Source organism: Brucella sp. IR073, from assembly GCF_049065735.1.
Classification (GTDB): Bacteria; Pseudomonadota; Alphaproteobacteria; order Rhizobiales; family Rhizobiaceae; genus Paramesorhizobium.
This window is the reverse complement of record NZ_JBAKHD010000005.1, coordinates 113,973-170,270: the sequence shown is the minus strand read 5'-3', so window position 1 is coordinate 170,270 and position 56,298 is coordinate 113,973. Positions and strand designations below refer to the sequence as shown.

Sequence of the window (56,298 nt, the reverse complement as noted above, 5' to 3'; positions counted from 1 at the left end):
TCGATCAGGCCGAGAACCGGCATGATGATCAGGAAGAACGCGAAGTAATAGAGCGTGGCGACCTGCGCCATGGCGACATAGACACCCTCCGCCGGGCGCGAGCCGAGCCAGCCGAGCAGGATGGCATTGGCTACGAACAGCCAGAAGAACAGCCTGTACCACGGGCGGTAGACCGCAGAGCGCACCTTGGACGTATCGAGCCACGGCACCAGGAACAGGATGGCGATCGAGCCGAACATGGTGAGCACGCCGCCAAGCTTGGAGTCGATCGGCCCGATATTGAAGGTGATGGCGCGCAGCATCGCGTAGAACGGCAGGAAGTACCATTCCGGAACGATGTGCGCCGGCGTCTTCATGGAATTGGCCGGAATGTAATTGTCAGGATGGCCGAGATAGTTCGGCAGGTAGAAGATGAAATAGGCGAAGAGAATGAAGAACAGCACCATGGCGAAGCCGTCCTTGACGGTCGCATAGGGCGTGAACGGCACTGTGTCCGTCTTCGTCTTCACCTCGATGCCGGTCGGGTTCGTCTGGCCGGTCACATGCAGCGCCCAGACGTGCAGGATGACGACGCCCGCAATCATGAACGGCAGCAGATAGTGCAGCGAGAAGAAGCGGTTGAGCGTCGGATTGTCCACCGCAAAGCCGCCCAGCAGCAATTGCTGGATCGGGTCGCCGATAACGGGGAAGGCGGTGAAGAAGCCGGTGATCACGGTCGCGCCCCAGAAGGACATCTGGCCCCAGGGCAGCACATAGCCCATGAACGCCGTCGCCATCATCAGGAGATAGATGATCACGCCCAAAATCCACAGCAGCTCGCGCGGCGCCTTGTAGGAGCCGTAGTAAAGGCCGCGCATGATGTGGACATAAACCGCGATGAAGAACATCGACGCGCCATTGGCGTGCATGTAGCGCAGCAGCCAGCCATAATTGACATCGCGCATGATCTTTTCGACCGAGTTGAACGCGATACCGGAGTTGGCTGCATAGTGCATGGCCAGCACCACGCCGGTCAAAATCTGCGAAACCAGCATGATCGCCAGAATTCCGCCAAACGTATAGGCATAATTCAGATTGCGCGGAACCGGATAGGCAATGAAGGAATCATAGACGAGGCGCGGCAGCGGCAGCCTTGCGTCTATCCATTTTTCGATGCCGGTGCTCGGCGTATAGGTGGAATGTCCGCCACTCATATTGTGTCTCCCCAAAGCCCTACATTAGCCGATTTTAATGTGCGTATCTGAAATAAACGCATACGGCGGAATGTGCATATTCTCCGGCGCCGGACCTGAGCGGATGCGCCCGGACGTATCGTAGGTCGAGCCATGGCACGGGCAGAACCAGCCGCCATATTCCCCCTGCTCGCCCAGCGGAATGCAGCCGAGATGGGTGCACACATTGATCATGATGAGCCAGTTTTCCTTGCCCTTGCCGGCGGAGCGGTCAAGGTCGGTCGCCTGCGCGTCGGAAGGCAGGTTGGCGTTGCGCGCAATCGGATCCTTCAGGGCGGAGATCGGCGTATTGGCCGCATCCTCGACTTCCTTCGGCGTGCGGTTGCGGATGACGATCGGCTTGCCGCGCCACTTGACCGTCAGCGACATGCCCTCGGTGACCGAGGAGATATCCACCTCGATCGAGGCCGCCGCCAGCGTGGAGGCATCCGGTTGCATCTGGTCGATGAAGGGCCAGGCCAGGCCGGCCGCCCCGACAGCCCCCGCCATTCCGGTCGCTATATAGAGAAAATCACGCCGTGTCGGCTCCGCCGTATCGTGTGCGCTCACGAGACCCATCCTTTCCTTCACTCCCGCGGGGTTCCGCACCCCCTCATGAGAACGGCCCATGGCGAATGGGCCGACGGATTCCCCCGGCATGTTGCGAGGTTTTCTAGGCGTGATACGGAAGCTTGTCCAGACGGCGGAACGGTGGGACGGCACGATGTCGCAGGCTATTCTTAAGGAAAACGCGCGACTCGGACAGCAAGGCCGGCGGCGCTGCCATATAATACGGGATCGATAACTGCGCTGGCTCAAACAATATCGATATTATTCAATCCCATATGAAGAAATGAGGCCGGTTCCGACACACGATTCACCACCACGTCACCATCCCAGCCGTCCCGCTAACGCGGATCTTCCCGCCAGGGGGAAGAAGGCGCGCGGCCTACCCACCCCTCCCAATAAACCCGCCCGATTGCCGTGCCCACAGCCCCGCATAAATCCCTCCCCGTGCCAGCAACTCTTCATGCATGCCCTCCTCCACGATCCGCCCATGGTCCATCACGATCAGCCGGTCGAGCTGGGCGATGGTGGAGAGGCGGTGGGCGATGGCGATGACGGTCTTGCCTTCCATCAGGCGGCGCAAATTCTCCTGGATCGACGCCTCCACCTCTGAATCGAGCGCCGAGGTCGCCTCGTCGAGGATGAGGATCGGCGCGTTCTTGAGGATCGCGCGGGCGATGGCGATGCGCTGACGCTGTCCACCGGAGAGCTTCACCCCGCGCTCGCCGACAAAGGCTTCCAGCGCCTTGCGCCCCTTGAAATCCTCCAGCGACGCGATGAATTCCTCCGCTTCCGCTTGGCGCGCGGCGGCGAGCAGTTCCTCTTCCGTCGCATCGCTGCGCGCAATCAGGATATTGTCCCTGAGCGAGCGGTGCAGCAGCGCGGTCTCCTGGCTCACCACCGCGAAGGCCTGCCGCAGCGAGACCTGGGTGACGTCGCGTATGTCCTGCCCGTCGATGAGGATGCGGCCCTTTTCCACATCAAACAGCCGCAGGATCAGATTGATCAGCGTCGTCTTGCCCGCCCCCGAATGTCCCACAAGGCCGACGCGCTCGCCCCCCTTGATGGAGAGGCTGATATCGTCGAGCACCCCGCCCTCCTTGCCATAATGGAAGGTGACGTGCTCCACCTTGATCGCGCCCTTTTTCACCTTCAGCGGCTTTGCGCCCGGCCGGTCCTCCAGCCCCAGCGGCGCGGCGACGAGGCGCATGGAGTTCTCGATCACGCCCAGCTCCCGCAGCATGCCGTTGAGGCGGTTCATCAATTGCTGCAGCAGCATGTTGAGCCGCAGCACCAGCCCGAGCGTGAAGGAAAGCTCCCCGACCGTCATAAGGTTTTGCGTCCACAGATCGATGGAGAACGCCGCCACGGCCACGATCATAAGGCCCGAAAGCGCCGTCAGCGCCACGCGCACGCCCGTCAGGGAACGGTAGAACGGCAAGAGGATGCCGAGATAGCGATCGAACCCTTCGCGCAAATAGGCTTCGTCCGCATCGGGCGTATTGAGCTTGATCGTCTGGATGTTGGAATAGCTGTCGACAATGCGGCCATTGATCATGGAGCCTGCTTCGGACGCCGCCTCGGAATGCCGACGGATCACCGGCAGATAATGGCGCGCGATGAGCCCGAACGCCGCGATCCACAGCATGACGATGGCCGCCAGCCGCCAGTCGAGGCGACCGATCAACACCAGCGTCGTGACGCTGTAGATCAGCATGAACCAGACGGTCTGGATGAAATCGAGAATGAAATCGCCCGCCGCCTGCCCCGCCTGCCACACCTTGGTGGCGATGCGCCCCGCGAAATCGTTCTGGAAGAAGGCATAGGACTGGCGCAGCACATGCGCATTGGCCTGCCAGCGGATCAGATTGTAAAAACCTGACGTCAGCGTCTGCCAGTCGAGAAGCGTGTTCAGCATGGTGACGGCGAGGCGGATGAAGAGGACCGTCACCGCCATGAAAATGAGTTCCGGACCGGCCTTGGCGACGAGCGCATCCCAGCTCCGGTCGGGCGTCTCGTTCAGAAGATCGACCAGCCGCCCCATGAAATAGAACAGCCCCGCCTCCACCAGCGGCATCAGCCCGCCGACGACAAGCGCCAGCGCCAGCGGCCCTTTCGCCTGCCGGCCATAATGCCACAGGAACCGGATGATCGTGCCGGGCGGACGGAGATCGTCCGTCTTGCGGAAAGGATCGACCCAGCGCTCGAAAAGGCGGTAAATGGCGTTCATACCCAATAATTTAAGGGAATAAGGGAGTAAGGGAATAGGGGAGTATGGTTGTCGTGTCAGAAACGCAGGTGCCTCTATGTCCCCCGCTGTCCTCCTGAGCTTGGCGAAGGGCTGGCCGGACGCGCGCCTTCCCTCCCCCTTGCGGGGGTCCGAAGGACGGGCGAGACCCGTGGCTCGCCCCGGCAAGTGGCCCGAAGGGTCGGGTGGGGGTGGTGACGCGTACGCTACATTCTTCGAAGCAAGCGCAAACGTCACCACCCCCATCCGTCCGCTAACGCGGCCACCTTCCCCGCAAGGGGGAAGGAGGGTGCGAACCCGGCCAGCTCTTCGACAAGCTCAGGAGGACGGAGGAGAGCGCCGTACGGCGCCAGCAAAACAAAATTTGCCGCCTATTCCGCCGCCGCCTCCCCCTGCGCCTCATCGTCAAACCCCAGGAACCCGCCCGACTGCCTTGCCCAAAGCCCGGCATAAATTCCGCCCTTGGCGATAAGCGCCTCATGGGTGCCGTCCTCCACGATGCGGCCTTTGTCCATCACGATCAGCCGGTCGAGCGCGGCGATGGTGGAGAGACGGTGCGCGATGGCGATGACGGTCTTGCCCTCCATCAGGCGATAGAGATTGTCCTGGATCGCCGCTTCCACCTCGGAATCGAGCGCGGAGGTCGCCTCGTCGAGAATGAGAATGGGCGCGTCCTTCAGGATCACCCGGGCGATGGCGATGCGCTGGCGCTGGCCGCCCGAGAGCTTAACGCCCCGCTCGCCCACATGCGCGTCGAAGCCGCGGCGTCCCTTCGGATCGGTCAGCGACTGGATGAAATCGCCCGCCTCCGCGCGCTTCACCGCCTCCAGCATCATCTCCTCCGTGGCATCGGGACGGCCATAGAGAATGTTGTCGCGCACGGAGCGGTGGAGGAGCGAGGTGTCCTGCGTCACCATGGCGATATTGGCGCGCAAGGAATCCTGCGTCACCTTGGCAATATCCTGCCCGTCGATGAGGATGCGCCCGCCCTCCACATCGTAGAACCGCAGCAGCAAATTGACGAGCGTCGACTTGCCCGCGCCCGAGCGCCCGACAAGACCCACCTTCTCACCCGGCTTGATCGTCAGCGACAGATCGTCCATCACGCCCTTGTCCTTGCCGTAATGGAAGCGGACGTGGTCATAGACGATCTCGCCCTTGTTGACATGGAGCGCGGGGGCGCCCGGCGCGTCGGTGATGAGATGCGGCTGGGCGATCGTGCTCATGCCGTCCTCCACCGTGCCGATATTCTCGAACAGCGCCGACATTTCCCACATGATCCATTGCGACATGCCGTTAAGCCGGATCACCAGGCCGATGCCGACAGCAACCGCGCCTATGGCCACAGCCTCGCCCAGCCACAGCGCGATGCCGACAGCACCGACCGCGAACAGCAACAGGCAGTTCATGAAATAGAGCGAGAAGGAGAACTTCGTCACCAGCCGCATTTGCTTGTTGACGGTATCCTGAAAATCCTCGAGGCTCTCGCGGGCATAGTCTTCCTCCCGTCTGGAATGGGAGAAGAGCTTGACCGTGGCGATATTGGTGTAGCTGTCGACGATCCGGCCCGTCATGCTCGAGCGCGCATTCGCCTGCTCCTCGGAGATGACGCGCAGGCGCGGGATGAAAAAGCGTAAGAGCCCGATATAGCTGAGCAGCCACAGCACGAACGGCACCATCAGCCGCCAGTCCGCCGAGGCGGCGATGATGAGTGTGCCGCTGAAATAGACGATGACATAGACGAGCACGTCGAGCAGCTTCATCGCCGTCTCGCGCACGGCCAGCGCCGTCTGCATCAGCTTGGTCGAGACGCGCCCGGCGAACTCGTCCTGGAAAAAGGCCATCGACTGGCGGATCAGATAGCGGTGGATCATCCAGCGCACGCGCATCGGGAAGTTGCCGAGCAGGGTCTGGTGGATGACGAGGTTGTGCAGGAGCACCACGCCCGGCAGCAGGACCAGCACCACGCCCGCAATCAGCGCCAGCCGCCAGCCTTCATTGGCAAGGAACGTCTCGCGCGACTGGTGCGAGAGCCAGTCGACGATATTGCCCATGAATGCGAACAGCGACACTTCAAGAACGGCAATCGCCGCCGCCCCCAGCGCCATCAGCCCGAGCCACAGCCGCATGCCCCTGGTGTAATAGAGGCAGAACGCAAGGAGCGTGCGCGGCGGCGTTTCAAGCGCAGCCTCGGGATAGGCGTATATTCTGTCTTCGAACCAGCGGAACATGACGAAACCTCAAATATCGGGCCTCGGCATAGCCAATTCCGTTGAACTTGGCGAGTGTTTGTGCCCGAATTGGCCCGCGCATTGCTCTTTTGTGACGGATGCATCACAGTGTCGTTCACTGATTGGAGGCAGGCTTATGGCTGCGAATGAACTCGTCCAGGCCCGTGTTCGACCGAAAAGCTGCGGGCAGAGACTTCAGTGCAGATGATCGAGCGCAGACGGGTTAGCGCCCTCCCTCCCCCTTGCGGGGGTCCGAAGGACGGGCGAGACCCGTGGCTCGCCCCGGCAAGTGGCCCGAAGGGTCGGGTGGGGGTGGTGACGTTTGCGCTACGGTCTTCGAAGCAAGCGCAAACGTCACCACCCCCATCCGTCCGCTAACGCGGCCACCTTCCCCGCAAGGGGGAAGGTGGCCGCGAACCTGTCGCCAACGCTGTTTGGCCCCATCTTCAATTAACGTCCCACAACACCGCCATGCCCCTCCACATCGCCCTTTACCAGCCCGACATCCCTGGCAACACAGGCACCATCCTGCGCATGGCGGCCTGCCTTGGCATAGCCGTAGACGTGATCGAGCCCGCCGGCTTTGACATTTCCGACCGGGCATTGAAACGCGCCGGGATGGATTATCTGGAGCAGGCTGCCCTCACCCGCCATCTCGACTGGGCGCATTTCGAGGATTGGCGCAAGCGCGAAAACCGCCGTCTGGTGTTGTTCTCCACCAAGGCCGCCGAACCCTACACGCGCTTCGCCTTCAAGCCCGGCGATGTGCTGCTGTTCGGTCGCGAATCCTCCGGGGTCCCCGACCATGTGCATGAAAGCGCCGACGCGCGGCTGCTGATCCCCATGGTAAAAAACGCCCGCTCCCTCAACCTTGCGCTGACGGCGGCGATGGCGGCGGGAGAGGCGCTGCGGCAGCTTGACCAGCGGGAAGAGAGGCTTGAAGGACTCCTGGCGGATATCACGCCCGGCAATCTTCACGAAGAAGTGGACTTCGGCGCTCCAGTCGGAAAGGAAGCGCTCTAAGGCAAGTCGCGATCCGATTGCGCGCCGCGCCTTACGTCCTCAAAAGAAATATGAGAGCATTTTAATTTTTGATGGAAACGATCGCGTATTCTTCGCCGTTGGGGCAGCACAGCTGTTGAGGCATGGATTCCTGTGACAAGCACAGGAATGACGGATGCTTGGCTGTTGGCGGCCATACTCCGACCTCTCCGCTTGGCAAGAGCGGCCCTCAATAGCGCAGAAATATCCCCACCCCGTCATTCCTGTGCTTGTCACAGGAATCCATGCCTCGACCGCTCCGCTACAGCAACGGTGCCAAATAGCATCCAAGTGCTTCCATCAAACATGAACGGCTCTAATCCGCCGTCGGCAGCCGCCGCATGGTAAACTCGATCACGTCGTCCGGGCGTTCGCACCAGCTTTCGATCTCGGTCCAATAGGCGGCTTTGGGGAACTGGGTGAACCATTCGCGCGCTTTTTCGCGGGCATCGTGGCGCGGCAGGGTGAATGTCTCGCGGATGAAGCCGTCGCGCGGCAGGCGCTCCTTCTGGGCGCGGCTTTCCCGCAGGCGCTTGCGCAGGCCGTTGAGCGGCGGGCGGGGCAGATTGGCAACCATGGCGAACCCTTGACTAACCCTTCCTAGATTGAGCCTAGCGTGGAAAAACCCGAAATACGAGTCATTTATGCGCAGGCGCGGTTAACCCTGCCGGCCTTTATCCCTTTGCCGCATATCGATTATTTTGTTAGAAAGTCATAAAAAAGGATATAATTTCCAATGCAGCGTCCCGATATTCCCGCCATCCTTCCCCCCAACCTCGAAGAGAAGAAAGCCATCGCCAAGGCGTGGTTCGAGGAACTGCGCGACAAGATATGCGCGACCTTCGAGCAGATCGAGGACGAGCTCGAAGGCCCGCTTTCCGACCGCGAGCCCGGCCGTTTTGTGCGCACGCCCTGGCAGCGCGACGAGGGCAAGGGCGGCGGCGTGATGTCGATGATGTATGGCCGAGTCTTCGAGAAGGTCGGCGTCCATGTCTCGACCGTGTTCGGCGAATTCAGCCCCGAATTCCGTTCGCAAATTCCCGGCGCGGACGAAGACCCGCGCTTCTGGGCGTCAGGCATTTCGCTCATCGCCCATCCGCAGAACCCCAACGTCCCCGCCGTGCATATGAACACGCGCATGGTCGTCACCACGCGCCAATGGTTCGGCGGCGGCGCGGATCTGACCCCCGTGCTCGACCGGCGCCGGACGCAGGAAGACCCTGATAGCATCGCCTTCCACAAGGCATTCAAGCTCGTCTGCGACCGCCACGCCCATGTCGCCGATTACGACAAGCTGAAGCAATGGTGCGACGAATATTTCTTCCTGGCCCACCGCAACGAGCCGCGCGGCATCGGCGGCATTTTCTTCGACTGGCTGCATTCGCCCGAGGAAGCCGGCGGCTGGGACGCCGATTTCGCCTTCACCCGCGATGTCGGGCGCGGCTTCCTGGTGATGTATCCGCATATCGTGCGGCAGAACTTCAACCTCGACTGGACGGCGGAAGACCGGCACGAACAGCTCGTCCGCCGCGGCCGCTATGTCGAGTTCAACCTGCTCTATGACCGCGGCACGATCTTCGGTCTGAAGACCGGCGGCAATGTCGATGCGATTCTCTCATCGATGCCGCCAGCGGTGAAGTGGCCGTAACCAGCTGGCTTTCAGTGAAAATCCTGGTAGGACAGCGCCTCGCCTGTCCTGCCGGACATTTCCCAGGATAATTCCTCTCTTGTGAGGTCGATTGAGCCTGTGCAAGTGTAGCGCGGAACGGGCGATAAGAGGGGAAACGCAGTGGCAACCACGGATAAGATTGAAGGACTACAGGTAGCGCGAGCTCTCGCAGCCATCTCTGTTATGATTTGGCATTCCAACCTGATGATCGACTGGATACCGAACGACCAGAAATTCCCGCTGCCTTTCTTCTCCAGATATGGATATGGCGGCGTGTGGCTGTTCTTCCTCATCAGCGGCTTCATCATTGCCAAATCATTGTCGTCGCCAAGCTTCAGCCCCGGCGTCTTCATGACTCGCAGGATTTTGCGCATTTATCCGCTTTATATCATCGCAACGCTGGCGGCGCTCGTACTGCAAATCTGGGGCGGGATAATGTTTCACCGGCCCGACCCCTCATGGCAATTTATTGCCGCCTCTCTGTTCATCCTCCCGATGCCTGCGCCAAACGCACCTTTTTATCAGGTGGGGTGGACGCTTGAGCACGAAATTGTCTTTTATCTGCTGGCGGTCGCTATCTTTGCGTTTTCCCGCCGTTTGGAACTTATCGTCGCAGCATTGCTGGCCTTCGGGTTGTACGGACTGCTTAAGGGAGAAAAAGCGCACTTCCTCCTGCATCTGACCAGCCCTTATCAACTTCTGTTTGCCGCCGGCATGCTGCTGTTCCTCGTCAGGGAACCGCTGCGGCGCGCCGGAAGCCTGTTTCCCATGGCTGTCTTCCTCGTATCTGCCTATGTCCTGGCTACAAATTGGTCCCTCAGTCAGATCGAGCGGCTGGCTTTAGATACGCTTGCAAGCACAACGCTGTGTCTGGCGCTTATCAACTTCAAGTTCGAGCGGCTCCCGAAACTGCCTGCAAAGGCATGGCGGGCCATGGTCTATCTGGGTGAAATCTCGTTCAGCATTTATCTGGTTCACTGGTTCGTATTCCGTTTGGTCTGGCGCGCCAACGTGCTGCTAAGACCCGCGCTGGACGATCACGCTGAGCTGGTGCGGTGGACCGGCATTATTCTTTCCATCATCGCCTCCATCCTCGTTTATCGATGGATCGAAAAACCGATGATGAGATTAGGAAGGGCTACCGCTTCCCCTCAGATCAAAGCGCAAATCGCAGCCTGACGTCGGGTGGGGGTTACCCCTATCCCGCGTCCCCAATGCGGAGCCTTCCCTCCCCAAATGAAAGGAGCCGGGTCGCCCCGGCCCCTCTCTTCACCTGTTATTCGCCTGCGCCCGCACATTCAGCCGCCCCTGCATCGAGATGCGATAGGGGCCGCCCGCGCGGGATTCGATCAGCCGTTTTCGTCGCAATTGCTGGAACACGGCCATGGTGCAGTCGCTGAGCACATAGCCCTCGCGGGTGTAGCATTCGATTTCGGTGATGCGTCCGTCTTCGCGCCAATGGCGGATATAGCCGCCCTGCGCCAGCACGTGCAGCACGCGCTGTTCAATGCGTGAGATATTCATCGTTGTTAATGCCTGGATGGAAACCATGACAAGCATCGGCACGCGCGGACAGGAAACGCCTGCCCACGGCCAATGCTGTTTCCGCTCCTGAACGTGACCGAAGAGAACGCCGTCAGCGTCGCTCAACGCGGCAATCGTTCGGAACGATCAGAGGCTTCCCACAATCTGAGACATCAACAATTCCTCTATTGGAGGCAGGAAAGGCGCCGAAAAGGCTCCCTTCGCTTATCTAAAAGCCTCGCCGCCGGAAGTCAAACGCCTTCACGCCTTCGGCTGGTTGCGCAACGTCTCCGCCTCGGCATAGAATTTCTTTTCCCACGCATTGTGGTTGTCCAGCCCCTCCTTGATGAAGGGGGTGAAGATGGCGAGGTTCATCAGGCACCAATTGACGAAACGCGCCGGAAATTTCAGCGGCTTGACGAAATCGACGAACAGCACCACGCGCGTCTTGTCCGTGTGGTTCCACGCCTCGTGCTCATAGGCATCATCGAAGATCAGCACCTTGCCCTCCTGCCAATGGCAGACCTGCCTGTCGACGCGAATGGCAAGCTGGTCGTTCGGCTCCGGCACGATCAGCCCCAGATGCAGCCGCAGCACACCGTTATAGGGTCCGCGATGCGGCGGCAGGTGCTTGCCCGGCTCGAAGATCGAGAACATCGCCGTCGTCAGGCCGGGTATCTTGTTGACGATGCGCCAGGTTTCCGGGCACGCCTTGATGGCCTGCTCCGATCTCACGCCGAAGCCGAGCAGGAAGAAGGTCTTCCAGCTGTTGTCGGAGGAGATCGTCTTCACATCGGTCGAGATGTCATGAAAGGAGGGCAGCTCGCTCTGCCGTTCCAGCACCTTGTCCAATTCGCGGCGAATGAGCGGCCATTCCTTTTCGATGTCAGCCGCCCAGGGAAAGGTCGCGACGTCATAAACCGGCGGATTGCCGAGCTTGGCATATTTCAGGTTGAGCCGTTCGGCCCAGGCGACGATGGCCATGAAGAAGCGGGTGATCCGGCTTGGCCGCTCCATGGGCGCGATGCCCTCGGTAACCAATTTCTGCTCCGGATTGGTTAAGATCGGCGCATTGAGGCTGGTCATTTTCATATACTCCATACAGGAAAACCTCGCCCGCATGAAGTATAGACCAAAATCGAAGAGTCTAATAAGGTTAATTGTTCATTTTATCGCGATCAACTTTGCTTAAGAGCGCCTCACGCTCAAGTTTAAACCCGGACTCGATCCATAAACTTTCAAGCGACCGCAGCGTTTCTCCAAGCCCCGGCCCCTTTTCGACCCCCAGCGCCAGCAGATCGCCGCCCGTCACCGGAAACACCGGCGCCTCATACCCATCCACCGCCTCCAGCAGACGCGAAAAACCGCCGGCGCGGATCATCGCCTTGTCGCTACCGATGGCTTCTGCCCGCGCCGCCGCATAGGCCAGCTGGATGCGGTCGCGCACCGCGTGCCTGTTCCCGCGATAGATCGTCTTCTTCAGCGCCTGTTCGGAAAGGTCCGGCTCCACCGCGCCCGCCCGCGCCCAGGCCTCCAGCCGCGCCCGCTCGGCATTGGACATTTTGAGCCGCGCGCCCAGCGCCTCCATGCGCTCGGCATCGGGCGGCACGATGCTCATCAGCCGCAGAAGCGGGTCAGCCGGCCAGCCCAGATTCTGCTCCGCGCGCACCAGGCCATGAATGGCGTCGATGCCCCATTTCTCGCTTTCGGGCAGGATAAGGGTCAGAATCCCCGTCTGCCGCATCCACAAGAGCGCGCGCGACGGATCGGGCGCAGAGAGGAGCTTCTTCATCTCCTCCCAAACCCGCTCTTTGGAGAGGCTCGTCAACCCCTCCTTCAGCCGGTTGCAGGCTTTCAGCCCCTCCGTTTCCGGCCGCCCCGAGCCATACCAGGCAAAAAAGCGGAAGAAGCGCAGAATACGCAGATAATCCTCGCGGATGCGCGTCTCCGCATCGCCGATGAAGCGCAGTGTCCGTGTCTCGATATCCCTAAGGCCGTCGCCTGCGGGGTCGAGAACGGTGCCATCCGCCCTTGCGTAAAGCGCGTTGATGGTGAAGTCGCGGCGCTCCGCATCCGCCTTCCAGTCGCGGCCGAAGGCGACCTTGGCGCGGCGTCCATCGGTCTCCACATCGGCGCGCAGCGTCGTCACCTCATAGGCCTTGCCCGCGGCCACGACAGTCACGGTCCCATGATCGATCCCGGTCGGCACCGCCTTAAAGCCGAGCGCGGCGGCCCGCCGCGCGGTTTCGTCAGGCAAGGTGGTGGTGGCGATGTCGATATCGCCGACTTTCTCGCCCATCAGCGTGTTGCGCACCGCCCCGCCGACAACCCGCGCCTCCTCCGCGCCCTCGCAAAGCGCAGCCAGCAGCGCCTGCAGATGTTTGTTGGCCAGCCATGGCGCGCGGTTGGCGATGGAAATGGTGTCGTTCATGCATTCACCTTGATTGGAAATGTCGGCGCGGCGGTATCCCCTTTGCCCTGCCGGGCCGGGCGCGCGCCCTCCCTCCCCCTTGCGGGGAGGGTGGCCCGAAGGGTCGGGTGGGGGTGGTGACGTTTACACCACGATCTCCAGCAAAAGCGCAAGCGTCACCACCCCCATCCGCCCGCTAACGCGGTGTTCGTCGCTGGAAAAGCCAAATCGTTGGCTTTTCCTCGGCCTTTGGCCGAACACTCCTCAATCCCCGCAAGGGGGAAGGAGGGCCTGCCTCGCGCCGCCATCAAAACACATCCCCCCTCACCTCATCCATCTCCATCACCGGAAACACCACCCCTCCCGACCGCACAACGAACATCAACCGCCCATCCATCTCCATTTCCTCCCCCAACTCCACCAGATCATACATGACAGGCCGCGCCAGCAAGGCTTCGAGCCGCCCGCGCACCTTCAGATACGGCTTCAACCCGCCATTCCCCTCTGCGATCTCGAAGCGCAGCGGGTGCTCCGGCCCGGCCTCCACCACATCACCCACATTGGTGCGAAAGGTCAGCGTCTGAGTCGCGCCTTCTCCCGTAACGCTCATCTCGACGGCGAGAAACGGCGCGTCCTCCACCCGAATGCCGACTTTTTCCACAGGCGTGACGAGGTAAGTCCGCCCGTCCTCATCCTTGCGCAGAATGGTGGAGAACAGCCGCACCAGCGGCTGGCGGCCAATCGGCGTGCCCATGTAGAACCATGTGCCATCGGCGCGGATTTCCATGTCGATATCGCCGCAGAAATCGGGATTCCACCTCTCCACCGGCGGCAGCCCCTTTTCGCCCGCCTCGGCGCGCGCGCGGGCAATGAGCGCTTCCAGCCCGGAAACCTCTCCGCCGTCCGATTGAGAATGGCCCTGGCCCGTTTTCATGCGACTCCAATTATCCATCGATCATTAAGGATACGCCATCAAATAGTCACCGTCTCACGGCTTGTCAGCAGATCACAGTCGTTTAACTTGTTGCGAAGACGATGATGCGCGTCAGCGCCCTCCCTCCCCCTTGCGGGGAGGGTGGCCCGAAGGGTCGGGTGGGGGTGGTAAAGGCAGCGCGCTACAATTACTGGTGAGCGATAATCGTCACCACCCCCATCCGCCCGCTAACGCGGGCACCTTCCCCGCAAGGGGGAAGGAGGGCGCCCTGCCCGTAAGCGCGGTCGGATGATGGGTATGCTTGGCGGCACGATTGAGAGGGAAAATATGAGCGTTATCGAAAAGGCAGGCACAATCGACCCCAAGGCTCTCGTCGCCGAGGCCGAGCGCGCGCTGGCTGACATCGCCAAAATCCGCGCCGCCGTGGGCACGGTGATCTTCGGCCAGGAAAGCGTGGTCGAGCGCACGCTGGTGGCGCTGCTGGCGGGCGGGCATGCGCTGCTGGTCGGCCTTCCCGGTCTTGCCAAGACCAAGCTGGTGGAGACGCTGGGCACGGTGCTGGGCCTCGATGACCGCCGCATCCAGTTCACCCCCGATCTGATGCCCTCAGACATCATCGGCTCGGAAGTCATGGAGCAGGATGCCGATGGCCGCCGCTCCTTCCGCTATATTAAAGGCCCGATCTTCGCCCAGCTTCTGATGGCTGATGAGATCAACCGCGCCTCCCCCCGCACCCAGTCCGCGCTTTTGCAGGCGATGCAGGAATATCATGTGACGGTCGCGGGCGAGCGCCACGATCTGCCCTCCCCCTTCCACGTGCTGGCGACGCAGAACCCGCTGGAGCAGGAAGGCACTTATCCGCTGCCCGAGGCGCAGCTCGACCGCTTCCTGATGCAGATCGACATCTTCTATCCGGAACTCGAGGCCGAGCGGCGCATTCTCTTGGAAACCACCGGTATTTCGGAGGCGAGGGCGAGCACCGTCATCAGTGCCGCCAGATTGAAGGAAATGCAGACGCTCATCCGCCGCATGCCGGTTTCGGAAACGGTCGTGGATGCGATTCTGAAGCTGGTGCGCTCCGCCCGCCCCGGCGCGGGCAATCCGGAAGCCGACCGGCACATCGCCTGGGGCCCCGGCCCGCGCGCGAGCCAGGCGATGATGCTCTGCGCCCGCGCCCGCGCGCTTTACGATGGCCGCCTCGCCCCGTCGGTGGATGATGTGAAGGCGCTGGCCGAGCCCGTGCTCCAGCACCGCATGGCGCTGACCTTCGCCGCCCGCGCCGATGGCATGAATGTCCGCGACGTCATCGGCAATCTTGTGAAGGCAGCCATTTGATGGCGGCGCTCGGGCGAGAGGTTGAGCCGGTCGCCACCCGCGACGCGCTTGCCCGGGCCAGGCAGCGCGCCGCGCTGGTCCCTGACCTGCTGGTCGAGGCCCGGCGCGTCGCCAACACCGCCGTTACCGGCTGGCATGGCCGGCGGCGGCGCGGCATGGGCGAAAATTTCTGGCAGTTCCGCCCCTATACCCAGGGCGAGGCGCTGTCACGCATCGACTGGCGGCGCTCCGCCCGCGACGACCATACCTATGTGCGCGACCGTGAATGGGAAGCGGCGCATACGGTCTGGCTCTGGGCCGACCCTTCCGCCTCCATGCTCTACCACTCCAGCCACACGGATGTTTCCAAGGAGTGGCGCTCGCTGATCGTCACGCTGGCGCTGGCGGAGCTTCTGTCCCGCGGCGGCGAGCGCATCGCCTTTCCCGGTGTCATCGATCCCTTCTCTGCCCGCAACGGCGCGGAACGGCTGGCGACGGCGCTCGCCCATTCCGCCAATCTCGCCCCTCTGCCTGATGTCGGCAATGTCAGGCGCTTCTCCGATGTCGTCCTCGTCAGCGATTTTCTCCACCCGGTCGATGACACGCTGGTGCTGCTCGACCGCTTAGCGCGGCGCGGCGCCCATGCCCATCTCATCGAGATCGCCGATCCCGCGGAAGAAGCTTTTCCCTATTCCGGCCGCACCGAATTCCGCGACCCCGAGACCGGCGAACGGATCACAGCGGGCCGGGCGGAATCCTATGCCGAGGAATACCGGCGGCTTTACCTCGCCCGCCGCGAGACGCTCGCCGCCTTCTGCCGCAGGCTTGGCTGGAGCTACACCGTCAACCGCACCGACCGTCCAGCGTCCGAAGCGCTGATGCGGGTGCATATGCATATGGGCGGAGGCGCGGCATGAACGCGCTCCCCCTCGCCTTCGGCGCGCCGGCCATCCTTGCCGGGCTCATCGCCCTGCCGGTGATCTGGTGGCTTCTGCGCATGACGCCGCCACCGCCGCAACGCGAAGTGTTTCCGCCGCTCAAGATCCTCGCCCATGTGCTGAAGAGCGAGGAGACGCCCAATCGCAGCCCATGGTGGCTGACGCTGCTGCGTCTCCTTATCGCCGCGCTGGCCATTCTGGCGTTGAGCCAGCCCATATGGAACCCGCGTCCCGCCACGCTGTCAGGCAGCGCGCCCGTCGCCGTCGCCATCGACAATGGCTGGGCCTCGGCGAAGGATTGGGCCGAGCGCCAAGGCGCGGCGGAGCGCCTGATCAGCGACGCGGAGCGCTCGGGCGCGCCGATCTATCTCATCGGCACGGCGGAGCGGCCCAATGCCGAAATCGGCCCGTTCGATGCGGCGGGTGCGCGCGAACGCCTGCAGGCGTTGCAGCCCCGCCCCATCCCGGTCGACCGCGCCGAAGCGTTCAAGCGCCTCGCCGCGGCGATTGCCGTAACGCCGGGTACGCGCGTCGCTTATTTGAATGACGGCATCGAAACGTCCGACGCGGAAGCCGCCGTCCAGCAGCTCGATGGCAGCGGCGCGGCCTCCATGCTCTGGTACAAGCCGGACACGGGGGATCTCGCAGGTATCGTCTCGGTCGAAAATGGCGCCGACGCCCTCACCGTCAACGCCGTGCGCCCCGCCGGTTCCACCGCGCCGATGCGCGCCACCGTCGCCGCGCTCGACGCCAAGGGCCGTAACATCGCCGAAGCGCCGCTTGTCTTCGCGCCCGGAGAAACCACGGCGCGGGCCCGCCTCCAGGCCCCCATCGAACTGCGCAATGATTTCGCCAGCCTGCGCATCGAAGGGGCCGGGCAAGCCGCCGCGACGCATCTTCTCGACGACAATTCCAAGCGCCGCCGCGTGGCGCTCCTTTCGGGCACGGAGGCCGATGTCGCCGCCGCCCAGCCGCTGCTGTCGCCGCTCTATTACATCTCCCGCGCGCTCCAGCCCTATGCCGATCTGATCGAGCCGCGTACCACCGACTTGAGCGAGGCGGTGCCGGAGCTTCTCGACCAGAAGCCGTCCGTGCTCATCATGGCCGATATCGGCAAGCTGCCGCAGGCCGCCGAAGAGCGGATCGCCGACTGGGTGTCGAAAGGCGGAACATTGATCCGTTTCGCCGGGCCGAAGCTTGCGGGGGCGAGCAGCGACGATTCCCTGCTGCCGGTGACCTTGCGGCGCGGCGAGCGCTCGCTGGGCGGCACGCTGTCATGGTCGCAGCCGCAACCCCTCGCCGCCTTCCCGGCAACGGGTCCCTTCGCCGGCCTCCCGACGCCCAAGGATGTCACCGTTACCAGACAAGTGCTGGCCGAGCCCTCACCGGACCTGTTTCAGAAAACCTGGGCGAGCCTCGCCGACGGAACCCCGCTCATAACAGGCGAAACGCGCGATCAGGGCCGCATCGTGCTTTTCCACGTCGCGCCCGATGCCGCATGGTCCAACCTGCCGATCAGCGGCACCTTCGTCGAAATGCTGCGCCGTCTCGTCGTCCTCTCGCGCGGCGCGGTGGGGGCCGAAAGCGGCGCCGCCAATGCCTCGCTGCCGCCCTATCTGGTGCTGGCGGCGGATGGCGCGATGACACCGCCAACACCAGAGGTAAAGCCCCTCGCCGTCAGCGCCGATGCCACACCTGAGGTCACCTACGACAACCCGCCCGGCTTCTATGGCTCAGAGAACGCGCTCCATGCGCTGAACCTACTTGGGCCGAAATCGGAACTGACGCCCTTGACGGAGCCGAAGCTCTCCTTGCCCCTGACCACCACGGCCTATGCCGCCGATACCTCGATCCCACTGCGCGGCCCGCTCTTCGCCGCCGCCGCGCTCCTGCTGGCGCTCGATACGCTGCTGATGCTCTGGCTCGGCGGCCATCTACGCCTGCGTCAGCGCAACGCAGCCGTACTCGGCGTTACGCTCTTGCTGCTCCTGCCTGCCGTACCCTTCGTTACGGCTTTACCTGCATTGGCGCAGGAACAGGTGCATAATGACGAGAAGCCCGGCGACAAGGCGATGATATCAGCGGTCTCCTCCACTCACCTCGCCTATATCGTCACCGGCGACAAGGCGGTGGACGATATAGCCAAGGCCGGGCTCGAAGGGCTGACGCAATTCCTCCGGGAGAAGACCGCGCTCGACCCCGGCGAGCCCATCGGCGTCGACCCCGCGCGGGACGAGCTTGCCTTCTACCCGCTCATCTACTGGCCGGTGGAGGCGAGCGCGCAGATGCCGGGCGAGGCGGCGATTGCCCGCGTCGATGCCTATATGCAGAACGGCGGCACCGTGCTTTTCGACACGCGCGACGAGCTTGCGGCCGGCGCCGTACCCGGCGGTACGACGCCCAACGGCCAGCGCCTGCGCGCCATCCTCGACGGTATGAACGTGCCGCCGCTGGAGCAGGTGCCTGATGACCATGTCCTGACGAAATCCTTCTACATCATGCCCGACTTCCCCGGCCGTTATCGCGGCAGCCCGCTCTGGGTGGAAGCCTCGCCCGACAGCGAGAAGCGGGAGGATCGCCCCGTGCGCGTCGGCGACGGCGTCAGCCCCATCCTCATCACCGCCAACGATCTCGCCGGTGCATGGGCGGTGGACGCGCAAGGCATGCCGCTGCTCCCCACCGTGCCGAACGACCCCATGCAGCGCGCCTATGCGCTGCGCGGCGGCGTCAACATCGTGATGTACATGCTGACCGGCAATTATAAATCCGACCAGGTGCATGTGCCCGCCCTGCTCGAGCGGCTGGGAAACTAACTTATGCATACGTCCCTCGATTTTCAGCCGCTGTTTTCGTGGATCACCCTCGCGGCGATTCTGGCGCCGCTGGCGCTGCTGGTGGTGGCCGGACTCGCGCTCCGCAGCCGGGGTGCCACCCTCCGTCTCCTCGCGCTCGCCGCGCTGGCGCTCGCCCTCGTCAATCCCGTCATCGTCAATGAGGAGCGCGAGCCGCTGAAAAGCGTCGTAACCGTCGTTGTCGACCGAAGTCAGAGCCAGAATTTGGGCAATAGGCAGGCGGATACCACCGGGACTCTGGCGAAAGTTCGGCAAGAACTCGGCAATTTCCCGCAATTCGACGTCCGCGTGGTCGAGGCCGGGGGTTCCGGCAGCACCTCCACCCGCCTGTTCCAGGCGCTGGGCGGAGCCCTCCGCGACGTGCCTCCGTCCCGCGTCGGCGGCGCGATTCTGATCACTGACGGGCAGGTTCATGATATTCCGGCCAATGTCGCCGGCCTCGGCTTCAACGCCCCGCTCCATGCCCTGATCACCGGCACGCCTGACGAGTTCGACCGCCGTATCCGCTTCGTCAACGCGCCGCGCTTCGGCATCGCCGCCAAGCCGCTGGAGCTGACCTACACCGTCACCGACGAAGGCAAATCAGAGGCGGCGAGCGGAACCGCGCGTGTCGAAATTCTTGTGAACGGCCAAGCGGTTAGCGAGGAGAACGCCACTGTCGGTGCTGAAATGAAGGCCGAGATCACCCTGCCCCGCGCCGGCGTCAATATCGTCGAGATCAGGACCGACACCCTCCCCGGCGAGGTGACCGGCGCCAACAACCGCGCGGTGGCGAAGATCGACGGCATCCGCGATAATCTGAAAGTGCTGCTCGTCTCCGGCGAGCCGCACAATGGCGAGCGCACCTGGCGCAACCTCCTAAAATCCGACGCCTCGGTCGATCTCGTCCATTTCACCATTCTGCGCCCGCCGGAAAAGCAGGACGGCACGCCGATCCACGAATTGTCGCTGATCGCCTTCCCGACGCGCGAGCTGTTTGTCGAGAAGATCGAGGATTTCGACCTGATCATTCTCGACCGCTATCAGCATCGCGACGTTATGCCGTTGATTTATTACGATTTTATCAGCCAATACGTGGAAAATGGCGGCGCGCTTCTCATCGCCGCCGGCTCCGAATATGCCGGTGACCAGTCGATCGCGCAGACCCCGCTGGTCAGCACGCTGCCGGCGATGCCGACCGGCGAGGTCACCGAGAAGGCGTTTTATCCGCGCCTGACCGATCTCGGCAAACGCCATCCGGTAACACGCGGCCTCGAAGGCGGAGCGGACGAGCCGCCGCACTGGAGCCGCTGGTTCCGCATCGTCGGCATCGACCAGCCCCAAGGCCAGGTGATCATGAGCGGCGCGGACAACAAGCCGCTTCTGGTCCTGAACCGCGTCGGCCAGGGCCGCGTCGGCATGTTCCTCTCCGACCAGGGCTGGCTCTGGGCGCGCGGCTTCGAAGGCGGCGGCCCCTATGCCGCGCTCTACCGCCGCATCGCCCACTGGCTGATGAAGGAGCCGGAACTGGAGGAGGAGCAACTGACCGCCGACGACAGCGGCAGCACGCTGCAGATCCGCCGCCAGACCTTAGGCGACAATCCCGGCAAGGCGAGCGTCGTCACGCCGTCAGGCAAAACCGTCGAGGTGGACTTGACCCAATCCGCGCCGGGCATCTTCACCGGCACGCTGGAAACGGGCGAAATCGGCCTGTTCCAGGTCGCCAATGGCGATTTGAGCACCCTCGCCCATGTCGGCCCCGTGGACGCACCCGAATTCGCCGACAGCGTCTCGACCATGGCCAAGCTGGAGCCGCTGGCGTCGGAGACCGGCGGCAGCGTGCGGCGGCTGCGGCCGGAGGCGGGGCAGACGAGCATCGATGTCCCCAGCATCATCGCCATACGCGGATCAGGCGCGGCGAGCGGCGCAAACTGGATCGGCCTGCGCGAAACCGGCGACACCGCCCTGAAAAGCGTAAACCGCCTGCCGCTCTTCTCCGGCTTCCTGGCCCTCGCCGCCATGCTGCTGGTGCTGGGCGGGATGTGGTATCGCGAGGGGCGGTGATTTTCTTCCCTCCCCCTTGCGGGGGTCCGAAGGACGGGCCGAGACGCGTGGCTCGGCCCCGCCAAGTGGCCCGAAGAGTCGGGTGGGTGGGGGGGTGACGTTTGCGCTACATTCTTCGAAGCAAGTGCAAACGTCACCACCCCCATCCGCCCGCTAACGCGGGGTTCGTCGCTGGAAAAGCCAAATCGTTGGCTTTTCCTCGGCCTTCGGCCGAACGCTCCTCAATCCCCGCAAGGGGGAAGGAGGGCGCGAGCCTTTACACCCTATCCCTATGCTTCACCGCCCCCGCCACCTTCTCCAGCGCGCGCGGATAAAGCTCGCACGCCAGCAGCCGACCCGGATCGACGGGCGCGGGCATCAGGATCTTCCCCGGCTCGACCTTGTGAAAGCCGAACGGCCCGTAATAAGGCTCGTCGCCGACGAGCACCACCAGTCTATGCCCCGCCACCCGCGCCGCTTCCATCGTCATGCGCATCAGCGCGCGGCCGATGCCGCGGCTTTTCCATTCCGGTCTGACCGCAAGGGGGCCGAGCAGCAGGGCGGGCGTCGTGCCCACCACCACATGGGTCATGCGCACGGAGCCGATGACGATGCCGCCATGCAGGGCGACGAAGGACAGCGCGCGGTCATGTGGCCCGCCCTCACGGATGCGATAGGCGGCGCGCACGAAACGCCCCGGCCCGAAAGCCTCGGCATTGATGGCTTCGATTTCAGGATTATGCGCAGGGTCTTCCTGCGCGTAGGTCAGTTCAAGGGGCTGCATGGCAACAAACGCAATTGGAGAAATCGGGGGCGGCTCGGCGCGAATTCAGGAAATGTGAAGCGGTTTCCGTTCGAATTCGCGTGCAAAGACGCGGGACAGGTGCGACAGCGCTTTTCCAAGCGCCGGTCCGGTTCATCGTCGGATGAAGAGCATCCCTGTCAAAACATCTCTCCCAAATGCGGGCCATTCCGGCCCATTGGATCGTTCGGCTCCCTAGCACCAAAAGACGCCAGCGTAAATAAAATAAATCGCAGCTGGTTGCCGAAGCGTTTCCACCCGGCCCATCCTCCGGCAGTGCGTCCGTTGCAGTTTTATCACACCATTCCCCGCCTTTCGCATCACCGCCCCCATGCTTGACGCACATCAAACGTCGCTCCTGCCCTCGGGATCATGGTGCACAGCGTCAATGATCAACGACCAAGGAGAGAGGATCATGAAAGAGTGGAATGGCATGGCGCGGGGGCTGGCAGCGGCGGCGGCGCTTTTCCTTGCCGGGGAGGCCCAAGCGGCGGACGCGGTGACGGCTGCCCCGGAAGCCCCGCAGGCGGAAGCGCCGGCGGCACTGAGCCCGTGGCAGTTCCGTCTGCGCGCGCTGGGCGTCGTCACCAATGACAGCGGCAGCGTCGATCAGATTCCGGGCTCCGACCTCTCCTATTCGGACACGATCGTGCCGGAGCTCGACATCACCTATTATTTCACCGACAATCTGGCGGCTGAACTCATCCTCGGCACCACCAAGGCCAATGTGAACGGCGAAGGCGCCATCGGCGGGCTCGGCAAGATCGGCGAAGTCTGGGTGCTGCCGCCCACGCTGACGCTGCAATACCATTTCACCAATTTCGGCGCGTTCAAGCCCTATGTCGGCGCGGGCGTGAACTACACGATCTTCTATAATCAGGACGGCAACGGCGCGCTGCGCGACCTCGACGTCGAGAACAGCTTCGGCGCGGCGCTGCAAGTCGGCTTCGATTACATGATCGACCAGCACTGGGGTGTGAATTTCGACGTGAAGAAGCTGTTCCTGAAGCCCGACTTCGAGGCAACGTTGGCCGATGGCACGGCGATTTCCGGGGAGGCCAAGCTCGATCCATGGCTGATCGGCGCGGGTGTGACGTATCGGTTTTAAGGGCTAATGAATGTCGGCGGGACAGTACCCCCCTCTGTCCTGCCGGACATCTCCCCCTCAAGGGGGGAGATTGGCCTTCATCGAGGACGGCACCCAATCCTGCAGCGTTGGCGATTGGTGAAGGCGGAACTGACAGCCAATCTCCCCCCTTGAGCGGGAGATGCCCGGCAGGGCAGAGGGGGGGTGTCACATGCACAAACGTTGAATCACCCTCGCAACAACCCCGCCCAACCGATTCAAACGACTCACCTTTTCACCACGTCTCCGGCAACGCCACGCCTTCAACTATCTCCTTAAGCCGCTGGCGTGTCGAGGCGGTCGTCCCCTCGGGCAGACGATCCAGCGCAAAGAACCCCGCTTCGGCTATTTCCCGGTCCGGCAGCTTCGGCGCGGTCTGCCGCCAGTTCCGGCAAACATAGAGCGCGACATGGTCGCGCCGCGATGCATGAGCGTTCATATAGAGCGCGAAAAGCTCCGCCGGGCCGGTCAATTCGATATTGCCCTCTTCGCTGAGTTCCTTGGCGAGCGCCTGCCCGAAGGTCTCGCCCGTCTCCACCCCGCCGCCCGGAAAATGCCAGCCCGGCACATAGGTGTGGCGGACGAGAAAGACCGTCCCCGCCTTTTCGTCCAGCACCACCGCGCGCACGCCCAGCGTCATCGGTCTTCTCAAGAGGAACCAGGTGTGGAACAGCCTGCGCCGCAGCCTCGCTATCATATCCGCCATTCCGGGCATTCCTTGCTTTTATCCGATATCAGAGGCTAAACCGTACGGCATGTTCAAGCTGGCCCACATATCCGACATCCATCTTTCCCCTCTGCCCGGCATCACTTACCGGCAGCTGATGTCCAAGCGTATCACCGGCTATGTCAACTGGCTGCGCCACCGGCGGAGCACGATGACGGGCGATGCGCTCGGCAATCTCACCGCCGCCATGCGGGTCGAGAATCCGGACCATATTGCCGTCACGGGCGATCTCGTCAATCTCGCGCTCGATCTGGAAATCGAGGCCGCACGGCTGTGGCTGGAGACGCTGGGCGATCCCGCCAACGTCTCGCTCGTCCCCGGAAATCACGACGCCTATGTGCCGGGCGCGCTCGACAAGGCCTGCCGCGCCTGGGAGCCGTGGATGCGCGGCGATGGCGTTGATAATCACGGTGAGCGGGTTGAGTTTCCCTATATGCGCGTGCGCGAGGGTGTGGCGCTGATCGGCGTCTCCTCGGCCCGCGCCACCGCGCCCTTCATGGCCAGCGGCGACTTCACCCGCCGTCAGGCCGTGCGGCTGGCAAGGATGCTGGACGAGGCGGGCAAGCGCGGCCTCTTCCGCGTTGTCCTGATCCATCACCCCCCGGTGCGCGGCGCGACACGCGCCCATAAAAGATTGTTCGGCATAGGCCGCTTCCAGAAGGTGATCCGCCGGCACGGCGCGGAACTGATCCTCCACGGCCATACCCACCTTGCCACCCGCTATGAGATCGACGGCCCATCAGGGCCGGTGCCTGTCATCTGCGTACCCTCCGCCTCTCAAGATTTCGGCGCCAAGCGGCCAGCGGCGCGGTTCAATCTGTTCAATATAGGGAAAAAGAACGACGGCTGGACCTGCCACTGGACCGAACGCGGGATCATCGATGCGAGCGGGCAGATTGTGACGATTGGGGAGCATGAGTTGAAGGTGAGCGCACCGCTGCTTCTGTCGGCGGATCGCGGTTAATCCAATAAACGGAAATCTCGGCGGGACAGCTCCCCCTCTGGGCTGCCGCCCATCTCCCCCGCAAGGGGGAGATTAGCCTTCATGGACGCGTAAAGCCAATCACATAGGTTGCAGAATAGAGAACCGTCATCGATGCCAGCCAATCCCCTTGCGGGGGAGATGGGCGGCAGCCCAGAGGGGGGGCGCTGTCCCGTCGACGGTCCCGGATGTTCTGTACAAACAGTCCGCTAAACCAGCCGCACCGACATCCCCCCATCGGCCAGCATCGGGCTTCCCGTCACGAAGCTCGCGCGGTCCGACAACAGGAACAGCGCCGCCTGCGCGATCTCCCTCGCCTCCGCCATGCGCTTCATCGGATGCAGATTGGCGACGAATTCCAGGAACTCTGGATTTCCATGCCCGGCGGCGGGCGTAATCGTCCCACCCGGCAGCAGCGCGTTGATACGAACGCCATCCGGCCCGTGATCTGACGCAAGCGACTGGGTGAAGCCGACGAGTCCCGCCTTCGATGCTGCATAGGCGCTCATGCCCGGCAGCCCGCCATTGCCGAACCCGACAAAGCTGGAAGTGAAGACGATCGAGCCCCTGCCCTGCTTCTTCATGACCGGTATCTGTGCCTTGGCGGCAAGGAATGCGCTCGTCAGGTTGATCGCGATGACATCGCTCCAATTGGCAAGCGTCATCTCGCCCACCGGCTGCATCTCGCCGACAATGCCCGCATTGTTGAACGCCCCGTCCAGCCCGCCGAACGTCTTCACCGCCATATCCACGAGGGCTGTGGCATAGCCCTCCTCGCGCACGTCGCCTGCCAGGAACACCGCCCTGCCCTCGCCGCCGCTGCGGTTGATCTCGCCCGCAAGCGCTTCCAGCTCCGCCGCCCGGCGCGCCCCAAGAACCACATTGGCCCCCTCCGCCGCAAACAGCAGCGCCGCCGCCGCGCCAATCCCGCTGCTCGCACCGGTAATGATGATCGATTTGTTTTTCAGTTCCATGACGTGATCTCCTGTCGGTTTGGAACAGGAGATCTACGGGCGGGCGACGAACCCAGCTATCTGGTTCTTGCGGTGAGAGTGGGTAACCATACAAGAAATCCGACGCTCTACGTCGCCCCCCTCTGCCCTGCCGGACATCTCCCCCGCAAGGCGGGAGATTGAGCCTTCATCAGGGCTGGCATCAATCGCAAACGCTGAAAAGTGAGCGGTGGAAGCCGTATCAGCCAATCTCCCCCTTGCGGGGGAGATGCCCGGCAGGGCAGAGGGGGGCGCTGTCCCGCCGACACTAAACATCAATCAAAGGACGGGCAGCCCCGCCTCAAACCACCATCCCGATGCGGTCCTTCAGCACCACCAGCAGCAGGCCGCAGGCTGCGAGGGCGCCTATGAGGAACCAGACGAACCCCGTCACAAAGCCGGTCCACCGGCTGCGCTTGGGTGGCTCCGCCAGCGCCGCCGCCTGCGCGGAAACCGGCGCAGGCGCTTCCGCAGCGGCGCTGTCTGCCACGGGTCTCCCGGCGCGCAAATCCAGGCGCTCGCCTTCCATGAGCCGCTCCCGCTCGACGATGCGCTCGGCGATATAGACGGTGACGGCATCCGAAATGGGTTTGATCTCGGTCGACTCAGCCATGACCACGCGCCCCACCCGCGTGTCGCGCACGAAACGATAGGTGCGCCGGTCGCGGCCCATCATCACATGCGCGGTCGCGTCGATCCAGAGGCGCGGCTGCAGGCCAGTCGAAAGCGCGAAGTCCCACTGCCAGTCATCGGCGGGCACCTCGTCGAATACCGGCTGGAGATCCTGCGCCAGGAGTTCCAGCCGGATGCGGTCGGCTTCCTTCATATCGACGACCACATCGCCACGGTCGGCGGAAGCGATCTTCGCCGTGCGGATCGCATCCGACAGGCGGCGCACGGCGGCGCCGGGTGAACTGGCCTTATCGCTCGTCTCGCTCATAGCATGTCCGCAGTAACGTGCACGTTAAGGGGACATTAACCGAGAGAAGGGAATAAGCAAATAGCTGCCTACTCCCTTACTCCCTACTCCCTTAAGCCACAATCCTGTTCGCCGCCGCGATGATCGCCTCCAGCGACGCCGTCACGATGTTGTCATTGACGCCGACGCCGAAGATTTTCCCGCCCGGATGCGCGATTTCCATATAGCAGATAGCCGAAGCGTCGGACCCCTGCCCTAGGGAATGCTCGGAATAATCGACGACCGAGAGCTTGATCCCGAGATAATGCGAGAGGGCATCGACGAAGCCGTCGATGGGACCGGTGCCGTGGCCCTCGATCCGCTTCGTCACCCCGCCGTCGAAAATCTCGGCGGCCATGATCCGGCGGCCCTTGCGCTCGGGATCGGGATAGGTGTGGTGATCGACGAATTTCAGCCGTGCATCGGGCTGCGTCACATAGATCTTCTGGAATTCGTCATGGATGCGCTTCGAGGGCAGTTCCCTGCCTTCGTCGTCGGTGATCCTCTGGATCACGTCGCGGAATTCCACCTGCAGATTGCGCGGCAGGTTGAGGCCGTAATCCGCCTGCAGGATATAGGCGATGCCGCCCTTGCCCGATTGCGAGTTGATGCGGATGATCGCCTCATAGGAACGCCCCACATCCTGCGGATCGATGGGGAGATAAGGCACCTCCCACAGAGGCTTGTTGGCTTGGCGGATCGCCTTCATCCCCTTGTTGATCGCGTCCTGGTGCGAGCCGGAGAAGGCGGTATAGACCAGTTCGCCCACATAAGGGTGCCGCTCGGGGATGCGCAGCTGGTTCGAATATTCGTAGACGTCCTTCATCCTGACGATGTCGGAGCAGTCCAGTTCCGGATCGATCCCTTGCGTGAACATGTTGAGCGCCAGCGTCACCACATCGACATTGCCGGTGCGCTCGCCATTGCCGAACAGCGTGCCCTCCACCCGGTCCGCGCCCGCCATCAGGCCGAGTTCGGTGGCGGCGATGCCGGTGCCGCGGTCGTTATGCGGGTGGAGCGAGATGATCAGGTTTTCGCGATTGTCGAGATTGCGGCACATCCATTCGATCTGGTCGGCATAGATGTTCGGCGTCGCCATCTCCACCGTCGATGGCAGATTGACGATGAGCTTGTTCTCAGGCGTGGGCTTGATGATCTCGGTGACGGCGTTGCAGATCTCCAGCGCCACTTCCAGCTCGGTGCCCGTAAAACTCTCCGGCGAATATTCGAAGCGGTAGCCTCCCCCCGCCTTCGCCGCCATGTCGGTGATCATCTTGGCGGCATCCGTGGCGATCTGCTTGATGCCAGCCACATCCTTGCCGAACACGACGCGGCGCTGCAACTCGCTGGTGGAATTGTAGAAGTGGATGATCGGGCGATGCGCCCCTTCGAGCGCCTCGAAGGTGCGGGTGATCAGCTCGGGGCGGCATTGCACCAGCACCTGCAGCGAGACATCGCTGGGCACGCCGCCCTCCTCCACGCACCAGCGCGCAAAGTCGAAATCCGTCTGCGAGGCGGAGGGAAAACCGATCTCGATTTCCTTGAAGCCCATGTCGAGGAGCAATTGGAACATGCGCGCCTTGCGGTCATGCCCCATCGGGTCGATCAGCGCCTGGTTCCCGTCGCGCAAATCGACGGAGCACCAGATCGGCGCTTTCTCGATGCGCTTGCCGGGCCATGTGCGGTCGGGCAGGTCAACCGCCGGATAGGGCTGATATTTGGTCGCGGCGATGGGCATTCCCTTGAAGCTGGAAGAAGCTTTGGTCTCATTCATGGCTGTTCTCGTTTCTGCGGGCCGCGCAGCATACCGGCGGCTTATGACCGGATGGCGACGGCATGATCTCTACGGATGTCGATTGAGGGCAAGGAGCAGGGGCCTGGCGGGACCATTCGACCGCCGGACGCTCCTTAACGAGCCCGACGGTCGCCGATAAGGCCAAGAAGAAGCGAGAGTGGCAAGGCGCGCACATTCGCATCCGTGGAAACGGAGCGGGCAGAGACAGCGATGGCAGCGCGCGTGTTCATGGCAACAATCGATAATCGAGCCACGGGTCCTGCGCAAGAAAATTTTTAGGCAAACGGCACCGCCGCCGTCCCCCGCGGCAATTTTGCCTCTTCCTCGGGCTCGACATGGATGACCACGCGGGCGCTGGGGATGACATCCATCAGCGCGTTTTCAATGCGGTCGCAGATGACATGCGCGTCGCCGACGCTCATCTCGGCTGCCACGACCATGTGGAACTCGATGAAGGTAACCCGGCCGGCGATGCGGGTTCTGAGATCGTGCACCTCGAGCGCGCCGGCCGCATTGGCGGAGATGATATCGCGGATGCGGATCGTCTCGTCGAGATCGACGCCGACATCCATCAGCCCCTGCACCGACGAATTGATGACATGCCAGCCTTGCCAGAGAATGTTCAGCGCGACGATCACGGCGAGCAGCGGATCGAGGACGTCCCAGCCGGTATATACCGCTGCGACAAGGCCGATGACGACGCCCACCGAGGTCACCACATCGGTCATGATATGCTTGCCATCGGCAAGGAGCGCCGGGGATTTTTCGCTTGTGCCGGCGCGGATGAGAACCAGCGCCCAGACCAGATTGGCGACGCAGGCCACGCCGTTAACGGCGAGGCCGAGCCAGGGGTCCTCCAACCTGCGCGGCGCCTGGAACGCCCCCCACGCCTGATGGAAAATCAGCAGCGCCGCCACCACGATGAGCACGCCCTCCAGCACCGCCGAAAAATATTCAGCCTTGTGGTGGCCGAACGGATGGTTCTGGTCGGCGGGCATATGGCTGACGCGGATCGCCCACCAGGCGGCGATGGCCGCAATCACATTGACGATGGATTCGAGCGCATCCGAATAAAGCGCCACCGAGCCGGTAATGGCGAAGGCGGCATATTTCAGCGCAAGCACGCCCAAGGCGACCGGGATCGACCAGACGGAAAGAAGCTGAACCTTTGACTTCGCGTCCATGAAGACCCCCTAAACGCAAATAGTGAGTAGCGAATAGCGTATAAACGCTTCCCCTACCCACCTATTCGCTACTCGTTATCGCCTATTCGCGCGGCCGTCAGGCCGCTCGCTCTTTCACCCGCCGCGGCAGATGCGCCACGACATTCTCGATCATCCGCATGCCGGCATCGTGGCCCAGCGTCATAATCGATTCGGGATGGAACTGCACCGCCGCGATCGGCTCCTTTTTGTGCTCGAACGCCATGATGACGCCGTCCTCCGTCTCCGCCGTGACGATGAACTCGTCGGGCAGGCGCACCGGATCGGCGAAGATCGAGTGGTAGCGTCCGACCGTCACCTCCTTCGGCAGGCCGGAGAAAATGCGGCCCTGCTTCAGCACACGGATACGCGACGGCTTGCCATGCATCGGCTCGTGCAATTGTCGCAGCGTCCCGCCATAAGCCTCGGCGAGTGCCTGCAGCCCGAGGCAGACGCCGAAGATCGGCAGCTCGCGCGCCCGCGCCTTGGCGATGGTCGCCTTGCAGTCGAAGTCCTTCGGCATGCCCGGCCCCGGCGACAGCACCACCAGATCGGGCTTCAGCCGGTCGAAAAGCTCTTCCGCCACCGGCGAGCGCACCGTGGAGACATTCGCCCCGGTCTGACGGAAATAATTCGCCAGAGTATGGACGAAGGAATCTTCGTGGTCGACAAGCAGGATCGACAGCCCCTCGCCGACGCGGGCCGCCGCGCGCGTCTCGCCGCCCGCATTCGGCTTGTGGGCATCGCGAATGGCCGAGAGCATGGCCGATGCCTTGAGCTCCGTCTCCGCCTCTTCCTCTTCCGGCACGGAATCATAGAGGAGCGTCGCCCCAGCGCGCACCTCCGCAATGCCGTCCTTGATGCGGATGGTGCGCAGCGTCAGGCCGGTGTTCATGTTGCCGTTGAAGTGCACCATGCCGATGGCCCCGCCATACCAGGCGCGCGGGCTCTTCTCGTTTTCCTCGATGAACCGCATCGCCCAGAGCTTGGGCGCACCCGTCACCGTCACCGCCCAGGCATGGCTGAGGAACCCGTCGAACGCATCCATGCCCTCGCGCAGCCGGCCCTCGATATGATCGACGGTGTGGATGAGGCGCGAATACATCTCGATCTGCCGCCGCCCGATGACCCGCACCGAGCCCGGCTCGCACACCCGGCTCTTGTCGTTGCGGTCGACATCCGAGCACATGGTCAGCTCGGACTCGTCCTTCTTCGAATTGAGCAGCTTCAAAATCTGCTCCGAATCCGAAATCGCATCGTCGCCGCGCTTGATCGTGCCCGAAATCGGGCAGGTCTCGATCCGCCGACCGCTGACGCGCACGAACATCTCCGGCGAAGCGCCAACAAGATATTCCCCCTCGCCCAGATTGATGAAGAAGGAATAAGGCGACGGGTTGATCGCCTTCAGGCGGCGGGAAATCTCGGAGGGCTTGGTCTCGCAGCGTTCATAGAAAGTCTGCCCCGGCACCACTTCGAAGAGATCGCCGCGCTTGAAGCTCTCCTTCGCCCTTTCCACCAGCCGTGCGAACTCGCCGGGCTGATGGTCGCCGCGCGGCGGGATGCGGTCTGAGGGTTTGAACGGCTCGGCCACCGTCTCGCGCGGCAGCCCTTCCGTGGAAGCACCTTGGTAGGAGAACTCATAGCGGTCGAACCACGCCTTGGCGGAATAATGGTCCGCCACTAGGATCGCATCGGGCAGATAAAGAACGAGATCGCGCTGGCTGTCCGGGCGTTTCAGCTTGAAGGTGATGGGATCGAACTGGAAAGCCAGATCATAACCGAACGCGCCGTAAAGCCCGAGGCTGGCGTCCTCCTCAGAGAAGAACAGCCCGACAATAGCGCGCAGCGCCGTGAACACCGAAGGGGCGCGCGAGCGCTCCTCCTCGGTGAAATGCCGCTGCGGCTCGGCGATTGCAAGCTCGATCAGCGCCCCTTCCGCCCGCGCCACCGTCACATCGTCAAGGCCCTTCATCACGTCGAGGATGGGGCGCAGCATGACCTCGCCGCGCTTGTTGAGCGCCTCGATCTTCATCCGCCGCCCGTTCGACGTAATGACCAGCGGCGGGTCGATGATCGCCGTGTCCCAGCGCGTATAGCGGCCCGGATATTCGTAATTGGAGGAAAACACCGCCCCGCGTCGCCCGTCGAGCGCATCGATGCTCGCCTCGATCGCCCCCGCATAGGGCGTCGGCACCCGCGTTCGCCGGATGGCGACGCCGCCTGATGTCATATAGTCATGCATTTCATTTTCGGCAGTCATCGCCATCGTCCTCTCGCTCCTGAGTTTGGCTTGCGGACGGCTAAACAAAAAGGCCGCCCGGAAATTCCGTTGCGGCCCTGTGATCCTTTGCGCGCGTGCAAAAGCCTAGCGTGGCCGCTTTCAGCGGACCCACCACCAGCCATTGATGATCATGCGCGTGTTGTACATGGGCGGAATTGTTAGCGTCGAGTTGCGCCACTTGCAACTGGAAAGTTTACGCTCTTATCCGGGAAGCCACCATATGATAGGCTGTTGCAAAGGCTCAACAGCGGAGAAAAGCAATGCGCATATCCGTAGCAGAAGCAAAAGATCAGCTCGACGATTTGGTGCGGCGTGCCGAAGCCGGGGATGAAGTGATTCTCACCCGTAAGGGCCAAGCGGCCGTGCGGCTGGTGCCTGAACCCACTGCCTTGCGGGTAGCGCCGACCCCCGAACTACCGCCGGAGGAAGTCAAAAGACGCATGGAGGCGATTGCGGAAATTCGTGCGTCCGCCGCGGGGAAGGCAACGCCCGGACCAAGCGCCGCGCGCAGTCAGGACTTCCTTTATGACGAGAACGGTTTTCCCGCATGATAGCGGTCGATACGTCCGCACTGATGGCGATAATATTAAACGAACCGGAAGCCGACGTTTGCCACACTCGGCTTGCTGAGAATCGTTTGCTTATCTCCGCGGGAACAATTGCCGAAGCGTTAATCGTTTCTACCGGCCGCCGCCTTCAAAACGAAATGAATCGGTTGCTTGAAGCGACCAAATTCCAGATCATCGATGTCACCCCGGAAACCGCCCGGCGCATCGGCAATATCTATGCAAAATGGGGCAAAGGCATCCACCCTGCCGGGCTCAACTTCGGTGATTGCTTCGCCTATGACGTAGCGAAAGAGCATGGCTGCCCGTTGCTCTATGTCGGCAAGGATTTCGCGTGGACCGATATTGTGAGCGCGCTGTAAAACCGGCGAGGCAAAGCTCCCCGTAAATACAACGAAAAGTCCGGATCGTGGAAGCGATCCGGACTTTCCTTGTCCTCCAGAATGGGACAATATCAGGCCCAAGGTATTAGGCGGGGGCGGAACCCTGAACCCGATTTATTAGCCGAATATCTAAACTCTATTCAGACATCCGGAAACTGCAACTGGCACGTGCTAAAAGTCATTCAGTACGGAATTATTTGTATCGCAGGTTGCATAGATTCGCAAGCGGAAAAAGCTTCGTCGAGAAGCTTTTTTCGCATTGACGTTGAAGTTAACCTTTCTAATATACTACCAAAACGAGCATAAAAACGATTCGCATTATAATAAATGTGAGTCCGTTGAATGCTGCGTTTTTGCGCGCGCCGGAACGAAAGCCGGCTTCACATCTTGCCTATTCTCCCATCGCGATGAGGCTGGCATTACCGCCTGCCGCCGCCGTGTTCACCGACACCACCTGCTCCAGCGCAAAGCGCGTCAGATAGGTCGGACCGCCCGCCTTGGGGCCGGTACCGGAAAGGCCAGAACCGCCGAAGGGCTGCGTACCCACCACCGCGCCGATCATGTTGCGGTTGACATAGACATTGCCGATATCGAGCCGCTCCACCGCTTTGGCGACGGTCGCCTCGATGCGGGTGTGCAGGCCGAAGGTCAGGCCATAACCCGTCGCGGCAATCGAATCGAACACCTTGTCGAGCTCGCTCGCCTTCCAGCGCACCACATGCAGCACCGGCCCGAACACCTCCCGCGTCAGCGCTTCAGGACGGTCGAGCTCCACGATATGCGGCGCGAAGAATGTGCCCTCCCTCGGCGCCTCGCCGGCGAAGCGCACCTTCTGTGTCTTCCGCATCTCCTCGATATGCTCGGCCAGCATCTCTTTCTGGGCTTTGTCGATGATCGGCCCGATATCCGTGGAAGGCAGCGCCGGATCGTCAAGCACCAGCTCCCGCGCCGCGCCCTCGATCATCTCGAGCATGGAATCGGCGACATCCTCCTGCAGATAGAGAATGCGCAGCGCCGAACAGCGCTGCCCGGCGGAGCGGAAGGCGGACATCACCACATCGTCGGTCACCTGCTCTGCCAGCGCCGTCGCATCCACCACCATGGCGTTGAGGCCGCCCGTCTCGGCAATCAGCGGCACGATGGGGCCGTTCTTGGCCGCGAGCGTCCGGTTGATCGCCCAGGCCGTCTCGGTCGAGCCGGTGAAGGCGACGCCGCCGATGGCCGGATGCGCGGTCAGCGCCGCGCCGACCTTTCCATCGCCCGGCACATAAAGCAATGCATCCTCGGGCACGCCCGCCTCATGCAGCAGCTTCACCGCCTCATAGGCGATGAGCGGCGTCTGTTCCGCCGGCTTGGCGATAACGCTATTTCCCGCCGCAAGCGCCGCCGTCACCTGGCCGAGGAAGATGGCCAGCGGAAAATTCCACGGGCTGATGCAGACAAACACCCCGCGTCCGCGGTGGCGAAGCCGGTCATCCTCCCCCGTCGGTCCGGGCATCACCTGATCGTGTCCGAACTGACGCCGTGCCTCGGCGGCATAATAGCGGCAGAAATCCACCGCCTCGCGGATCTCGGCGATGCCGTCGTCAAGCGTCTTCCCCGCCTCGCGCGTCAGCAAATCCATCAGCCGGTCGCGATTCTTTTCCAGAAGATCGCTCGCCCGCTCGAGCGCCGCCGCGCGGGTCTCCACCGGCATGCGCGACCATTTCACAAAGCCCTTGCGCGCGATTTCGACCGCCTTATCGGCTTCCTTCTCTCCCGCCGGAACCACCGTTCCGACCAAGCTGCCATCCACAGGCGAGGCGACCCGCTCCGTCTGGTTCAGCGCCGTGACGCCGGGAATGAGCGGCGTGGCATCGACATTGCGCCGCACCGAAGCGATGCCGGAAAGCAGAGCGGCCAGCGCCTGACGGTCGCCAAACTCCAGCCCCGCCGAATTGCGCCGCGTCGCGCCATAAAGCCGCGGCGGCAGCGGGATCGACGGATTGCGATAACCCTTGCCGTCTTCCAGCTTCTGCCTTGGGCGCACCAAGAGATCGGCAATCGGCACATTCTCATCGCCCACCATGGAGACGAAGGAGGAATTCGCGCCATTCTCCAAAAGCCGCCGCACGAGATAGGCGAGCAAATCGCGATAGCCTCCGACCGGCGCATAGATGCGGCAGGCGATCTTTTCGCCCTTCTCGGTGATCTGCTTATAAAGACTTTCGCCCATGCCATGCAGCCGCTGGAACTCGAAGCCGCTCTTGTCGCTGCCCGCCATCTCGAGAATGGTCGCCACCGTCAGCGCATTATGCGTCGCGAATTGCGGGAAGAGCCGCGGCCGCGCCGCCAGCATCCGCTTGGCGCAGGCGAGATAAGAGGCATCCGTCGCCGGCTTGCGGGTGAAAACCGGATAATCCGGGAGCCCCCGCTCCTGCCCGCGCTTCACCTCCGTATCCCAATAGGCGCCCTTGACGAGCCGCACCATCATGCGCCGCCCGAGCTTCGTCGCCAAAGCCTCGATATGCTCGATGACGGGCAAGGCACGCTTCTGATAGGCCTGAATGGCAAGGCCGAAACCATCCCAGCCCTCAAGCGAAGGGTCGGCGAACACCTTGTCGATCACATCGAGCGAAAGCTCCAGCCGGTCCGCCTCCTCCGCATCGATGGTGAAATTGAGATCGTAGGACTTCGCCTTCTGCGCCAGAGCCAGCACATCCGGCACCAGCTCCTCCAGCACTTGCTCGCGATGCGTCGCTAGATAGCGTGGATGCAACGCCGAGAGCTTCACCGAAATGCCCATCCGGTCCGGCAAAGGCTTATTGCCCGCCGCCTTGCCGATGGCGTCGATGGCATCGGAATAGGATTTGAAATAGCGCCTGGCATCGGCCCGCGTCCGCGCGCCTTCGCCCAGCATGTCGAAGGAATGGCGATAGCCCTTGGCCTCGCTCGCCCGCGCGCGCTTCAAGGCTTCGCCGATGGTCTCGCCCAGCACGAAATGATGGCCGAGGAAGCGCATCGCCTGCTTCGTCGCCGCGCGCACCGTAGGCAGGCCCATGCGCTTGATGAGCCCAGCGACGACACCCTCCGGCGTCTCGCCCGGCTTGATCACCTTGGCGGAAAGCCCCAGCGCCCAGGCGGAAGCCGAAACGAACCAGGTATCGCCCGAAGCCTCATGCTCCGACCAGCGGCCCTGCTTCAGCTTGTCCTCGATGAGCTTGTCCTGCGTCGCCGCATCCGGCACCCGAAGCAGCGCCTCCGCCAGCACCATCAGCGCCAGCCCTTCGCGCGTCGAAAGCCCGTATTCGCGCAAAAAGTCCTCGACCCCGCCAATGCCGCTCGCCTCTTTACGGATCGCGGCGATATAGCCCCCTGCCCGCTCATCAATGCGCCGGTTCGCTTCCGGGCTGAAAGTAACCTCGTTTAGAAGCTTCGGCACGAGCATATTGTCATCCGGCGCATAAGGCGCGACAAATGGCTCGATCGGGCTCAAACGGGATGCGGGCTCGGCCAACATGAAAGTGCTCTCCTTGAGCGGAACCCGGGAGGCTTGGCAAACAAGCCCCGAGGTTTGATAGGGAAGATATGGGAATGGAGCAGATTTTTCTCCACATGCACGGTCCCGGCCCGAAACCCGGCTCAGGCAAAAGCCGCCGGTTTTTCGGGAAGAAGCATGCAAAACGGAGAAATCACCTGCACCACGAGCTTTCGCCCGTATAATTCATTTTACATGGTGGTTCTCACCAATTAAGAAAATAAATTTAGGGGAATATCCAGAAAAGAGAGGGGATTTTGGGGAATGAAAGACCTTGATCAGATGGACCGCAAAATCCTGCGCGCGCTGCAGGATAATGGGAGGCTGACCAACACCGAACTGGCCGAGTATATCAACCTCTCCCAGACCGCGACGGCCGAACGGGTGAAGCGCCTGACACGCGACGGTTATATCCTCGGCTATTCCGCCCGCCTCTCCCCCAAGCTCCTCGACCGCTCTATGCTGGTCTTCGTCGAAATCAAGCTCGACCGCACGACCCCCGAAGTCTTCGACATCTTCGCCGAAGCCACCCGCAAGAACCCCGACGTCATGGAATGCCACATGGTCGCCGGCGGCTTCGACTATCTCGTAAAGGCGCGCGTAGCCGACATGGAACACTACCGCCGGTTTTTATCCGACGCGCTGTTGTCTCTGCCGGGGATCAGAGAGACGCATACTTATGCGGTAATGGAGGAGGTGAAGGAGACGGCGAATATTCCGGTTTAGGGGAGAGGAAATGGGCGGTTTATTGAGTGATCCCGAGCGCTCTCAAATTACTGATGGCATCCTGATTTCCTTGCAGTGCGGCTTTGCGGAACCAATCCACCGCCGTATTCTCATCCTTCGCAACGCCTTGGCCACTCAAATACGCAGTTCCGAGCGTATTTTGCGCGACAGGGTTTCTTTGCTCTGCTGCTTTCGCGGTCCAAAGCGTCGCTCTTTGAAAATCTTGAGGCAGTCCTAGAAAACCTCCACCATACGCTACGCCAAGTCGCTCCTGTGCGTTCACGTTAAACGGAAAATTTTAATGTATATTGACCTCGCCCGCACCCAATCCTTCGCCAGCCCCGCCGACTTCCACACCTGGCTCTCGCTCCACCACGCCGACCAACCCGAACTCTGGCTAAAGCTCTACAAAAAATCCTCAGGCGTCCCCTCCATCACCTGGACCGAAGCCGTTGTCGAAGCACTCGCCTGGGGTTGGATCGACGGCATCAAGAAGGCCAATGATGCGCATTCATGGTTCCAGCGCTTTACGCCGCGAAAGCCGCGCTCAAGCTGGTCGAAGGTCAATCGCGATCATGCTGAACGGCTGATCGCGGAGGGGAGGATGCAGGAGCCGGGGTTGAAGGCGGTTCTTGCGGCGAAGGCGGATGGGCGCTGGGAGGCGGCTTATGCCGGGAGCGCGGGGATGGAGTTCCCGTCCGCCTTTCTGGCCGCGATTGAAGAAAACCCGGTCGCCAAGGAAACCTTTGCCAGCCTCAAGCGCGCCCAGCTCTATACGATGTATCACCGCCTCCATACCGCGAAAAAGGAGGAAACCCGCCAAAGGCTGATGGAAAAGATGCTCTTCAGCCTCACGCGCGGCGAAGCCTTCCGTTGATGGACCGCCCCCTCACCCGCCCCGCTTCTCGCGCGGAAACGCCGCTGCGGTAGCGACCACGGCGAGGGCGCAGCCGACGAGCATGTCTTCGACGCGCTCCATGAACAAAGCCGTCACGCCGCCCGAGCCGAACATGGTGAGATCATAGGCGATGAGGATGAGCGCCGTGATGACGGTGGTGTGCAGCCAGTAGCGGCGCGCGAAATGGTGCGGTACGTACAGGGACAGGACCACCACTGCCACGCACAGCAGGGCCGGCGAGCCGAGCAGTTTGATCATCAGCCAGGCGATGACGACGCCGCCGAAGGTTCCGGCCATGCGGTCCACCACGCGCACATAGCTTGAATGCGCATCCGGCTGCATCACCAGCATCGTCGTCACCACCACCCAGAGCGCATGGCGCGGATCGAGTTCCATGCCGATCCAGAGGCCGATGATAGCTGCGATGCCGTAAACCAGCGCAAAGCGGATCCAGCCGCCGTCTTTGGGCGGTTTCGTAACCACCTGCGAGCGCAAGATGGGCAGCGGGCCGAAGAGCTGGTGATCGATGAGCCGCGTCAGCGCCACCAGCCCGGCGCCGCCAATCGCGAAAGCAATCATATAGACATCCGCCACCGGAACCCCGGCGGACACCACCATTGCCAGCACGGCGAGCCGCATCGCCATCACAGGCGCCTTTCCCACGCGATAAAGGAAGCCCGCGGCAAAGGCCATGACGGCAAAGATTGCCCAGAACAGCGGCGGATAGCCTGCGAGGATCGGCCCCAGCACTGTTCCGGCAAAAAGCCCGAAGGTGCTTAAGGCGAGAATGAAAAAGCGCGGACGCAAGCCGCCATCCTCATCGGCAAAATAGAGGAGAACCCCCACCACCCCGCCGATGAGCCCGGCCTCCGGCTTCCCCATCGCCACGCCCGCGACGATCGGGCCGCCGGTGGGTATCAGGCACAAAACCGCGCGCCGCAACGTGTCGCGATTTGTCAGCCTTTCGATAAAGGAGCGCTGCTCACGATACATCGGATCGCCCAAGGCTTTCAGGCTTTATCCTTGGCGAGGTAATAGGCCACGAGCGCATTGGCATGGCCGTGCCCCATCTTATGTTCCGATTTCAGGGCAGCGACCATTTCCATGTGCTTTTTCCCCTGCATAGCCTCCAGCACCTCCAGCCAATGGCTGATCGGCTTCCCGTAATTTTTCTCGATGGAAGGAAAATAGGAAGCGGGGCCTTTCACCTTTTCTGCCGGCATCGCGCTGTCTCCTGTTTTGCCGGGATGGCATCGCGTAAATATAGGAGTGAAAAGTTAGCTTTTTTACACCGCATCGCCCCAATCGACCCGCCGCGCCCGCCGGTATATCTCTCCGTCCCGCTTGGTCACGACCCGTTCCTCGACCGTGCCGTCAGGCAGACACAGCTTGAGCGCCACCTTGCCGGAGCTCGCTTTTGGCGGCGCCAGCACGCGCGCCGCTGTCTTCACCCCCGCAAACCGCGCCGCGGCGAGGTAGATGAATTTCTCGTCTTCCCACGGCACTTCACCGCCCTTTGCCAGCCGATGCAGGCGGGAGCGGGCGACGCGGCGGGAGAAGTGGCACCAGTCGGGCTCGGTCAGGGGGCATGGCGCGGTGTGCGTGCAGGGGGCGATGAGCTGCGCGCCGTTTTCGATGAGCAGCTTGCGCGCCGCCATCACCCTGCGCCAGCCGGCGGGGGTACCGGGTTCGATCACGAGCAGCATCCCCTTCGCCACCTGCCAGAGTTTGAGGACAAGCCGCTGCCCCTCCTCCGGCGAAAGCTCGTCCAGCACATAGGCGAGCGTCACGAGGTCATAGCTTTCCGTATCAGGCATCTCCCGCGCCACATCCGCCGCCCGCCACTCCAGCTCTTCCAGTCGCGCGTGGCGCGAGAGCGCTTGCCCGAGCGCGCGGATCGCAGGACTCGCCTCCAGCATCACAGCCTTTGCCAGCGAAGGCCAGCAATCCGCCGCCGCCCATAGCGCCGTGCCTGGCCCTGCCCCGACATCAAGCAGGCTTTTCGGCGCAAAATTCGGGACAAGCTCGGCGGCATAACCCATGCTCGCCCGCACCGCCGCATATGTCGCGGGCAGCCTTGTGGCGATATAGGCCCGCGCCGCGAGGTCGGTCGATAGATGCAAGGCGCCGTCCCGCGTCTCCGCCCGGTAGCGGCGCGAGAGGATATCCGCCGCGCGCTTCAATTCCGCCAGCGGAATGCCTTCCAGCGCCTCGTCAACGGCGAGCCTTAATGGGGTGGGGAGTTCCATGCGCGGGTGGTTTTCCGGTTGCGTTGCGGCTGGAATAGAGGGTTTTGCGGCAAATGCAAACGCCGCGCATCACGCCGATATTGCCAAAAAAGGCCAGCCTTGGGTTGCCCCCAGCGCACAATTGCCTCTAACAAGAAACATTCTGTCGCGCCGGTGCTTGAACACCCGCCGCTTTGGTGCTTGGTTTATAATCGGAGACCGGAGAAAAATGAGCCCGGCAATGGAGACATCAATGAAATCCTTCACGCTTGCAATCGCGTCATCCCTTCTGGCATTTGCGCTTGCCCCCGCCGCCCATGGCGCCGAGCCCGAAAGCTGCTCCACGGTGCGCTTTTCCGATGTCGGTTGGACGGATATAACCTCCACCACGGCGGTGGTGACGGAAATCCTGAAAGGCCTCGGCTACCAGACGGACATCAAGGTGCTCTCCGTCCCTGTCACCTATGCCTCGCTCTCCAAGAAAGATATCGACGTGTTTCTCGGCTATTGGAAGCCGTCGATGAATGCCGATCTCCAGCCTTATCTCGACGACAAGACGGTGGAGACGCTGCGCACCAACCTCACCGGCGCGAAATACACCCTCGCCGTGCCGAAATATACCTATGAGGCGGGGCTCAAGGATTTCAAGGATATCGCCAAGTTCAAAGACCAGCTCGGCGGCAAGATCTACGGCATCGAGCCCGGCAATGACGGCAACCGCCTGATCCTCGATATGATCAACAAAGACGCCTTCGGCCTCAAGGGCTTCGAGCTGGTGGAATCCTCCGAACAGGGCATGCTGGCGCAAGTGGCGCGCGACGTCAAAGCCAAGAAGCCGATCGTCTTCCTCGGCTGGGCGCCGCACCCGATGAACAAGAATTTCGAGATCGATTATCTCTCCGGCGGCGACGAGTTTTTCGGCCCGGATTTCGGCGGCGCGACCGTCAACACCAATGTCCGCACCGGTTATACCACCGAATGCCCCAATGTCGGCAAGTTCCTGACCAATCTGGAATTTTCGCTGCCGATGGAAAACGAGATCATGGGCAAGATCCTGGACGATGGCGAGGAGCCGGCCAAGGCGGCGAAGGACTGGCTCAAGGCCAATCCGGCTGTGCTGGACCAGTGGCTGGCCGGAGTCACGACGAAGGACGGCGGGGATGGATTGGCTGCGGTGAAGGGGTATCTGGGGCTTTAACCTTGGCGCCCTCCCTCCCCCTTGCGGGGAGGGTGGCCCGATAGGGTCGGGTGGGGGTGGTTAAGGCAGCGCGCCAACGGCATTCTACAGTGCGCTTCCTTTACCACCCCCATCCGCCCGCTAACGCGGGCACCTTCCCCGCAAAGGGGGAAGGAGGGCGCAAGCCGTCTGGCAGGGCGCTGCCCCTCCTCGCTGCCAAATAACAAAGGGGAACCAGAAATTTGAACTGGCTGACTGAGTACAAAATTCCCGTCGGGCGCACGGCGAAGGGTGTGGTCGACTGGCTAACGAGCCATCTGACCTGGGCGTTCGATGCGCTGGCGGCGGTGATGCAGGCCATGATCGACGGCCTCCTGTTTGTGCTCAACACCCCGCCCCCGCTGGTGACGATCATTATCTTCGCCGCCATTGCCTGGTTCCTCCAGCGCCGCATTTCGGTCGTGGTGCTAACCGTACTCGGCTTCCTCTTCATCCTGAACCAAGGTTATTGGAAGCAGACGATGGAGACACTGACGCTGGTGCTCTCCTCCTGTATCCTTTGCATGGGGCTGGGCGTGCCGCTCGGCATCGCGGCCGCACACAGGCCGAGGCTCTATGCCGCGATGCGCCCCGTGCTTGATTTGATGCAGACGCTGCCCACTTTCGTCTATCTGATCCCGGCCATCGTCTTCTTCGGCATCGGCATGGTGCCGGGCCTCCTTGCCACCGCCATCTTCGTGCTCCCCGCCCCTATCCGCCTGACGCATCTAGGCATTTCTTCGACGCCTCGCCATTTGATCGAGGCGGGCGAAGCCTTCGGCGCATCGCCACGCCAGCTTCTATGGAAGATCGAGCTGCCCTCCGCCAAGCCGCAAATCCTCGCCGGGCTGACGCAGACAATCATGCTGTCGCTCTCCATGGTTGTCATCGCCGCGCTGGTGGGCGCCGATGGGCTGGGCGTGCCGGTGGTGCGGGCGCTCAACTCGGTCAACACCGCGCTCGGCTTCGAGGCCGGGCTCGTCATTGTGGTGGTGGCTATCGTGCTCGATAGGATTTTCCGTTCAAGCAAGGAGAGCTGACATGACCGCCATCACGCTCGACCGGGTTTCCATCATCTTCGGCAAGAAAACCGAGCAGGCGCTAGCGCTCGCCGACCGGGGCGCCACCCGCGCGCAGATCCAAAGCGAGACCGGTCATATATTAGGCGTGCATGAGTGCTCGCTCGATATTACCGAGGGTGAAATTCTCGTGCTGATGGGGCTCTCCGGCTCCGGCAAATCGACGCTGCTGCGCGCCATCAACCGCTTGAACCCGATCACACGCGGCCGCGTGGTGGTGCATAATGGCAGGCGCTCCATCGATGTCGGCAAGGCGGACGCGGCGGCGCTGCGTCATCTGCGCACCCATCTGGTCTCGATGGTGTTCCAGCAATTCGGCCTCCTTCCCTGGCGCACGGTGGAGGAGAATGTCGGCTTCGGCCTCGAAATCGCCGGCCATTCCAGGGAAGGTCGCACCGCCGCGGTGCGTCAGCAGTTGGAGCTGGTTGGGCTCAAGGATTGGGCCGCGCGCAAGGTCGGCGAGCTCTCGGGCGGCATGCAGCAGCGCGTCGGCCTTGCCCGCGCCTTCGCCACCGGGGCGCCGATCCTGCTGATGGATGAGCCTTTCTCCGCGCTCGATCCGCTGATCCGCAACCGCCTGCAGGACGAGCTGCTGGACCTGCAGGCGCGCCTGCGCAAAACCATCGTTTTCGTCAGCCACGATCTCGATGAGGCGATGAAAATCGGCAACCGCATCGCCATTCTGGAAGGCGGGCGCATCGTCCAGTGCGGCACGCCGCAGGATATTCTGCTCAACCCCGTCAATGATTACGTGGCGGATTTCGTCGCCCATATGAACCCGCTCGGCGTTCTGCGCGCGGGAGATATCATGTCCCGCTTCGTCCGCGTCGCCGCCACCCGCCCCTTCGCCGCCACCGCGCGCTTTGAAACCCCGGTGCGCGAAATCATGCAGGCGGTGGCGAAGAACGACGGCGATGTCGGCGTCGTCGAAAACGGCCAGATCATCGGCAAGATTTCAGCGGATGACATTGTGAGAGGGCTGACGCGGCATCAGCGGGGATGAGCGCGCACCTTCCCTCCCCCTTGCGGGGAGGGTGACCCGGAGGGTCGGGTGGGGGTGGTGACGTTTGCGCTTTTGCTGGAGAAAATGGTGTAAACGTCACCCCCCCCCATCCGCCCGCTAACGCGGGTTTCGTCTCTGCAAAAGCCAAATCGTTGGCTTTTTCTCGGCCTTTTGGCCGAACGCTCCTCAATCCCTGCAAGGGGGAAGGAGGGCGCGAGCCTACGCCGCCCTTTCCTTCTGCCTCGCCGCTACCCTTGCGCGGATCGTCTCCACATCCGCGCGGGGCGTCGCTGCGAACAGCGTTTTCGTATACTGGTGCTGCGGGTCGGAGAACACCTTGTCCCGGGTGCCGTATTCCACCACCGCGCCAAAATGCATCACCATCACCTCATCGGCGATATAGCGCACCACCGAGAGGTCGTGGCTGATGAAGACATAGGTCAGTCCCAGTTCATCCTGCAGATCCGCGAGGAGGTTCAGCACCTGCGCCTGCACGGAGAGGTCGAGGGCCGAGACCGGCTCGTCCAGCACCAACAGGCTCGGATTCAGCATCAGCGCGCGGGCGATGGCGATGCGCTGGCGCTGGCCGCCGGAGAACATGTGGGGATAGCGGTTGAAATGTTCCGGCCCAAGGCCGACCTTGATCAGCATCTGCATGGCGCGGTCACGCCGCTCGGAGGCCGACATATTGGTATTGAGCAGCAGCGGCTCGGCCAGCACATCCCCGATCTTCTGGCGCGGGTTAAGCGAGCCATAGGGGTTCTGGAAGACGATCTGCACCTTCTGGCGCATCTCGCGCGTCAGCCCGTCTTTGGCGATGTCGATCTTTAGGCCATCGATGAAGAGTTCGCCCGCGGTCGGAGCGTCGATCAGCGTCAAGATACGCGCGAGCGTCGACTTGCCGCAGCCCGATTCGCCGACGATGGCGAGCGTTTTGCCCTTTTCCACCGTGAAGCTCACGCCCTTGACGGCGTGGACGGTCTTCTGCTTGCCGAACAGGCCGCCCGACACATGATAATCGCGCACAAGGTTGCGCGCGTCGAGAACGGTTTGCGTCATCATGCGGCTCCCGCAGCTTGTTCAAGCACAAAATCGGAGACAGTCGGCAGGCGGTCGCCGGTCGCATTCTCCGGCAGCGCGGAGAGAAGCGCCTTCGTGTAGGGGCTCTTCGGCGCCTCGAATAGGGAAAGCACGTCGGCCTCCTCCATCTTGCGGCCCTTATACTGCACGATCACGCGGTCCGCCGTCTCCGCCACCACGCCCATGTCATGGGTAATCATGATGAGACCCATGCCGTGGTCGGCCTGAAGCTTCATGAGCAGGTCGAGGATCTGCTTCTGGATCGTCACGTCGAGCGCTGTGGTCGGCTCGTCGGCGATGAGCAGCTTCGGATTGCAGGCTATTGCCATGGCGATCATCACGCGCTGGCACTGCCCGCCCGACATCTGGTGCGGGAAAGCGCCGAGTCGTGATTCGGCATCGCGGATGCCCACCGCTTCCAAAAGCTCGATGGCGTGCTTGCGGCGCTGGGCCCGGCCAAGGCCCATATGAAAGCGCAGCACTTCCTCGATCTGGAAGCCGATCGTGAAGCACGGATTGAGGCTGGCGATCGGCTCCTGAAAGATCATGGACATATCGCGCCCGATAATGGCGCGGCGCTGGCTGTCGGAGAGCGAGCGCAGGTCCTTGCCGTCGAAGCTCATCACGTCAGCGGTGACGGTAGCGGTCTTGGGCAGAAGGCCCATCATCGCCAGCATGCCGACCGATTTGCCGGAACCGGACTCGCCGACGATGGCGAGCACCTCGCCCTTGTCCACATTGAGGTCGATACCGTCAACCGCCTTGAACTGGCCGGTGGAGGTCTGGAACGAAACCGTCAGGTTCTTGATTTCGAGCAGAGCCATGCGTCAGCTCCTCTTCAATTTGGGATCGAGCGCATCGCGCAGGCCGTCGCCGATCAGGTTGATGGCGAGCACGGTGATGAGGATGGCAAGACCGGGGAATGTGACCACCCACCAGGCGCGCATGATAAACTCACGCGCTTCGGCAAGCATCGTGCCCCATTCCGGCGTCGGCGGTTGCGCGCCCATGCCGAGAAAGCCCAGCGCCGCCACGTCGAGGATAGCGTTGGAGAACGACATCGTCGCCTGCACCACGAGCGGCGCAAGGCAGTTGGGCAGGATGGTCTTGAACATCAGCCGCAATTTGCCCGCGCCGGCAAGCTTCGCCGCCGTCACATATTCACGGTTCTTCTCCGCCATCACAGCCGCACGCGTCAGGCGCGAGAAATGCGGCAGAAGCACGAGCGTGATAGCGATGATGGCGTTGGTGAGGCCCGGCCCGAGGATCGCCACCAGCACCAGCGCCAAGAGCAGCGAGGGGAACGCCAGGATCACATCCATGATGCGCATGAACACCGAGTCCACCCCGCCGCCGAAATAGCCGGAGATAAGACCGATCGTGATGCCGACGCACATCGAGATAATGACGATGATAAAACCGACCAGCAGCGAGTACTGCGCGCCATAGATGAGGCGCGAAAGGATATCGCGTCCGACGGCATCCGTTCCCAGGAGGAACCGGGGCGAGCCGCCCTCCTGCCAGAATGGCGGCGTCAGCATGAATTCGCGGAACTGCTCCGTCGGATTATGCGGCGCGACGAGAGGCGCCAGAATCGCAACGAGAACGAGCGCCACGAAGACGAAAAGACCGATGACAGCGCCGCGGTTGACGCTGAAATAGAACCAGAAATCCTGCAACGCGCGCATTTTTCCGGCATCGTTCATGGCGTCCGGCTGCGTTGCTTCCGGCTGAATGGCAGAGTGTGTCATGATACCCTCACTTGTGCCGGATACGCGGGTTGATGAGGCCGTAAAGCAGATCGACGATCAGGTTCACGAGCATGATGATGATCGCGATGATCAGCAATCCGCTCTGAACGACCGGATAGTCACGGCGGGAAATGGAATCGAGCATCCATTTGCCGATTCCCGGCCAGGAGAAGATCGTCTCCGTCAGGATCGCGCCCGCCATCAGCACGCCCACCTGCAGGCCGATGGTGGTGATAACGGGAATCATCGCATTGCGCAGCGCATGGAGACCAACGACGCGGCGCACCGGCAGGCCCTTGGCGCGCGCAGTGCGCACATAATCCTCGCCCAGCACTTCGAGCATCGCCGACCGCGTCTGCCGTGCAATGACCGCCAGCGGAATGGTCGCGAGCACGATGGTCGGCAGGATGAGATGCGAAACGGCCGAGGCGAAAGCACCCTTCTCGCCCGACAGCAGGCTGTCGATCAGCATGAAGCCGGTGACCGAGGGGAAATAGTAAAGAAGCGAAATACGTCCCGAAACCGGGGTCCACTGCAATACGCCGGAGAACAAGATGATCAGCAGCAGCGCCCACCAGAAGATCGGCATCGAATAGCCGACAAGCGCCACGCCCATCAGCGACTGGTCGAACCAGGAGCCGCGCTTGACCGCGGCGATGACACCCGCGGGAATGCCGATGATGACAGCCAGGATGATGGCGCAGATGGCCAGTTCCACGGTTGCCGGAAACAGCGTGAAGAATTCCGCCAGCACCGGCTTCTTCGTCACCAGCGACTGGCCGAAATCACCGTGCAGCAGATTCCAGACATAGCTGAGATACTGCTCCCACAGCGGGCGGTCGAAGCCCAGCTGAGCCATCAGCTCGGCATGCCTTTCCGGGCTCACGCCACGCTCGCCCGCCATCAGCAGGACGGGGTCGCCCGGCAGGACGCGAACGAAGGCGAAGGCAACGATGGTGATGCCGATGAATGTCGGCACCAGATACGCCAACTTGTTCAGAACAAAACGCAACATGGAAATAAACTCCGACCGGGAGCGGGGTATCACCCCACTCCCGGCCGCCTGTGTTTGGAACGATTACTCGGAGATGTCGACGCCGTCGAAGACGTAGTCACCAAGCGGGCTCTGTTTGAAGCCCGTGACCTTCTTCGACATCGGCACGAAGACCGTCGAGTGAGCGAGCGTCGCCCACGGAGCCTGTTCCTTGAAGATGACCTGCGCCTCTTCATAAAGCTTCGCGCGCTCGGCCTGGTCGGACGTGACCTTGGCCTTCTGAATCAGATCGTCGAACGGCTTGTAGCACCATTGCGCGCGGTTGTTGTTGCCGACGCCGGCGCAGCCGAGCAGCGTGCCAAGGAAGTTGTCGGGATCGCCATTGTCGCCGGTCCAGCCCATGATGACATTGCCGTCGCGGTCCTTGTCGGACGATTTCTTGAGATATTCACCCCATTCCATCGACACGATCTCGGCCTTGACGCCGATCTTGGCGAAATCCGACTGCATCAGCTCGGCGGCGCGGCGCGCGTTCGGCATGTAAGGACGGCTCACGGGCATCGCCCAGATATTCATCTTGAGGTCCTTGACGCCGGCGGCCTCGAGCGCCTTCTTGGCCGCTTCCGGATCGTACGGATCGTCCTTGACGGCGTCGTTATAGCCCCACATCGTCGGCGGGATCGGGTTCTTGGCAACCTGGCCCTGGCCCTGGAACACGGCGTCGACGATGGCCTGCTTGTTGAGCGCCATGTTGAGCGCCTTGCGCACTTCCGGCTTGTCATACGGCGCCTTCAGCGTGTTGTACGCGAAGTAAGCCACGTTGAGGCCGGCCTGCTCGTCAACCTTCAGGTTGGGGTCGGCCTGCAGGCCCTTGATGTCGGCCGGAGCCGGATAGGACATCAGATGGCACTCGCCGGCTTTCAGCTTCTCGGCGCGCACGGCCGGATCGGTCGTGATGGCGAAAACGAGATCGTCGATCTTCGGACGGCCGCCCCAGTAATTGTCATTCGCCTTGAAGCGGACGACGGCATCCTTCTGGTAGGCGATGAACTGGAACGGACCCGTGCCGACCGGATACTGGTTCAGGTCGCTCTGCTTGCCCTCGGCTGCCAGCTTGTCGGTATATTCCTTCGAGATGATCGAAGCGAAAGGCATCGAAATATTGGCGAGGAACGGCGCCTCAGGGCGATTCAGCACGAACTTGACCGTGTTATCGTCCACCTTGACGATATCCTTGATCAGCGAGCCCATCTCCATGCTGTCGAAATATTCGTAGGTGATCCCGGCGGTATAAGCGTGCCAGGGATTATCCTTGTTGCGCATGCGGTCGAAGGAGAAGATCACGTCATCCGCGTTGAAATCGCGGGTCGGCGTGAAACGATCGCTCGAATGGAACTTCACGCCCTTGCGCAGATGGAACGTGTATTCGAGGCCGTCCTTGGAGACTTCCCAGCTCTCGGCAAGGCCCGGCACGACCTTGGTCGTTCCGTTTTCGAATTCGGCAAGACGGTTGTAAACCGGATGGGCCGAAGCATCGAAGGTATCGCCACCGGTATAGGCCGCCGGGTCGAAGCCTTCCGGCGAGGCCGGCGAGCAATAGACGAAGGTCTTGGCCGATGCGCCCCCGGCCATCAGCAGCGAAATCGCCGTCGCGGCCAGTATTTTTTTGTAGATTTTCATTTCCGCCTCCAAGAGGTACTGCGCCGCGGACACCCCTTGCCCGCAGCTTGGCCCCATGGAAGCGCCTGACGCGACTCTTTGCAAGCCTATTTGTTGAAAGAAAGTGACAAATTTGCAGTTGACGTAAGGGGAACCTGTGGAAAAAATTTCTCCAAAACCAATTGGGAGCGAAAATTTGGGGGTCTTTGCGCCCCGAATGCCACCGCGCTGGTTAATAAAATCTGAACCGTAACAGACGGATGTGCCGGACGCTTCTCGCGGGCAGCCGCGATAAATCAATCCAGATCAAAGTAATAAATACGCGCACACACTGAAATCTTCAAATATCTTTGAAAAATTACTTTTATTAACAAGTCTACTTGACTCGGAGCACAAAGTTCTATTCAAAAAATAATTGTGTTCTGATACAGATTTGTCTTATAAGCCGTGACCGCGGAGGAACGGGAGGAATGGGCCATGGATCCGGGCTACCTGACAGAGTGTGAGTAAATTATTGGGATTTGTCGTGATAGGCTCTTGCAACTGAAAATTCCATTGTTAGTTGTGTATAGGCTTCGCGGCAATCGCTTATTAAGCAACGCTTCATGCAGTCATACGGGGGTAGGACGGCTTTATGAAATCCGAGAGATATTATGAGGATTTGGTTGCAAACGCTGATCAGGCAGCGGGCTTTCTTTCCGCTCTGGCCAATAACAAGCGTTTGCTGATCTTGTGCGAATTGCTGAAAAACGAGATGTCGGTGGGCCATTTGGCCAAGACCGTCAATCTCAGCCAATCGGCCCTTTCTCAGCACCTGGCGAAACTGCGAGCGCTCAATCTGGTTACGACGCGCCGTGACGCGCAAACGATTTATTATATGGTGTCGTCACATCGCATCGAGCAGATGCTCGCCACGCTCGATGGCCTTTATGAGAATTCGAAGCCTCCTGCCGACTCGATTCGGCAATGACCCGGCGGTGACTAACGCCGAAGCTTCTTTTCAGGTAAAGACGAGCTTGGCGTCGCGTAAATGCGGCTCTAAAGAGGAGGGATGCAGGCAGATATTGGCTTTCATCCCCACGCGCGCATTCTCACAATCGAGGATGCCGACGATCCGCGTCTGACGCCCTATCGCAATATCCGCGAGAGGGACCTTGTCGGGCGTGGCCAGCGCTTCATCGCGGAGGGCAAGGTCGTCCTCAACGTGCTTCTTTCATCCGCCCGTTTCGAGGCGGAATCGATTCTCGTCGTCGCGAACCGGCTGGGCGGCCTTGCGGAGCAATTGCGCCTCTGCCCCGAGGAGATGCCCGTCTATTGCGTGTCGCAGAACATCATGGACCGGATTTCGGGCTTCCATGTCCATCGCGGCATATTGGCGGTCGGCCGGCGCAAGGCGGTCCCCTCCCCCGCGCAGCTGCTCGCGGCCATGCCGGAGCGCGCGCTCGTCGCTGTCCTCTGCGGCATTTCGAACCACGATAATGTCGGCTCGATCTTTCGCAACGCCGCCGCCTTCGAGGCCGATTGCGTGCTGATGGACGAGACCTGCTGCGACCCGCTCTACCGCAAGGCCATTCGCGTTTCCGTGGGCGCGGCGCTGAAAATCCCCTATGCCCGGCAAGGCTCCATCGACGACATCATCGCCGCGCTGGTCGAGGAGAAGTTCGATATCTGGGCACTGAGTCCCTCGGGCGCGCGCAGCATCTATGACGTGCCCCGTGCCCCGCGGCAGGCACTGCTTATGGGAACCGAAGGCGAAGGCCTGCCGAAACCGCTGCTCGAACGGCTCAACACCGCGCGCATCCCCATGTCGGCGGAATTCGACAGTCTCAACGTCGCCACCGCCTCCGGCATCGCGCTTTCACGCTTCAGCCGGTTTGGGTGAGGGAAACAAAGCCGCCCTTCGCGGCCGCCTCGATCACCGTGTCGGCGGGAACGCCGATCCAAGTCGCGGCATCGATTTCGCCGGCCTTTTTCAGCCAGCTTCCCACCATTTCGAACCCCAGCGTATAACCGAGCCAGCGGGGATGCGAACCGGTTCCGAAGAACCACGCGGGATGGTTATAATCTTTCGTGCTCAAGCGCTTCCCTTCGACGGGATTGCTGTGGAGATATTCCAGCGGCACCGCCCGCTCCCAGGGTTCTGGGGCGGACCCGAACAGTTTGCGCACGAACTGCCCGGCCAGCCCCTCGCTGACCAGCGCCTCCCCGAGGGTCCAGCCATAGCCCGGCCCCGCCATGCGCAGACAATGATGAACCTCGTGGATAATCTGTCGCTGAAGCGCACCATTTCCGAGGCTGTCAGTGAAATTGGGATTGTCGGGGTCGACGACCATCCCAAACAGCGTTCCGCGATAGGCATGCCCGACAATGCCCATTTCCGGAATGGTCTCACCCGTCAGCCGCTGGATGAGGATATCGAGACGCGGTGGCGGCAGAAATGTCGACAGAAGGCGGTAGGCCGCTTCAAAATTTTCGATGATCTCAGCCCGGAAATCGCCAAGTTCGCCTGACGCCTCCAGCCAATGCAATGTCCAGCCATCCATAAAATATCCCCCGGCAATGGAATTGTCAGGGGACTATAACGCAGATCAGCTGGCCTCTCCAGACGCTCAAGCCGCCTGGGTCAGCCGCCGCAACATTTCTTCCGCCTGGCGCGAGCGTTCGGACCGGCCGATGAAGCCGCCGCCATAGACGCGGGCGGCATTGCTGTCGTCGGAATAGAGCACGCAGGCTTGTCCCGGCGCGATGCCGCTTTCGCCATCCACCAGTTCTACCCAGGTTTCGCTATTGGCATGATGCAGCACCACCGGGCGCGGCGGGCGCGTCGAGCGGACCTTGGCATAGACCTCGAAGCCGGACGCCGGAATATCCTCCAGCGCCCCGTCGCCGAGCCAGTTCACGTTGCGAAGATAGACCTTGTGCGTCTCCAGCGCCTCGCGCGGGCCGACGATCACACGCGCCTGCGCGGCGTCGAGATGCACCACATAGAGCGGCTCGCCGGTCGCAACGCCGATGCCGCGGCGCTGGCCGATGGTGTAATGCACGATGCCCTCGTGCGACCCAAGCACCCGCCCGTCGATATGCACGATGTCGCCCGGATTGGCTGCCTCCGGCTTCAACTTGGCGATGATGTCGGAATATTTGCCCTGCGGCACAAAGCAGATGTCCTGGCTGTCCTGCTTCTTCGCCACCACAAGCCCCATTTCCTCGGCGATTTCACGCACCTGCGCCTTCGGCAGATGCCCCAGCGGGAAGCGCAGATAATCGATCTGCTCCTGCGTGGTCGCGAAAAGGAAATAGCTCTGGTCACGGTCCGTATCGACAGGGCGATAAAGCGCACGGTGCGCGCCATTGGCGTGGCTGCGGATATAGTGCCCGGTGGCGAGCGCCGCCGCGCCCAGATCCTGCGCCGTCTGCAGGAGGTCGGCGAACTTGACCGTCTGGTTGCAGGAAACGCATGGGATCGGCGTCTCGCCGCTGACATAGCTGTTGGCGAAGGGATCGATCACCGCCTCGCGGAAACGCTTCTCGTAATCGAGCACATAATGCGGGATGCCAAGGCTCTCGCAGACGCGCCGCGCATCCTCGATATCCTGCCCCGCGCAGCAGGAACCGGCGCGATGCACCGCCGCGCCATGGTCGTAAAGCTGCAGCGTGACGCCGATGACGTCATAACCCTCGCGTTTGAGGATTCCGGCCACGACGGAGGAATCGACGCCGCCGGACATGGCGACGACAACGCGGGTGTCTTCCGGCTTTCCCGGCAGATCGAGGCTGTTGAGTTTCATGAGCGGACCGGCCTGTGGGCAAGCGCCCACTGTTTTCTTCAGTCGATAATAATGTCTGTATATAGGCCGAATATGGGCGCTTTGCCAAGATGCCGCATTCATTTGCGACATCGGCGCCCCGTGTGGAGTCCGCAGGCAATAATGGGAGCCTATATAACCGACCGCAATTGAATAAAAAAAGATTAAGATGCAAAAAGTGTTTCGTTACCAGTATCTTACCGGGTGCTTAGCCAATTTTTAAAGCTGTGTGTTTATCGTGATCGGCGATTAGGTCCTTGAGTGTTGTGTAGAGAGTACAATGACCGATCTGGTAAGACCACGAGTTAAATATGTTATCGGCCCCGATGGCAGCCCGCTGACCATTGCCGATCTCCCCCCCGCCGACACGCGGCGCTGGGTCATACGCCGCAAGGCAGAGGTTGTCGCCGCCGTTCGCGGCGGGCTCCTCAGCCTTGAGGAAGCATGCCAGCGTTACACATTGACGGTGGAGGAATTCCTATCCTGGCAATCCTCGATCGACGAGCATGGTCTCGCAGGTCTTCGGACGACCCGAATCCAGCAATATCGTCATTAAATATTGCTATTAATCATAGAGTTATATCCATGATTACCGGATGGCTGGCCTTTGGGCTGGCCATTTTCGGTTTTGGCTATAGATTTCCCATATGGAAATGGAGATCGCTATGAGCGAAAAGTTGACGATCCGCAACGAAGAAACCGGCTCAGGCGGCCGTTATGTGGCGGAAATCGGAAGCCATGTGGCGGAGATGACCTATTCGCGGGTCAATGCCGGGCTCATCATCGTGGATCATACCGGCGTCCCCGACGCCTTGCGCGGCCAGGGCATAGCGCAGGCCCTGGCGGTCCACGCGGTGGAAGATGCGCGGAAAAATGGCTGGAAGATACTGCCGCTCTGCTCCTTCATGCGCGTACAATTCACGCGTCATTCGGACTGGAACGACGTTTTGCAGGAGCGGTGACGCTCCCCTTCCGCCTTTGCGGGGATTGAGGAGCGTTCGGCCGAAGGCCGAGGAAAAGCCAACGATTTGGCTTTCCCAGTGACGAAACCCGCGTTAGCGGGCGGATGGGGGTGGTGACGTTTGTGCATTGCTGGAGACAGTAGCGCAAGCGTCACCACCCCCACCCGACCCTTCGGGCCCCCTCCCCGCAAAGGGGAGGGACATACTCAACCGATCATCGCCCGCCGGTCGACCGCTGCCGGACGCTCTTCCGCGTCGCGGGCCTTGCCGTCGCGATTCTCCAGCGCTTCCGCCTTGGCGAGCTCCGCTTCGGCTTCGGCGAGGGCAGCCTCGGCGGCTTCCTTCTGCGCCTGCAGGTCGCGGATCGAGACGAACAGATTGTCGCGACGCTGGCGAGCGGCCTTGGCAAAGGTCGGATAGGCGAAGTGCGACATGTCGGTAATGCCCGCCTTCCGTTCTTCCGATTGGATTTGCGCGTCGAGTTCGCCAGCCATGCGCTCGAATTCGCCCATCATCAGATCGAGCTGGCCGAGCTGCCGGCGCTTCTCCTTCACCTGGAATAGTTTAAGCCTCACGAGGCTCTCACGCGGTTTCATACGCAATACTCCTTGAACACCGGAACCCTGGAGCGCCCGAGGGCCGTTCCAAGGCTTTAAAAATTCGACCCGAAACGGAAACGGCGAAGGGTTTCACATCTCGAAGCGCTCAGTCGGTGCGCATCGGAATCACCCGTCCCGAAGCGCAACATAAAATTAAAGGTTTGCCCGTTCGGTAACCTTTTTTTTACGAGCAGCATTAATCATAGGCGTTAGGACTTAAGGCTCGGTAAATCCGATGTGGCTTTCCTGCAACAGAAAAACACTGAGTCGAATGAGTCACTTAAGGAAGGTTCTTAATGTGAAAACGGAAATTTTTCACACGGAATTTTGCGAGGTGAATCATACAAATACGGCAAATTTTTAATTAAAATCGAAACCCGCTTGCCAAGCGGAATCAGATTTTGTTAACCATTTGCTGGCAACCTTCACATAAAGGCAACGACTGTTCCGTGTGCTGCTTTGAGGGATCAACCTGTTTCGGCGGCGGAAAAGAGGATTAAAAAAGATGCGCGTCCTTTTGATTGAAGACGACAGTGCGACGGCGCAGAGCATCGAGCTGATGCTCAAGTCGGAGAGCTTCAATGTGTACACGACGGACCTCGGCGAAGAGGGTGTCGATCTCGGCAAGCTGTATGATTACGATATCATCCTGCTCGACCTGAACCTGCCGGACATGTCCGGCTACGAGGTCCTGCGGACCCTGCGCCTTTCCAAGGTCAAGACCCCGATCCTGATCCTGTCCGGCATGGCCGGCATCGAGGATAAGGTTCGCGGCCTCGGCTTCGGCGCGGACGATTACATGACTAAGCCCTTCCACAAGGATGAGCTGATCGCGCGCATCCACGCCATCGTTCGCCGCTCCAAGGGCCATGCGCAGTCGGTCATCACCACGGGCGACCTGGTCGTCAATCTCGACGCTAAGACGGTGGAAGTCGCCGGCCAGCGCGTGCATCTGACCGGCAAGGAATACCAGATGCTGGAACTGCTCTCGCTCCGCAAGGGCACGACGCTGACCAAGGAGATGTTCCTCAACCATCTCTATGGCGGCATGGACGAGCCGGAACTCAAGATCATCGACGTCTTCATCTGCAAGCTGCGCAAGAAGCTCGACGCCGTCTCCGGCAACCAGAGCTATATCGAAACGGTCTGGGGCCGAGGCTATGTTCTGCGCGAACCGGAAGCCGCCGGCGAAATGCGCGAAATCGCCTGATCCCTCTTTTTTCCGATTACCGGTTTGAAAGGCCCCGACAGGGGCTTTTCTTGTTTTTACGCCGCCTCGAAATACTCCGCAAATTGCGCCATCAGATAAGCCCTGTCAAAAGGCTTCAGCATATAGCCGGAGGCCCCGGCCCGCTTGGCGCGCATGATCTTGGTCACGTCCACCTCATTGAGGCAAAGCACAATCCTGGCTTCCCTCCCCCCAGGCATTTCTCTGATCGCTCCGATGATGTCGAGCGTCGGCAGGTCGGGCAGATCGCTGTCGAGCAGGATGACATCGGGCATTTCCATCATGCATTGCTCGATGGCCTGCGAGCCATTCGCCGCATCCGCAATCGTAAATGCGCCATCGGAGAGTATCCGCCTGGCAACTTTTCTTATGACCGGTGAATCGTCCACGATCAGGCAGCGCGTCATGGTTTCCGTCCCCTCTGTTTGTTGGGAGGGAACCTAGCCAATGCCCGTGAAAAAAGCTGAAAGCGGGAAGGTAAAGTTTTAAATACTGTGCGAGCTTCCCCTCATCCGCAGCGGATGAGGGGATCTTGAGCGTCGTCGGCAATTACGCCGCCGTAAACACGATCTCTTCCTTCGTCGCATGGATGGAGATCGTCATCCCTGACTCCTGCGCCAGAAGCAGCGTGTAATAGGGTTGAACGGAGTGGGCATCGACCGGCTCCTCCGGCTCCTTGCCGCTATGCAGCTCCAGGAATTTCGGCGGCACGCGCAGCATCGGGCCCTTGGCGGTGACGACGAAGCGCAGCTCCGTTTCCGGATTCTCGATCGCCGC

Annotated in this window: 51 protein-coding genes and 1 pseudogene (2 of these 52 running past the window's edge); 21 read left to right on the top strand and 31 right to left on the bottom strand. The window is 61.8% G+C overall.

The genetic code is table 11. The features are described 5' to 3' along the window. The 4 genes from ACOWVG_RS12680 to ACOWVG_RS12665 all read right to left on the bottom strand — a co-directional run. Positions 1–1,193, bottom strand: the 5' portion of a protein-coding gene (locus ACOWVG_RS12680; protein ID WP_420962591.1) for a cytochrome b. 91 nt of this gene lie to the left of the window's left edge; 1,193 of the gene's 1,284 nt are visible here — the first part of the coding sequence; it begins with the start codon at positions 1,191–1,193; the stop codon falls past the left edge of the window. A gap of 24 nt (positions 1,194–1,217) precedes the next feature. After that, positions 1,218–1,781 (bottom strand): ubiquinol-cytochrome c reductase iron-sulfur subunit, encoded by a 564-nt coding sequence (gene petA, locus ACOWVG_RS12675; protein ID WP_420962590.1) that lies wholly within the window; start codon positions 1,779–1,781, stop codon positions 1,218–1,220. Positions 1,782–2,160: 379 nt separating this feature from the next. Continuing rightward, positions 2,161–4,008, bottom strand: coding sequence for an ABC transporter ATP-binding protein (locus ACOWVG_RS12670; protein ID WP_420962589.1), 1,848 nt, complete (start codon positions 4,006–4,008; stop codon positions 2,161–2,163). Positions 4,009–4,397: 389 nt separating this feature from the next. Further along, positions 4,398–6,257, bottom strand: coding sequence for an ABC transporter ATP-binding protein (locus tag ACOWVG_RS12665; protein WP_420962588.1), 1,860 nt, complete (start codon positions 6,255–6,257; stop codon positions 4,398–4,400). Between the two features lie 471 nt (positions 6,258–6,728). On the opposite strand from ACOWVG_RS12665, the pseudogene ACOWVG_RS12660 reads away from it, so the two are divergent. After that, positions 6,729–7,202, top strand: a pseudogene (locus ACOWVG_RS12660) (tRNA (cytidine(34)-2'-O)-methyltransferase); the annotation flags it as partial. A 412-nt stretch (positions 7,203–7,614) separates the two neighbouring features. Here ACOWVG_RS12660 and ACOWVG_RS12655 read toward each other — a convergent pair. Beyond that, a complete protein-coding gene (locus ACOWVG_RS12655; protein WP_420962587.1) occupies positions 7,615–7,875 on the bottom strand; it encodes a hypothetical protein in 261 nt (86 codons plus the stop codon). 159 nt (positions 7,876–8,034) lie between these two features. On the opposite strand from ACOWVG_RS12655, the gene hemF reads away from it, so the two are divergent. Beyond that, positions 8,035–8,946: an oxygen-dependent coproporphyrinogen oxidase gene (gene hemF / locus ACOWVG_RS12650; protein ID WP_420962586.1), complete on the top strand. Its 912-nt coding sequence runs from the start codon at positions 8,035–8,037 to the stop codon at positions 8,944–8,946. A 141-nt stretch (positions 8,947–9,087) separates the two neighbouring features. After that, positions 9,088–10,146, top strand: coding sequence for an acyltransferase family protein (locus ACOWVG_RS12645; protein WP_420962585.1), 1,059 nt, complete (start codon positions 9,088–9,090; stop codon positions 10,144–10,146). A 90-nt stretch (positions 10,147–10,236) separates the two neighbouring features. On the opposite strand, the gene ACOWVG_RS12640 is transcribed toward ACOWVG_RS12645, so the two are convergent. From ACOWVG_RS12640 to ACOWVG_RS12625, 4 genes are all read right to left on the bottom strand, one after another. Further along, entirely contained in the window at positions 10,237–10,491 is a 255-nt protein-coding gene (locus ACOWVG_RS12640) for a YjhX family toxin (RefSeq protein ID WP_420962895.1), read from the bottom strand. A gap of 261 nt (positions 10,492–10,752) precedes the next feature. Further along, on the bottom strand, positions 10,753–11,577 hold the full coding sequence (locus ACOWVG_RS12635; protein WP_420962584.1) for an aspartyl/asparaginyl beta-hydroxylase domain-containing protein: 825 nt from the start codon (positions 11,575–11,577) through the stop codon (positions 10,753–10,755). 70 nt (positions 11,578–11,647) lie between these two features. Further along, entirely contained in the window at positions 11,648–12,922 is a 1,275-nt protein-coding gene (locus ACOWVG_RS12630) for a CCA tRNA nucleotidyltransferase (RefSeq protein ID WP_420962583.1), read from the bottom strand. A gap of 286 nt (positions 12,923–13,208) precedes the next feature. Further along, positions 13,209–13,835 (bottom strand): DUF1285 domain-containing protein, encoded by a 627-nt coding sequence (locus ACOWVG_RS12625; protein ID WP_420962582.1) that lies wholly within the window; start codon positions 13,833–13,835, stop codon positions 13,209–13,211. Positions 13,836–14,162: 327 nt separating this feature from the next. On the opposite strand from ACOWVG_RS12625, the gene ACOWVG_RS12620 reads away from it, so the two are divergent. From ACOWVG_RS12620 to ACOWVG_RS12605, 4 genes are read left to right on the top strand one after another with little or no spacing between them, the layout of a single operon-like run. Next, the gene (locus ACOWVG_RS12620; RefSeq protein WP_420962581.1) at positions 14,163–15,170 is read left to right on the top strand and encodes an AAA family ATPase; all 1,008 of its coding nucleotides are present in this window, start codon (positions 14,163–14,165) and stop codon (positions 15,168–15,170) included. Then, a complete protein-coding gene (locus ACOWVG_RS12615) occupies positions 15,170–16,066 on the top strand; it encodes a DUF58 domain-containing protein (protein ID WP_420962580.1) in 897 nt (298 codons plus the stop codon). The genes ACOWVG_RS12620 and ACOWVG_RS12615 overlap by 1 nt, the downstream gene beginning before the upstream one ends. After that, positions 16,063–18,900 (top strand): DUF4159 domain-containing protein, encoded by a 2,838-nt coding sequence (locus ACOWVG_RS12610; RefSeq protein ID WP_420962579.1) that lies wholly within the window; start codon positions 16,063–16,065, stop codon positions 18,898–18,900. The genes ACOWVG_RS12615 and ACOWVG_RS12610 overlap by 4 nt, the downstream gene beginning before the upstream one ends. A gap of 3 nt (positions 18,901–18,903) precedes the next feature. Next, positions 18,904–20,982, top strand: coding sequence for a hypothetical protein (locus ACOWVG_RS12605; protein WP_420962578.1), 2,079 nt, complete (start codon positions 18,904–18,906; stop codon positions 20,980–20,982). A 256-nt stretch (positions 20,983–21,238) separates the two neighbouring features. Here ACOWVG_RS12605 and ACOWVG_RS12600 read toward each other — a convergent pair whose 3' ends face one another. After that, the gene (locus ACOWVG_RS12600) at positions 21,239–21,745 is read right to left on the bottom strand and encodes a GNAT family N-acetyltransferase (RefSeq protein WP_420962577.1); all 507 of its coding nucleotides are present in this window, start codon (positions 21,743–21,745) and stop codon (positions 21,239–21,241) included. 451 nt (positions 21,746–22,196) lie between these two features. Here ACOWVG_RS12600 and ACOWVG_RS12595 point away from each other — a divergent pair, with 451 nt between their 5' ends. Further along, on the top strand, positions 22,197–22,871 hold the full coding sequence (locus tag ACOWVG_RS12595; RefSeq protein WP_420962894.1) for an OmpW/AlkL family protein: 675 nt from the start codon (positions 22,197–22,199) through the stop codon (positions 22,869–22,871). A 253-nt stretch (positions 22,872–23,124) separates the two neighbouring features. Here the strand turns inward: ACOWVG_RS12595 and ACOWVG_RS12590 are convergent, their stop codons facing one another. Next, positions 23,125–23,586 (bottom strand): NUDIX domain-containing protein, encoded by a 462-nt coding sequence (locus ACOWVG_RS12590; protein ID WP_420962893.1) that lies wholly within the window; start codon positions 23,584–23,586, stop codon positions 23,125–23,127. 58 nt (positions 23,587–23,644) lie between these two features. On the opposite strand from ACOWVG_RS12590, the gene ACOWVG_RS12585 reads away from it, so the two are divergent. Then, positions 23,645–24,580 carry a metallophosphoesterase family protein gene (locus ACOWVG_RS12585; protein ID WP_420962576.1) on the top strand — a complete coding sequence of 312 codons (936 nt, stop codon included), beginning with the start codon at positions 23,645–23,647 and terminating at the stop codon, positions 24,578–24,580. Between the two features lie 227 nt (positions 24,581–24,807). On the opposite strand, the gene ACOWVG_RS12580 is transcribed toward ACOWVG_RS12585, so the two are convergent. From ACOWVG_RS12580 to ACOWVG_RS12560, 5 genes are all read right to left on the bottom strand, one after another. Continuing rightward, a complete protein-coding gene (locus ACOWVG_RS12580; RefSeq protein WP_420962575.1) occupies positions 24,808–25,572 on the bottom strand; it encodes an SDR family oxidoreductase in 765 nt (254 codons plus the stop codon). Positions 25,573–25,891: 319 nt separating this feature from the next. Next, positions 25,892–26,530, bottom strand: coding sequence for a hypothetical protein (locus ACOWVG_RS12575; RefSeq protein WP_420962574.1), 639 nt, complete (start codon positions 26,528–26,530; stop codon positions 25,892–25,894). 91 nt (positions 26,531–26,621) lie between these two features. Then, positions 26,622–28,322, bottom strand: coding sequence for a 2-isopropylmalate synthase (gene leuA, locus ACOWVG_RS12570; protein ID WP_420962573.1), 1,701 nt, complete (start codon positions 28,320–28,322; stop codon positions 26,622–26,624). 296 nt (positions 28,323–28,618) lie between these two features. Continuing rightward, positions 28,619–29,527, bottom strand: a complete 909-nt coding sequence (locus tag ACOWVG_RS12565) for a cation diffusion facilitator family transporter (RefSeq protein ID WP_420962572.1) — start codon at positions 29,525–29,527, stop codon at positions 28,619–28,621. A 97-nt stretch (positions 29,528–29,624) separates the two neighbouring features. Further along, positions 29,625–31,811 carry an anthranilate synthase gene (locus ACOWVG_RS12560; RefSeq protein ID WP_420962571.1) on the bottom strand — a complete coding sequence of 729 codons (2,187 nt, stop codon included), beginning with the start codon at positions 31,809–31,811 and terminating at the stop codon, positions 29,625–29,627. Positions 31,812–32,086: 275 nt separating this feature from the next. Here ACOWVG_RS12560 and ACOWVG_RS12555 point away from each other — a divergent pair, with 275 nt between their 5' ends. Both ACOWVG_RS12555 and ACOWVG_RS12550 read left to right on the top strand, forming a co-directional pair. Next, positions 32,087–32,377, top strand: a complete 291-nt coding sequence (locus ACOWVG_RS12555; protein ID WP_420962570.1) for a type II toxin-antitoxin system Phd/YefM family antitoxin — start codon at positions 32,087–32,089, stop codon at positions 32,375–32,377. Continuing rightward, on the top strand, positions 32,374–32,754 hold the full coding sequence (locus tag ACOWVG_RS12550) for a type II toxin-antitoxin system VapC family toxin (protein WP_420962569.1): 381 nt from the start codon (positions 32,374–32,376) through the stop codon (positions 32,752–32,754). Before ACOWVG_RS12555 ends, ACOWVG_RS12550 begins: the two co-directional genes overlap by 4 nt. Before the next feature lie 412 nt (positions 32,755–33,166). Here the strand turns inward: ACOWVG_RS12550 and putA are convergent, their stop codons facing one another. Further along, positions 33,167–36,274, bottom strand: a complete 3,108-nt coding sequence (gene putA / locus ACOWVG_RS12545; protein WP_420962568.1) for a bifunctional proline dehydrogenase/L-glutamate gamma-semialdehyde dehydrogenase PutA — start codon at positions 36,272–36,274, stop codon at positions 33,167–33,169. 282 nt (positions 36,275–36,556) lie between these two features. Here putA and ACOWVG_RS12540 point away from each other — a divergent pair, with 282 nt between their 5' ends. After that, positions 36,557–37,018 (top strand): Lrp/AsnC ligand binding domain-containing protein, encoded by a 462-nt coding sequence (locus ACOWVG_RS12540; protein WP_420962567.1) that lies wholly within the window; start codon positions 36,557–36,559, stop codon positions 37,016–37,018. A gap of 19 nt (positions 37,019–37,037) precedes the next feature. On the opposite strand, the gene ACOWVG_RS12535 is transcribed toward ACOWVG_RS12540, so the two are convergent. After that, positions 37,038–37,301 (bottom strand): tetratricopeptide repeat protein, encoded by a 264-nt coding sequence (locus tag ACOWVG_RS12535; protein WP_420962566.1) that lies wholly within the window; start codon positions 37,299–37,301, stop codon positions 37,038–37,040. An 18-nt stretch (positions 37,302–37,319) separates the two neighbouring features. On the opposite strand from ACOWVG_RS12535, the gene ACOWVG_RS12530 reads away from it, so the two are divergent. Then, complete coding sequence (locus ACOWVG_RS12530; protein ID WP_420962565.1) at positions 37,320–37,895, top strand: YdeI/OmpD-associated family protein; 576 nt, start codon at positions 37,320–37,322, stop codon at positions 37,893–37,895. Between the two features lie 12 nt (positions 37,896–37,907). Here ACOWVG_RS12530 and ACOWVG_RS12525 read toward each other — a convergent pair whose 3' ends face one another. The 3 genes from ACOWVG_RS12525 to ACOWVG_RS12515 form a co-directional block, all read right to left on the bottom strand. Next, positions 37,908–38,909: an FUSC family protein gene (locus ACOWVG_RS12525; RefSeq protein ID WP_420962564.1), complete on the bottom strand. Its 1,002-nt coding sequence runs from the start codon at positions 38,907–38,909 to the stop codon at positions 37,908–37,910. Positions 38,910–38,926: 17 nt separating this feature from the next. Next, the gene (locus ACOWVG_RS12520) at positions 38,927–39,139 is read right to left on the bottom strand and encodes a DUF4287 domain-containing protein (protein WP_420962563.1); all 213 of its coding nucleotides are present in this window, start codon (positions 39,137–39,139) and stop codon (positions 38,927–38,929) included. 63 nt (positions 39,140–39,202) lie between these two features. Beyond that, the gene (locus ACOWVG_RS12515) at positions 39,203–40,165 is read right to left on the bottom strand and encodes a small ribosomal subunit Rsm22 family protein (protein WP_420962562.1); all 963 of its coding nucleotides are present in this window, start codon (positions 40,163–40,165) and stop codon (positions 39,203–39,205) included. 220 nt (positions 40,166–40,385) lie between these two features. Between ACOWVG_RS12515 and ACOWVG_RS12510 the strand changes: the two genes are divergently transcribed. The 3 genes from ACOWVG_RS12510 (at position 40,386) to choV (ending at position 43,442) form a co-directional block, all read left to right on the top strand. Beyond that, complete coding sequence (locus tag ACOWVG_RS12510; protein ID WP_420962561.1) at positions 40,386–41,342, top strand: choline ABC transporter substrate-binding protein; 957 nt, start codon at positions 40,386–40,388, stop codon at positions 41,340–41,342. A 221-nt stretch (positions 41,343–41,563) separates the two neighbouring features. Further along, positions 41,564–42,400, top strand: coding sequence for a choline ABC transporter permease subunit (choW, locus tag ACOWVG_RS12505; protein ID WP_420962560.1), 837 nt, complete (start codon positions 41,564–41,566; stop codon positions 42,398–42,400). Between the two features lies 1 nt (position 42,401). Further along, complete coding sequence (choV, locus tag ACOWVG_RS12500; RefSeq protein WP_420962559.1) at positions 42,402–43,442, top strand: choline ABC transporter ATP-binding protein; 1,041 nt, start codon at positions 42,402–42,404, stop codon at positions 43,440–43,442. 219 nt (positions 43,443–43,661) lie between these two features. Here choV and ACOWVG_RS12495 read toward each other — a convergent pair whose 3' ends face one another. The 5 genes from ACOWVG_RS12495 to ACOWVG_RS12475 all read right to left on the bottom strand — a co-directional run bounded on the left by ACOWVG_RS12495 (position 43,662) and on the right by ACOWVG_RS12475 (position 48,947). Continuing rightward, complete coding sequence (locus tag ACOWVG_RS12495; protein ID WP_420962558.1) at positions 43,662–44,501, bottom strand: dipeptide ABC transporter ATP-binding protein; 840 nt, start codon at positions 44,499–44,501, stop codon at positions 43,662–43,664. Next, the gene (locus ACOWVG_RS12490) at positions 44,501–45,346 is read right to left on the bottom strand and encodes an ABC transporter ATP-binding protein (protein WP_420962557.1); all 846 of its coding nucleotides are present in this window, start codon (positions 45,344–45,346) and stop codon (positions 44,501–44,503) included. The genes ACOWVG_RS12495 and ACOWVG_RS12490 overlap by 1 nt, the downstream gene beginning before the upstream one ends. 3 nt (positions 45,347–45,349) lie before the next feature. Further along, on the bottom strand, positions 45,350–46,273 hold the full coding sequence (locus ACOWVG_RS12485; RefSeq protein ID WP_420962556.1) for an ABC transporter permease subunit: 924 nt from the start codon (positions 46,271–46,273) through the stop codon (positions 45,350–45,352). Positions 46,274–46,280: 7 nt separating this feature from the next. Continuing rightward, positions 46,281–47,288 (bottom strand): ABC transporter permease subunit, encoded by a 1,008-nt coding sequence (locus tag ACOWVG_RS12480; RefSeq protein ID WP_420962554.1) that lies wholly within the window; start codon positions 47,286–47,288, stop codon positions 46,281–46,283. 63 nt (positions 47,289–47,351) lie between these two features. Continuing rightward, positions 47,352–48,947: an ABC transporter substrate-binding protein gene (locus ACOWVG_RS12475; protein ID WP_420962552.1), complete on the bottom strand. Its 1,596-nt coding sequence runs from the start codon at positions 48,945–48,947 to the stop codon at positions 47,352–47,354. A gap of 613 nt (positions 48,948–49,560) precedes the next feature. Between ACOWVG_RS12475 and ACOWVG_RS12470 the strand changes: the two genes are divergently transcribed. After that, positions 49,561–49,896 carry an ArsR/SmtB family transcription factor gene (locus tag ACOWVG_RS12470; protein ID WP_420962551.1) on the top strand — a complete coding sequence of 112 codons (336 nt, stop codon included), beginning with the start codon at positions 49,561–49,563 and terminating at the stop codon, positions 49,894–49,896. 81 nt (positions 49,897–49,977) lie between these two features. Continuing rightward, positions 49,978–50,808: a TrmH family RNA methyltransferase gene (locus tag ACOWVG_RS12465; protein WP_420962549.1), complete on the top strand. Its 831-nt coding sequence runs from the start codon at positions 49,978–49,980 to the stop codon at positions 50,806–50,808. On the opposite strand, the gene ACOWVG_RS12460 is transcribed toward ACOWVG_RS12465, so the two are convergent. Both ACOWVG_RS12460 and mnmA read right to left on the bottom strand, forming a co-directional pair. After that, a complete protein-coding gene (locus ACOWVG_RS12460; protein WP_420962547.1) occupies positions 50,792–51,469 on the bottom strand; it encodes a DUF2268 domain-containing putative Zn-dependent protease in 678 nt (225 codons plus the stop codon). The two genes, ACOWVG_RS12465 and ACOWVG_RS12460, sit on opposite strands and share 17 nt — an antisense overlap. Positions 51,470–51,535: 66 nt before the next feature. Next, a complete protein-coding gene (gene mnmA / locus ACOWVG_RS12455; protein WP_420962544.1) occupies positions 51,536–52,714 on the bottom strand; it encodes a tRNA 2-thiouridine(34) synthase MnmA in 1,179 nt (392 codons plus the stop codon). A 298-nt stretch (positions 52,715–53,012) separates the two neighbouring features. Here mnmA and ACOWVG_RS12450 point away from each other — a divergent pair, with 298 nt between their 5' ends. Together ACOWVG_RS12450 and ACOWVG_RS12445 are read left to right on the top strand one after the other, a co-directional pair. After that, positions 53,013–53,288 (top strand): DUF1153 domain-containing protein, encoded by a 276-nt coding sequence (locus ACOWVG_RS12450; RefSeq protein ID WP_420962543.1) that lies wholly within the window; start codon positions 53,013–53,015, stop codon positions 53,286–53,288. Positions 53,289–53,409: 121 nt separating this feature from the next. Beyond that, complete coding sequence (locus ACOWVG_RS12445; RefSeq protein ID WP_420962892.1) at positions 53,410–53,694, top strand: GNAT family N-acetyltransferase; 285 nt, start codon at positions 53,410–53,412, stop codon at positions 53,692–53,694. A 206-nt stretch (positions 53,695–53,900) separates the two neighbouring features. On the opposite strand, the gene ACOWVG_RS12440 is transcribed toward ACOWVG_RS12445, so the two are convergent. Beyond that, positions 53,901–54,290 (bottom strand): flagellar export protein FliJ, encoded by a 390-nt coding sequence (locus ACOWVG_RS12440; protein ID WP_420962541.1) that lies wholly within the window; start codon positions 54,288–54,290, stop codon positions 53,901–53,903. Positions 54,291–54,798: 508 nt separating this feature from the next. Here ACOWVG_RS12440 and ctrA point away from each other — a divergent pair. Then, positions 54,799–55,503 (top strand): response regulator transcription factor CtrA, encoded by a 705-nt coding sequence (gene ctrA, locus ACOWVG_RS12435; protein WP_420962539.1) that lies wholly within the window; start codon positions 54,799–54,801, stop codon positions 55,501–55,503. Positions 55,504–55,559: 56 nt separating this feature from the next. Here the strand turns inward: ctrA and ACOWVG_RS12430 are convergent, their stop codons facing one another. Continuing rightward, the gene (locus ACOWVG_RS12430) at positions 55,560–55,928 is read right to left on the bottom strand and encodes a response regulator (protein WP_420962537.1); all 369 of its coding nucleotides are present in this window, start codon (positions 55,926–55,928) and stop codon (positions 55,560–55,562) included. A 142-nt stretch (positions 55,929–56,070) separates the two neighbouring features. Next, positions 56,071–56,298, bottom strand: partial view of a histidine phosphotransferase ChpT gene (chpT, locus tag ACOWVG_RS12425; protein ID WP_420962535.1) — the 3' portion only. Its footprint extends 402 nt past the window's final position; only the last 228 of its 630 coding nucleotides appear in the window; the start codon falls outside the window, past its right edge; its stop codon occupies positions 56,071–56,073.

Bases quoted from the DNA above. Each gene is read 5' to 3' on its own strand.
- ACOWVG_RS12475 (WP_420962552.1), bottom strand. From the start codon at position 48,947: ATGAAAATCTACAAAAAAATACTGGCCGCGACGGCGATTTCGCTGCTG.
- ACOWVG_RS12525 (WP_420962564.1), bottom strand. From the start codon at position 38,909: ATGTATCGTGAGCAGCGCTCCTTTATCGAAAGGCTGACAAATCGCGAC.
- ACOWVG_RS12665 (WP_420962588.1), bottom strand. From the start codon at position 6,257: ATGTTCCGCTGGTTCGAAGACAGAATATACGCCTATCCCGAGGCTGCG.
- ACOWVG_RS12670 (WP_420962589.1), bottom strand. From the start codon at position 4,008: ATGAACGCCATTTACCGCCTTTTCGAGCGCTGGGTCGATCCTTTCCGC.
- ACOWVG_RS12640 (WP_420962895.1), bottom strand. From the start codon at position 10,491: ATGAATATCTCACGCATTGAACAGCGCGTGCTGCACGTGCTGGCGCAG.
- ACOWVG_RS12460 (WP_420962547.1), bottom strand. From the start codon at position 51,469: ATGGATGGCTGGACATTGCATTGGCTGGAGGCGTCAGGCGAACTTGGC.
- ACOWVG_RS12615 (WP_420962580.1), top strand. From the start codon at position 15,170: ATGGCGGCGCTCGGGCGAGAGGTTGAGCCGGTCGCCACCCGCGACGCG.
- ACOWVG_RS12490 (WP_420962557.1), bottom strand. From the start codon at position 45,346: ATGGCTCTGCTCGAAATCAAGAACCTGACGGTTTCGTTCCAGACCTCC.
- ACOWVG_RS12610 (WP_420962579.1), top strand. From the start codon at position 16,063: ATGAACGCGCTCCCCCTCGCCTTCGGCGCGCCGGCCATCCTTGCCGGG.
- ACOWVG_RS12625 (WP_420962582.1), bottom strand. From the start codon at position 13,835: ATGAAAACGGGCCAGGGCCATTCTCAATCGGACGGCGGAGAGGTTTCC.
- ACOWVG_RS12655 (WP_420962587.1), bottom strand. From the start codon at position 7,875: ATGGTTGCCAATCTGCCCCGCCCGCCGCTCAACGGCCTGCGCAAGCGC.
- putA (WP_420962568.1), bottom strand. From the start codon at position 36,274: ATGTTGGCCGAGCCCGCATCCCGTTTGAGCCCGATCGAGCCATTTGTC.
- ACOWVG_RS12510 (WP_420962561.1), top strand. From the start codon at position 40,386: ATGGAGACATCAATGAAATCCTTCACGCTTGCAATCGCGTCATCCCTT.
- hemF (WP_420962586.1), top strand. From the start codon at position 8,035: ATGCAGCGTCCCGATATTCCCGCCATCCTTCCCCCCAACCTCGAAGAG.
- ACOWVG_RS12530 (WP_420962565.1), top strand. From the start codon at position 37,320: ATGTATATTGACCTCGCCCGCACCCAATCCTTCGCCAGCCCCGCCGAC.
- leuA (WP_420962573.1), bottom strand. From the start codon at position 28,322: ATGAATGAGACCAAAGCTTCTTCCAGCTTCAAGGGAATGCCCATCGCC.
- ACOWVG_RS12600 (WP_420962577.1), bottom strand. From the start codon at position 21,745: ATGCAGCCCCTTGAACTGACCTACGCGCAGGAAGACCCTGCGCATAAT.
- ACOWVG_RS12620 (WP_420962581.1), top strand. From the start codon at position 14,163: ATGAGCGTTATCGAAAAGGCAGGCACAATCGACCCCAAGGCTCTCGTC.
- ACOWVG_RS12555 (WP_420962570.1), top strand. From the start codon at position 32,087: ATGCGCATATCCGTAGCAGAAGCAAAAGATCAGCTCGACGATTTGGTG.
- ACOWVG_RS12605 (WP_420962578.1), top strand. From the start codon at position 18,904: ATGCATACGTCCCTCGATTTTCAGCCGCTGTTTTCGTGGATCACCCTC.
- ACOWVG_RS12575 (WP_420962574.1), bottom strand. From the start codon at position 26,530: ATGAGCGAGACGAGCGATAAGGCCAGTTCACCCGGCGCCGCCGTGCGC.
- ACOWVG_RS12595 (WP_420962894.1), top strand. From the start codon at position 22,197: ATGGCGCGGGGGCTGGCAGCGGCGGCGGCGCTTTTCCTTGCCGGGGAG.
- ACOWVG_RS12630 (WP_420962583.1), bottom strand. From the start codon at position 12,922: ATGAACGACACCATTTCCATCGCCAACCGCGCGCCATGGCTGGCCAAC.
- ACOWVG_RS12590 (WP_420962893.1), bottom strand. From the start codon at position 23,586: ATGATAGCGAGGCTGCGGCGCAGGCTGTTCCACACCTGGTTCCTCTTG.
- ACOWVG_RS12495 (WP_420962558.1), bottom strand. From the start codon at position 44,501: ATGACGCAAACCGTTCTCGACGCGCGCAACCTTGTGCGCGATTATCAT.
- ACOWVG_RS12560 (WP_420962571.1), bottom strand. From the start codon at position 31,811: ATGGCGATGACTGCCGAAAATGAAATGCATGACTATATGACATCAGGC.
- ACOWVG_RS12585 (WP_420962576.1), top strand. From the start codon at position 23,645: ATGTTCAAGCTGGCCCACATATCCGACATCCATCTTTCCCCTCTGCCC.
- ctrA (WP_420962539.1), top strand. From the start codon at position 54,799: ATGCGCGTCCTTTTGATTGAAGACGACAGTGCGACGGCGCAGAGCATC.
- ACOWVG_RS12440 (WP_420962541.1), bottom strand. From the start codon at position 54,290: ATGAAACCGCGTGAGAGCCTCGTGAGGCTTAAACTATTCCAGGTGAAG.
- ACOWVG_RS12550 (WP_420962569.1), top strand. From the start codon at position 32,374: ATGATAGCGGTCGATACGTCCGCACTGATGGCGATAATATTAAACGAA.
- ACOWVG_RS12465 (WP_420962549.1), top strand. From the start codon at position 49,978: ATGCAGGCAGATATTGGCTTTCATCCCCACGCGCGCATTCTCACAATC.
- ACOWVG_RS12480 (WP_420962554.1), bottom strand. From the start codon at position 47,288: ATGTTGCGTTTTGTTCTGAACAAGTTGGCGTATCTGGTGCCGACATTC.
- ACOWVG_RS12450 (WP_420962543.1), top strand. From the start codon at position 53,013: ATGACCGATCTGGTAAGACCACGAGTTAAATATGTTATCGGCCCCGAT.
- ACOWVG_RS12515 (WP_420962562.1), bottom strand. From the start codon at position 40,165: ATGGAACTCCCCACCCCATTAAGGCTCGCCGTTGACGAGGCGCTGGAA.
- ACOWVG_RS12580 (WP_420962575.1), bottom strand. From the start codon at position 25,572: ATGGAACTGAAAAACAAATCGATCATCATTACCGGTGCGAGCAGCGGG.
- ACOWVG_RS12470 (WP_420962551.1), top strand. From the start codon at position 49,561: ATGAAATCCGAGAGATATTATGAGGATTTGGTTGCAAACGCTGATCAG.
- ACOWVG_RS12520 (WP_420962563.1), bottom strand. From the start codon at position 39,139: ATGCCGGCAGAAAAGGTGAAAGGCCCCGCTTCCTATTTTCCTTCCATC.
- ACOWVG_RS12635 (WP_420962584.1), bottom strand. From the start codon at position 11,577: ATGACCAGCCTCAATGCGCCGATCTTAACCAATCCGGAGCAGAAATTG.
- ACOWVG_RS12430 (WP_420962537.1), bottom strand. From the start codon at position 55,928: ATGACGCGCTGCCTGATCGTGGACGATTCACCGGTCATAAGAAAAGTT.
- ACOWVG_RS12540 (WP_420962567.1), top strand. From the start codon at position 36,557: ATGAAAGACCTTGATCAGATGGACCGCAAAATCCTGCGCGCGCTGCAG.
- choV (WP_420962559.1), top strand. From the start codon at position 42,402: ATGACCGCCATCACGCTCGACCGGGTTTCCATCATCTTCGGCAAGAAA.
- ACOWVG_RS12485 (WP_420962556.1), bottom strand. From the start codon at position 46,273: ATGACACACTCTGCCATTCAGCCGGAAGCAACGCAGCCGGACGCCATG.
- ACOWVG_RS12565 (WP_420962572.1), bottom strand. From the start codon at position 29,527: ATGGACGCGAAGTCAAAGGTTCAGCTTCTTTCCGTCTGGTCGATCCCG.
- mnmA (WP_420962544.1), bottom strand. From the start codon at position 52,714: ATGAAACTCAACAGCCTCGATCTGCCGGGAAAGCCGGAAGACACCCGC.